The following is a 40,784-nucleotide window of genomic DNA, read 5'->3' on the forward strand; positions in this document are numbered from 1 at the left end:
CCGGCTGTACGAATGCGGCCTGGACCTGGACTGGACGGCGCTCGGCCCCGAGCCCGGCACCGCCCGCCGGCTGCGCCTGCCCGGACACCCGCTGGCCGCCACCCCCTGCTGGATCCGGCCCGCACCGGGGGCCCCCGCGCTGCCCGTCGTGCCCGTCGCATCCGCCGTGCCCGTCGCGTCCGCGGCGCCCGCCGTCGAGCGCGCCGGGGCCGGCCCCGCCGAGGACCCCGAACGCTGGCTCGCCGAAGTCCTGGGAGAACTCCTGCACAGCGAGCAGCCGCCCGGCCCGGAGGCCGACTACTTCGAACTCGGCGGCAACTCGATCATCGCCCTCCAGCTCGCCGACCGGATCCAGACCCGCTTCGGCTTCCGCCCCCGGCTGCTCGACGTCTACGAACACCCCGCCGTCGGCGCGTTCGCCGACCTCATCCGCCGCCGGGCCGGCGCCCCCGCGGCCCCCGCCCTGCCGCCGATCACCCCGCGCGACACGCCCCCGGTCACCTCCTTCGGCCAGGACCGGATCTGGTTCCACCACCAGCTCGACCCCGGCACCACGCTCTACAACCTCCCGATGGTCAGCCTGATCAGCGGCCCGCTCGACGTCGACGCCGTCCGCGGCATGTGGCACGACCTGATGCTGCGCCACGAGGTGCTGCGCTCCAACTTCGCCGAGGAGGACGACGAGCCGGTGCTGCGCATCCGCCCGGAGCCCGGCGACTTCTTCACCTTCCATGACGTCTCCGCGGATCCGGACCCGCTCGCCGCCGCCCGCGAACTCGTCCGGCAGGCCGCCGAGCACCGCTTCGACCTCGCCCACGACCCCCTGGTGCGGGTGCTCGTGGTCCGGACGGCCCCCGAGCAGCACGTGCTCCAGGTGACCATGCACCACGCCGTCAACGACGGCGCCTCACCGCGGATCTTCGAACGCGAGCTGCCCGAGCTGTACGCCGCCCGCCGCGAGGGCCGCCCGCACCGGCTCGCACCGCTGCCGGTCCAGTTCGCCGACTACGCGGCCTGGCAGCGCGAACTGGTGGCCGGCCCGGCCCTGGACCGCGAACTCGCCTACTGGTGCGAGACCCTGCGGGACGCGCCGGTGCTGCGGCTGCCCACCGACCACCCGCGCCCGGCCCGCAAGGACCACGCCGGCGACCTCGCGGTGTTCACCGTGGACGCCGCCCTGATGCGGGAGCTGCGGCGGCTCGCGGCCGACCGCTCCGTCACCCTCTTCGTGGTCCTGCTCGCCGGCCTCTACCTGCTGCTGGCCCGCCGCAGCGAGCAGGACGACCTGGTCGTCGGCATCCCGACCACCGGGCGCAACCGGCCCGAACTCGAAGGCCTGATCGGCTTCTTCAACAGCACCGTGGCGCTGCGCGCCGACCTGTCCGGCGCCCCGTCGGTGACCGCCTTCCTGCACCGGGTGCGCGCCGTGGTGCTGGAGGCCCTGGAGCACCAGGAGATCCCCTTCGACCGGGTCGTCCAGGCGCTGACGGACGAGCGCGATCCGGGCCGGAGCCCGCTGTTCGACGTGTTCTACGTGCACCAGGAGCTGCCGCCGATCCAGCAGATCGAGGGCACCTCGACCGGGTACTTCGACATCGGCCACAGCGCCGGCAACCTGTTCGGCGGCCTGCCAGCGGGCACCGCCAAGTTCGACCTCACCCTGATCACCTCCGACCGGGTCGGCGACGACGCCATGACCGCCTGCCTGGAGTTCAGCACCCAGTTGTTCACGAGCGAGACGGCGGCCGCGTTCGTCGAGGAGTACACCGAGCTGCTCCGTGAACTCGCCGCCGCCGATGGCGAGTTGCCGATCTCCCGGCTGTGGGCCGGGGCGCCGGCGGCCGTCTCCGCCGCCGCGGTCCCGACCGCCCCCGCCGAGGTGCCGGCGGCCGGCCCGCCCGGGCCCGTCCGGCTCGACGTCCCCACCGACCGCCCCCGCCCGGGCCGCCCCGACTACACCGAGCGCAGCGTCACCGTCCCGGTCGACGAGTCGCTGCGCGGCGCGATCGCCAGGTCCGGCCCGCACCCCGACCGGGTGCTGCGGGCCGGCTGGCTGGTGCTGCTCTCGTGGATCTCCGGCCAGGACGAGGTGGCGGTCGGCCTGCCCGGCGGCGCCCTGCTGCGGGCCGACCTCGCCGACGAACCCGCCTTCACCGACCTGCTCGGACGGACCACCCCCGACGGGACGGCCGGCCCCGGAGTCGAGCCCCCGGTCCGCTCCCGGGGCGACAGCGACGGCGGTGGCGGTGGCGGTGGCGGTGGCCACGGCGTCGGCCCGCGCGGGGCCGAACTCGACCTGGGGTGGCGGGCGGAGAACGGCGCCGCCCCCACGGCGCTGACCGTGCACTACGCCCCCGAACTCTTCGATCCGCCGACCGCGACCGGCTTCGCCACCGGCCTGCGCGAGCTGCTGCGCGGCCTGCTCGCCGAGCCCGACCGCCCGGTCCACGACGTGGCGGCCGACTACGCCGACTACGCGGGCCAGGCCGACTGCGCGGACCACGCCGACCACGGCGACGCGCCCGAGACCGTGACCCCGCACTCCGACGACGACACCGTGAGGGCCCTGTGAGCAGCTTCACCGCCACCCCGCTCGACGCCGCCCGGCGTGCCGTCCTGCGGGACACCCCGTCCCTGCCCGCCGACTGCGTGGCGCGCCTGGTCCGCTTCGAGGGCCCGGTCGGGTCGGACCGGCTGCGCCGCGCCGTGGCCCGGGCCCTGGCCGAGCGCCCGGACCTGCACACCGGCTACCGCGCCGCCGCCGGGGGCGGCCCCGGCTTGCTCCGCCCGGCCGACCCGGCCCAGCCGCCCGCCGTCGCGGTGATCGACCTCGACCCGGAGGAACTGGACGGCTGGCTCGCCGCCGAGCTCGTCCGCCCGCTCGACCTGCTCGGCGGGCCGCTGCTGCGCCACGTGCTGATCCGCCGCTCCGACGGCGGGCTCAGCTGGTTCCTGCGCCACCACCGGCTGGTCGACGACGACGCCGGGCTGGCCGCGCTCGTCCGCCGGGCCGGCGCGCTGTACGCCGAGGACGGCGGGACGGCCCCCGCCTCCCTCGGCACCCCGGCCCCCGCCCCGGACCCGGACGCCGACCGGCCCGCCGACCGGGCGTACTGGCGGGAGGTCCTGGGGGCCGCCGGCCCCGAGCCCGCCGCCGCCCGCCCGGCCGGTGCCGTCGCGCCGCCGGCCGAACTGCCCTGGTTGCCGGTGGCCGACCCGGCCGCACTGGCCCGGGTCGCCCGGGCCGGCGGCGCGGGCCCCGCCGCGGTGCTGCTCGCCGCCGCCGCCGTCCACGCGCACCGGCTGACCGGCACCCGGGAGCTGCTGCTCGGACATTGGAGCCCGGCGCCCGGCCCGGGCGGCCGCGGCCTGGTCGTCCCGGTGCGCCTCGCCCCGGCCCCCGGGCTCAGCTTCACCGCCGTCCTCCGGCAGGCGGGCCGCGCCCTGCGCGCGGCCCGCCGCCACGGCCACCGGCCGGACCTCGACCTGCCCTGGGGCCCGTCCTCCGGGTACGGCCTGGTCACCGGGATCGCCGACAGCGCCGAGCGGGTGGCGTACGGCCCCGGTACGGTCGCCGTCCTGGCCCGCGCCTGGGGCGAGCCGCTGCCCGGCCTGTTCCTGCGCGCCGACCCCACCCCCGGCCCGGCGGACCCGGACGGGGCGTGGCGGGTCGCCGCCGGCGGCCACGGCGCCGACCCGGCGGCCCACCGCCGACTGGTCCGGCTGCTGGCGCGGCTGGCGGCCCGGCCCGACGAGCCGATCCACTCCTTCGACCTCGCCGGCGAGGACGAGCTCGCCCTGCTGCGGAAGGCCAACGCCACCGGACACGCGGTGCCCGAGACCACCGTGCCCGCGGCGTTCGCCGCCCAGCTGGCGCGGACCCCGTCCGCCGTCGCGGTGCGCGGCGGGGGCGAGGTGCTGGACTACGCCGAACTGGACGGGCGCTCCGAGCGGATCGCCCGGTTGCTCGCCGGCCTCGGCGTCGGCCGCGAGGACGTCGTCGCGGTGCTGCTGCCCCGCACGCCCGCCCTGGTCGCGGCCGTGCTGGGCGTGCTGAAGGCCGGCGCCGCCTACCTCCCGGTCGACCCGGGCCACCCGCGCGGCCGGGTGGAGTTCGTGCTGGCGGACGCCCGTCCCCGGGTGGTCCTGACCACGGCGCAGCTGGCCGCCGCCGTGCTTCCGGAGCCGGCCGCCGACGGCCCGTCCGTCGTCCTGCTGGACGAGCCCGCCGCCGTCGAGCCCGCTCCCGTCGAGCCCGCCGGCACCGCTCCCGCCGAGGCGAAGCCCACCGGCCCGCTGCCCGGCAACGCGGCGTACGTCATCCACACCTCCGGCTCCACCGGGACGCCGAAGGGCGTGGTGGTCACCCACCGGGCCGTGGCCAACCTCGCCGCCTGGGCGGCGGCCGAGCTCGGCCCCCAGGCCCTCTCCCGGGTGCTCGGCTCCACCTCGCTCTCCTTCGACCTGTCGGTCTTCGAGCTCCTGGTGCCGCTGTTCGTCGGCGGCAGCGTCGACCTGGTGGACAACCTGCTCACGCTGCTGGAACGCCCGGACTGGTCCGGCAGCCTGGTCAACACCGTCCCGTCGGTGTACCAGCAGGTCGCCCGGGCCGAGTGGGTGCGCGAGCGGGCGACGACCTACGTGTTCTGCGGCGAGCCGCTGCCCGCCGCGCTGGTCCGCCAGGTGCACGCCCGCAACCCGGACGCCCGGGTGCTCAACCTCTACGGCCCCACCGAGGCCATCGTGTACGCCACGGCCGGGGCGTGCCCGCCCGGCGCGGACGGGGAACCGTCGATCGGCGTGCCGATCGGCAACGTGCGCGCCCACGTCCTCGACCCGGCCCTGCGGCCCGCGCCGGTCGGCGTCACCGGCGAGCTCTACCTGGCCGGCGACTACCTGGCCCGGGGCTACGCCCACCGGCCGGGGGCCACCGCCGAGCGCTTCCTGCCCGACCCGTTCGGCCCGCCCGGCGCCCGGATGTACCGCACCGGGGACCTCGCCCGCTGGACCGCCGCCGGGGAGCTGGAGTACGCCGGCCGCACCGACCACCAGGTGAAGATCCGCGGCCACCGGATCGAACTCGGCGAGATCGAGGCCCGGTTGACGGAGCTGGACGGCGTCCGGCGGGCCGTGGTGGTCGCCACCGACGACGGCGAGGGCGACCGCCGCACGACGGCCTTCCTGGTCGCCGCCGAGGGTCGCCCGGCCGATCCGGAGGCCGTCCGGGCGGCGCTGCGCGAGGTGCTGCCCGCACCGGTCGTCCCGGCCGCCCTGATCTTCCTCGACGACCTCCCGACCAACGCCAACGGCAAGACCGACCGCGGCGCGCTCGCCGCCCTGGCCGCCGGAGCCGCGCCGGGGACCACGCCCGAGCCCCCCGCCGTCCCGGCCGCCGGCCCCGTCGAGGTGCTGCGCGAGCTCTTCGCCGGCGTTCTCGGCCTGCCCGAAGTCGGCCCGGACGACAGCTTCTTCGCCCTCGGCGGCGACAGCATCCGCTCCATCAAGCTGCTCCGCCGGGCCCGGCGGGCCGGGCTGGCGCTCGCCCCGGAGGACGTGTTCGCGCACCCGACCCCGGCCGGACTCGCGGCCGTCGCCACCGTGCTCGACCCCGCCGACCAAGGCGCCGGCCGGCCCGCCGACGGCGAACTGCTCCCGCTGGACGCCGCCGAACGCGCCTGGTTGCGGGCCCGGTTCCCGGGCCACCGGGACGTGCTGCCGCTGACACCGCTCCAGGAGCGGCTGCTCTTCCCCACCCAGCACAGCCAGGGCGGCGGCGGGGCCTACGTGATGCGGCTGTGGATGCTCTTCGACGGGCGGCTCGACCCGGTGGCGCTGCGCCGCGCCGTCGAGGCGCTCTGCCGCCGCCACCCGAACCTGGCGGCCGGGTTCGTCCGCCTCCCCGACGGCCGACCCGTCCAGGTCGTCCCGGACCGCCTGCCGCCGTTCACGGAGCTGGACCTCAGCGGCCTCACGGCGGCCGAACAGGAGGCGGAGACCGAGCGGTTGGCCGCCGAGGCCAGGACCACCCGGTTCGACCCGGCCGACCCGCCGCTGATCCGCTTCACCCTGCTGCGGCTGGGCCCCGGAGAGGGCGTGGGAGCGCAGCGGTACCGGCTGGAGGTGGTCGCCCACCACACCCTGATCGACGGCTGGTCCAACCAGCTCCTCCTGCCGGAGCTGTTCGCCCTGTACCGCGACCCGGCCGGACTGCCCGAGCCGGTGCCGCTGCGCTCCCACCTGGCCTGGCTGGCCGGCCGGGACCACGAGGCCGCCCGCCGGGCGTGGCGCGAGGCCCTGGCCGCGCCGATCGAACCCACCCTGGTGACGCCGCCCGGGCTGCCGCCCGCCGACGGGTGGCCGGGCCGCCGCTACCGGCCCCTGGGCGAGGAGCGCACCGAACGGCTCGGCGCCCTCGCCGCCGGGCTGGGCATCACGCTCAACACCGTGCTCCAGGCCACCTGGGCGCTGCTGCTGGCCGAGCGGACCGGCCGCCCCGACACCGTGTTCGGGATCATCGTCAACGGCCGCTCGCCGGAGCTGCCGGGCTCCGAGTCCGTCATGGGCTTCCTGATCAACACCCTGCCGCTGCGGATCACCCTGCGGCCGGAGGAGCCGCTGGCCGGGCTGCTGACCCGGGTCCAGCGCGAGCAGGTCCGGATGATCGCCCACCAGCACCTGGGAATCCCCGCGATCCAGCGGGCGACCGGCCTCGGCGAACTCTTCGACACCGTCATGGTGTACGAGAACTTCCCGCAGTCCGGCGACCAGGGCGACGCGCTCCCGGGGGTGCGGATCACCGGCTCGGGCAGCGAGACGGCCGCGCACTACCCGCTGTCGCTGATGGCCATCCCGAGGGACGGCGGACTGGAACTCGACATCCTGCACCGGGAGGACGCCGTCGACGCCGAGGCCGCCGACGCCCTGCTCGCCCGGCTGCTGGGGCTGCTCGACACCCTCGTCGCCGAGCCGGACACCACCGTCGGCGCCCTCGGCCTGCTCGACTCCTGGCCCGCGACCGCCGGGCCCGCCCGCACCCCGCTCCCCGCCGACGCCGCCGAGCCCGCCCCGCCCGCGGACGGCCTGGAGCCCATGCTGGCCACCCTGCTGCCGCTGCGCTCGACCGGCACCGGCGCGCCGCTGTTCTGCGTGCACCCGGCCGCCGGGATCGGCTGGACGTACGCGGCGCTGCTGGGGCCGCTCGGCGACCGGCCGCTCTACGTCCTGCAGTCCCGCGGCCTCGACGGCCGGGGGCCGCTGCCGGCCAGCCTGGAGGAGGTGGCCGAGGACTGCGTGCGGGAGATCCGCGCCGTCCAGCCCGACGGGCCCTACCACCTGCTCGGCTGGTCGTTCGGCGGCCTGGTCGCCTACGCCGTGGCCGCCCGGTTGCAGGAGCAGGGCGCGGAGGTGGGCCTGCTCGCGATGCTCGACAGCTACGTGTTCGCCGACCTGCCCGCCCGCTCGGAGGCCGAGGTGCTCGCCGAGCAGGGCCACGTCCGCAACGCCCTGCTGCGGCTGACCGGCGTCGACCGCCCCGCCGACGCGCCCGCGCCGACCGCCGAGGAGTTCCTCGCCCTCGCCAAGGACTCCGACTCGCCGCTCTCCGTCTTCTCCGAACACCACCTGACCGCGCTCGCCGAGGTCTACGACAACAACGTCCGGCTCGGCCGGGCCTTCCGCCCCGGCGGGTACCGCGGCGACCTGCTCCTCATCGAGGCCGTCCCCGAGACCAGCGGGCCCGTCCAGGACCCGGAGAGCTGGCTGCCCCACCTCGACGGCGGCCGGCTGCTGCGGCACCGGACCGACCACGGCCACCAGGAACTCGGCGGCCCGGCCGCCCTCGTCGACCTCGCCCCGGCGCTGCTCGACCGGCTCGGCGACCCGGCCGGGCCACAGGGTCCGCAGGGGCCGCACCAGCCGCACGAGCCGGAGAGGAGCTGAACCGGATGTCCGCCATGCCCGCCACGCCCGCCACGCCCGCCCGACGACGGCCGCTCACGGCCCCGCAGTCGGGAATCTGGTTCGGCCACGAGGCCGACCCCACCCGGCGGCGGTTCACCGCCGGCCAGTACGTCCAGTTCCACGGCGCGATCGACGAGGAGCTGTTCGAACGCGCGCTGCGGGGCGTGGTGGCCGGCAGCGAGAGCCTGCGGGCGCGCTTCGAGCCGACCGCCGACGGCGCCGTCCAGATCATCGAGGACGCCGCCGACTGGCCGCTGCACCGGCAGGACCTGCGCCACCACGAGGACCCGGCCGCCGCCGCCCGCGCCTTCCTCGCCGCCGAACTCGCCCACCCCTACGACCTGACCGCCCGCCCGCCCTTCGACCACTTCCTGCTGCGGACCGGCGAGGCGGAGTACCTCTGGTACCTCCGGATCCACCACATCCTGTGCGACGGCGTGGGCGGGGCCGGGCTGATGCGCCGGGTGGCGGCCGAGTACACGGCGCTGCACGCGGGCGAGCCGCCCTCCACCGGCGTGCACGACCCGCTCCAGGCCCTGCTGGACGACGACGCCGCCTACCGCTCCTCCGCCCGGTTCCGCACCGACGCCGCGTTCTGGGCCGAGGAGTCGGCCGGCCTCGGCGACCCGCCCCGCCTCGCGGGCGGACGCAGCGCCCCGACCGGCTCGGGCCCGCGCCCGCCGGTCGCCGTCCGGACGGAGCTGTCCGCCGAACGCTGGGCCGCTGTCCGCGAGCGCGTCGGCGCGGGCTGGACGGCGCTGTTCCCGGCGGCGCTCGCCGTCGCGCTGCACGCCGACACCGGCGAGGGCACGGCGGTGATCGGCCTCGGCGTCCGTGGCCGGGACGCCGCGCTGGCCCGGCGGGCCCTCGGCATGACGGCGAACGTCGTCCCGCTGCGGCTCGCCGTCGACCCGGCCGCCACCGTCGGCGGCCTGGTGGCGGCCACGGCGGACCGGGTCCGGGCCGCGCTGCGCCGCCAGCGGTACCGCTTCGAGGACCTGCTCCGCGACACCGCCGCCGCCCGGGGCGACCGGCCGCTGATCGGCCCCACCCTGAACCTGCTGCCGCTCGACCTGGGCCTGCGGTTCGGCGGGATCCCGGCCACCGTGCACGAGGTCTCGCCGGGCCTGCCCGAGGACTTCGCGCTCGGCGTCTACGACAACGGCCGCGCCACCCTGCCGGTGTTCGCCGACGCGGTCGGCGACTACCCCGAGGACACCGTCCGGGCCCACCTGGACCGGGTGCTCGACCTCGTGACGGCGCTGGCCGAAGCCCCCGAGGGGCTCCCGGTCGGCCGGCTGCGCACCGGCAGCGCCGTCGCCCTGCCAGCGCCGCGGCCTGCCCCCGCGCCGGCGCCGGACCGGACCGGCCAGGACGGCGACACCCTGGTCTCGCTGTTCGAGCAGCAGGCCGCCACCCGCCCGCGGGCACCGGCCGTGGTGCTGGGGGAAACCGTCCTCACCTACCGCGAACTCGACCTGCGCGCCGACCGGTTGGCCCGCCGGCTCGCCGCCCGGGGCGTGCGCCGCGGCGACCTGGTGGGCGTCGCCCTGCCTCGCTCGCCGGACCTGGTGGTCGCGCTGCTCGGAGTCCAGAAGGCCGGCGCCGGCTACCTGCCGCTGGATCCGGACTACCCGGTCGAGCGGCTGCGCGCGACCATCGAGGACGCCGCGCCCCGGCTCGTGGTGACGGACGACTCCGCCCGGGCGGCGCTGCCCGACGGCGTCGAGACCCTGCCCGTCGACGGCGCGGACGAGCCCGCCGACCGGACGCGGCCGCAGCGCTCCGGCCCGGACGGTGTCGCCTACGTCATCCACACCTCCGGTTCCACCGGCCGCCCCAAGGGCGTCCTGGTCACCCACCGCAACGTCACCCGGCTGCTCGCCACCACCGCCGACCGGTTCGGCTTCGGACCGGACGACACCTGGACCCTGTTCCACTCCTACGCCTTCGACTTCTCGGTCTGGGAGCTGTGGGGAGCCCTGCTGCACGGCGGCCGCCTGGTCGTCGTCCCCCGGGACACCGCCCGCTCGCCCGAGGAGTTCCTGCGCCTGCTCGCCGACGAGCGCGTCACGGTGCTCAACCAGACCCCCTCGGCGTTCACCCAGCTGGCCGCCGCCGACGCCGCCCACCCCGGCCCGAGCGCCCGGCTCGCCCTGCGGTACGTCATCTTCGGCGGTGAGCAGCTCGAACCCTGGCGGCTCGCGGACTGGTACCTGCGGCACCCGCAGGACGCGCCCCGGCTCGTCAACATGTACGGCATCACCGAGACCACCGTGCACGTCACGGCCGGCGACCTCGACGCCGCCGCCGTGGCCTCGGGCGCCGCCACCATCGGCCGCCCGCTGCCCGACCTGCGGGCGTACCTGCTGGACGCCGCCCTGCGGCCGGTGCCCGACGGCCTGCCCGGCGAGCTGTACGTGGCCGGCCCCGGCCTGGCCCGCGGCTACCTCGGCCGCCCCGCGCTGACCGCCGCCCGCTTCACCGCCGACCCGTACGGCCCGCCCGGCAGCCGGATGTACCGCAGCGGGGACCGCGCCCGCCGCCGCCCCGACGGCGAACTCGAACACCTCGGCCGCACCGACCGGCAGGTGAAGATCCGCGGCTACCGCATCGAGCCGGGGGAGATCGAGGCCGTGCTCGCCGCGCTGCCCGGCATCTCCGGCGCCGCCGTCCTCGCCACCGAACGGGAGCCCGGGCACAAGGCGCTGACCGCCTACCTGCTCGGCACCGAGGAGGCCGTCCGCGCGGCCGCCGACCACGCCCGCGCGTCGCTCCCGGACCACCTGGTGCCCGCGGCCTTCGTCGCCGTCGAGGCCTTCCCGCTGACCGCCAACGGCAAGCTCGACGAGCACCGGCTGCGGGCCCTGGAGGCCAGGGCGGCGGACGGCCGGGGCCGGGCGCCCAGCGGCGAGCACGAGACCCGGCTGCACCGGCTGTTCGGCGAACTCCTCGGGGCCGAGGGCTTCGGCGCGGACGAGAGCTTCTTCGCCCTCGGCGGCGACTCCCTCTCGGCGAACCGGCTGGTGGTCCGTGCCCGGGCCGAGCTGCCCGCCGAGCTGTCCGCCGGACTGACCATCCGGGACGTCTTCGCGGCCCCCACCGTGGCCGGCCTGGCCGCCCGGATCGGCGCCCGTGGCGCCGCCCGCAGGGGTGAGGCGGCGGCCGGCCGGGAACTCCCGCAGCGCCCGCAGGCCGGCCCCCGGCCGGAGCGCATCCCGCTCTCCCACGCCCAGCGCGGCCTGTGGTTCCTGCACCGGCTCGGCGAGCAGGCGTCGACCTACCACATCCCGCTCGCCGCCCGGCTGACCGGGCCGCTCGACCTGGCCGCGCTACGGGCCGCCGCCGGCGACGTCCAGCAGCGGCACGAGAGCCTGCGCACCGTGTTCCCGGCCACCGACGGGCAGCCGTACCAGCGGATCCTCGACGACCCGCCCCTCCCGCTGACCGTCCGGCAGCTGGACCCCGCCGGCCTGGACGCGGCGGTGCACGAGGAGGTCCACCGGCCCTTCGACCTCGAACAGGGCCTGCCCTGGCGGCTGGTGGTGTTCACCGCCGGGCCCGGCACCCACCTGCTGCTGATCGTCCTGCACCACATCACCGCCGACGAGCAGTCGCTGGGCCCGCTGACCCGCGACCTCGCCGTCGGCTACGCCGCCCGGGCCCGCGGCCGGGCCCCCGAGTGGCCCCGACTGCCGCTCCAGTACGCCGACTTCACGCTCTGGCAGGGTCGGGAGCTCGGCCCGGCCGACGAGCCCGACAGCCCGCTGGCCACCGAACTGGCGCACTGGCGCGAGACCTTGCGCGGCGCACCGGAGCGCACCGCGCTGCCGGTGGACCATGAGCCGCCGCCCGGCGCGGCCCTGCGCGGGGCCGCTGCCGAGTTCCAGTGGGACGCCGAACTGGTCGCCGCAGCAGCTGAGTTGGCGGCCGGCCGGGGAGCCACCCTGTTCATGGTGCTGCACGCGGCCGTCGCCTGCCTGCTGGCCCGCTCCGGAGCGGGCACCGACCTCGTCCTCGGCACGGTCACCGCCGGCCGCGCCGACCCGGCCCTGGACGACCTGGTCGGCTACTTCGCCCAGCCGCTCGCCCTGCGCACCGACCTCTCGGGCCGCCCGGGCTTCGCGGAGCTCGTCGACCGCGTCCGGCACGCCGACCTCACCGCCTTCGCCCACGACCAGGCGCCCTTCGACCGGGTGGTGGACGCCCTCGCACCCGACCGGGAACTCGGCCGCCACCCGCTGTTCCAGGTGATGATCACCCTGCACGGCGGACGCCAACCCGCGCTCACCCTGCCCGGACTGTCCGGCGCACCGCACCGATTCGAGCGGGTGATGGCCAAGTTCCCGCTGCTCTTCGAGTTCGCCGAACAGCCGGACGGCACGGTGCGTGGCGTCCTGGAGTACAGCACCGGCCACTTCCGTCCCGAGACCGCCGACCGCCTGGCGCAGGGCCTCGGCCGCCTGCTGGCGGCCGTCCTGGCCGACCCGGCGGCACCCGTCGACGCCCTTGGCAGCCTCGACCTGCCCGGCACCCTCGACCTGTCCGACACCCCGGGCCCGGCCGGCCGCCCGCTCCCGGCGTCCGCCGCCGCCCGCCCGCAGCCTGTCACCCGCCCGGAGGGCGGCTCGCCCGCCGAGGAGCAGCTGCGGACCCTGTTCGGCAGCGTCCTCGGCCGGGCGCGGCCCGGGCCGTCGGAGGGGTTCTTCCGGCTCGGCGGGGACAGCATCCTGGCGATCCAACTGGCCACCCGGGCCCGGTCGGCGGGCGTGCTGATCACGCCGAAGGACGTGTTCACCCACCAGACCCCGCGCGCCCTCGCGGCCGCCGCGGCCGTCGTCCCGGACCGTGTCCGTGCCCCGGCCGCCCGCCCGGCGGTGCCCGCGCCCCCGGGCGGGGTGCTGCCGCCCACCCCGATCGCGGACTGGCTGGCGGCCCGCGGCGGACCGATCCACGGCTACGCTCAGTCCCTGCTGTGCGAGGTGCCGCCCGGCGCCACCGAACACACCCTGAGCGCCGCCCTCCAGCAGCTCGTCGACCACCACGACGCGCTGCGGACCCGCCTGACCGGGGCCCCGGGCGAGCCGCTCGCCTTCGAGATCCGGCCCGCCGGGACCGTCCCGGCGGCCCCGCTGCTGCACCGGATCGACCTCGCCCGCGAGGGCCTCGCCACCGCCCCCGGCCGCGACCCGGCGCCCGCCCTGCTGGAACTCGTCGCGGAACAGCGGCACGACGCCCGCCGCCGCCTCGACCCCTACCGGGGCGAACTGCTGCGGGCGGTCTGGTTCGACGGCGACCAGGGCGGCCTGCTGCTGATGGTGATCCACCACCTCGCCGTCGACGGCGTCTCCTGGCGGATCCTGCTCGACGACCTCGCCCGGGCCCACCGGGCCGCCGCCGACGGCCACCCGGCCGACCTCGCCGCCGTCCCCGTCACGGCCGCCGACTGGGCCCGTGCGCTGCGGGCCGCCGAGGCCGACCCGGCGGTCGCCGCCGACCGCGACCACTGGCACGGCCTGCTGACCGCCGGCACCGGGACCATCGGCACCCGGCCGCTGGACCGCACCCGGGACACCGTGGCCGGGGCCGCGACCCTGCGCACCACCCTGGGCGGCGGCCCGACCGCCGCCCTGCTGACCGACCTGCCCGACCGACTCGGCGCCGCCGTACCGGAGATCCTCCTCGGCGCGCTCGCCGCCGCCCTGCGCGGCTGGCGCGCCCGCGGCGCCGACGGCCCGCTCCTGGTGGACGTCGAGGGCCACGGCCGCGACCCGGAACTCGCGGCCCTCGACGGCCTCGACCTCTCCCGGACGCTGGGCTGGTTCACTGTCATCCACCCCGTCCTGCTGGACACCGGCCCGGCCGGACCCGACACCGGGGGAGCGGCCCGCGCCGACGACCTCGCCCCCGCCGACGAACTGGCCCGCGCCGTCGCGGCCGCGCGGCGGCGCCTGCGCGCGACCCCCCACCGGGGCCTGACGTACGGGCTGCTCCAGCGGTCCGGCGCGCTGCCCGACCGCCCGGCCCCGATCGCCTTCAACTACCTGGGCCGCTTCGACACCACCCGACGCGGCCCCTGGCAGCCCGTCCCCGGCACCCTGCGGGGCGAGGCCGACCCCACCCTGCCGCTCGCCCACACCCTCTCGGTCGACGCCTTCGTGGAGACCGGCCCGGACGGCCCGCGGCTGCGGGTCGAATGGGCCTGGCCGGCCGGCGTGCTGGCCGCCGACGCGGTGGCCGAACTCGCCGCCCGCTGGGAGCAGGCCCTCACCACCCTGTCGTCCGCCGGCCCGCCCCGGGCCGGGGGGCCCGCAGCCGACGCCCAGCCCGAAGCACCCGCCGAGGCCGCCGTCCTGCTGCCCGCCACGCCGCTCCAGGCCGGCCTGCTGTTCCACTCCCGCTACGCCGCCCACGACGGCCGCCGCGACCCGTACCTCGTGCAGCTCGTCCTCGACCTCACCGGCGCGATCGACCCGGAGCGGCTCCAGGACGCCGCCCGGCGGCTGCTCGCGCGCCATCCGCAGCTCGCCGGGGCCTTCACCAGCGGCGAGTCCGGCCCGCCGCGGCAGGTCGTGCCGGTCGAGGTGACGCTGCCCTGGCGCACCGTGGACCTCACCGGACGGGCGGAGGGGGAGCAGTCCGCCGACGCCCGGCGGCTCGTGGCGGAGGACCGCCGGCCGTTCTCGGTCGACACCCCGCCGCTGATCCGGTTCACCCTGCTGCGGCTGGCCGCCGACCGGTGGCGGCTCGTCTTCACCCACCACCACCTGCTGCTGGACGGCTGGTCGGTGCCGATCGTGCTGCGCGAGCTGCTCGCGCTGCACCAGGGCGTCGATCTGCCCCCGGCGCCGTCCTACCACCGCTACCTCGACTGGCTGGCCGGGCGCGACGACGCGGCCGCGCGCGGCGCCTGGCGCGTCGCCCTCGCCGGGGCCGAGCCCACCCGGGTCGGCCGGCCCGCGCCGGCCGGCGGCGAGGGCGCCGACGACGGCCCGTCGACGAGCGTCTTCACCCTGCCCGCCGGGCTCACCGCCGGGCTGCGGGCGCGCGCCGCGCAGTGGGAGGTGACCCTCGGCTCCCTGGTGGCGACGGCGTGGGCGCTGGTGCTCTCCCACCTCACCGGCCGCGACGACGTCCTGTTCGGCACCACCGTCGCCCAGCGCCCGGCCGAACTGCCGGAGGCGGACCGGCTCGTGGGCCTGCTGATCAACACCGTGCCGGTCCGGGCCCGGCTGCACCCGGGCGAGCCGCTGCGAGAGCTCGCCGCCCGGTTCCAGCGGGAGCGCACCGCGTTGCTGGACCACGAGCACCTGGGCCTCACCGAGGTGGAGGAGGCCGCCGGCGCCGGGCGGCTCTTCGACAGCTCACTGGTGTTCGAGAACTACCCGCTGGACGAGGCCGGGTTCGTCGAGCCCGCGCCGGGCCTGCGGATCGGTGCCGTCGAACCGTTCGACGGCACCCACTACCCGCTCTCGCTGGTGGTGCTGCCGCGCCGGGGCGGCCTGGACGTGCGGCTCCAGCTGCGCCCCGCCGAACTGGACCGGTACCTCGACGCGGACCGGCTGCGCACCTTGCTGACGGCCGCCTGCGCCGCCCTGGCCGGTCCTGGCGCGGACGCGCTGACCACCGGCCGGGTCGACCTGCTGCCGCCCGTCCAGCGGGCGGGGCTGCGGGCCTGGGGCACCGGCCCGGCGGCCGACGCCGAACCGGTGTCGGTGGGCGCGCGGTTCGAGCGGCTGGCGGCCGACCACCCGGACCGGATCGCCCTGCGACACGTCGACGGCGCCACCGCGAACGCCACGGGTACCGCCACCACCACGTACGGCGCGCTCAACGCCGACGCCAACCGGCTGGCCCACCACCTGGCCGGCCTCGGGGTGCGGCCCGGCACCCGGGTCGCCGTGCGGCTGCCGCGTTGCCCGGAGGTGCCGGTGGCGATGCTGGCGCTGGCCAAGCTCGGCGCCGTCTGCGTCCCGCTGCACCCGGGGTTCCCGGCCGAGCGGCTGCGCGCGCTCGCCGCCGAGGCGGGCGCCGAACTGCTGCTGGACGCCGAGGTGTTGGCGGCGGTCCGGCGGGCGGGCGGGAGCGCGGGCAACCCCGGCGTGGAGGTGCCGCCCGGGCAGGTCGCCCAGTTGCTGTACACCTCGGGCTCGACCGGCCGCCCCAAGGGCGTGGCGGTCACCCACCGCAACATCCTCGCCCTGGCCGACGACCCGCTGTGGCACGGCCCCGACCACGACCGGGTGCTGTTCCACTCGCCGCACGCCTGGGACGCCATGGTGTACGAGCTGCTCATGCCGCTGCTGACCGGCCGTCAGGTGGTGGTGGCCCCGCCGGGAGAGCTGACCCCGGCGGACTACGCCCGGGCCGTCGAGCGCGGCGGCGCCACCGCGGCCTGGCTGACGGCGGGCCTGTTCGACCTGCTGACCGAGCAGGTCCCGGCGGCCCTGGCCCGGTTGCGCCTGATCTGCACCGGCGGCGACGTCGTCCCCCCGGCGGCGCTCGCCCGGGCCCGGCGGGCCGCGCCCGGCCAGCGGTTGCTGGACCTGTACGGGCCGGTGGAGAGCACGACTTTCGCCCTGGGCCACGAAGTCCCGGCGGGCCCGGTCCGCGAGGGCGAGGCCGTCCCGATCGGCCGCCCGCTCGCGGGGACGAGGGTGCTGCTGCTGGACGCCGCGCTGCGCCCGGTGCCGCCGGGCGTCCCCGGCGAGATCCACCTGGGCGGCGAGGGCCTGGCCGCGGGCTACCACGGCGCCCCGGCCCGGACGGCCGAGCGCTTCGTCGCCGACCCGTACGGCCCACCGGGCGGCCGGCTGTACCGCACCGGGGACCTGGGCCGGTGGGACACCGAGGGCCGGCTGCACTTCCTGGGGCGCGCGGACCGGCAGGTGAAGATCAACGGGTTCCGGATCGAGCCGGGCGAGATCGAGGCCGCGCTGTGCGCCGAGCCGGAGGTCACCGCCGCCCGGGTGGTGCCGCACGGGGCGGGCCCGGCGGGCCGCTCGCTGGTCGGGTACGTGGTCGCCGACCGGCCGGTGGCCGCCGGCGAACTGCGCCGCCGGCTCGCCGGGCGGCTGCCGCGCCACCTGGTGCCCGCCGTGCTCGTCCCGGTCGACGCGCTGCCGCTGGACGCCAACGGCAAGGTCGACACGACCGCCCTGGGCCCGCCGCAGCGGTCGGCCCCGGGGCCGACCCGCTCGCCCCGCCGGGAGGTCCTGGCGGCGCTGTTCGCGGAGGTGCTGCGGGTGCCGGCGGTCGCGCCGGAGGACGACTTCTTCGCGCTCGGCGGCAACTCGATCGCCGCGATGCGGCTGGCCGGGCGGATCCGGTCCACCCTGGGGGTCGACGTGCCGCTCGGCGAGCTGTTCGACGCGCCCACGGTGGCCGGGCTGGACCACCGGCTCGACCGCGCCGCCCGTACCGACGGCACCGGCGGCAGCGCCCCGGCGCTCGGCGACCGGACGGCCCGGCCCGACCGGCTGCCGCTCGCCCCCGCCCAACTGCGCCTGTGGACGGCCAACTACCTGGGCGAGCACCGCCCGGACTACCTCACCACCCTGGCCCTCGACCTCACCGGCGGGCTCGACCCCGCCGCGCTGCGGGCCGCCCTCGGCGACCTGGTGGCCCGGCACGAGGCCCTGCGGACCGTCCTGCCGTACGGCCCGGACGGCCCCGAGCAGCGCATCCTCGCGCCCGCCGATGCCCCGCCCGGCGCCCCGCCCGCCGACGCCGACCTCGCCGAGGCCTTCCTCGTCGCCGTCCCGTCCGCCGCGCCCCGCTTCCTCGACGTCCCGCCGGAGCGGCTGGACGCCTGGATCGCCGCCGAACTCGACTGCGGCTTCGACCTGTTGACCGAACCGCCGCTGCGCACCGCCCTGCTGCGCAGCGGCCCCGACCGGCACACCCTGCTGCTGGTGCTGCACCACGCGACGGTGGACGGGCACGCGCTCGAACCGCTGCTGGCCGACCTGCGGTCCGCCTACCGGGCCCGGGCAGCCGGCGGGGCGCCGCGCTGGCCGTCGCCCGCCGTCCAGTACGCCGACCACGCCCTGTGGCTGCGGCGGCGGCTCGGCGACGAGGACCGCCCGGAGAGCCCGGCCGCCCGGCAGGCCGCCTACTGGAAGGGCGCGTTGGCCGCCCTGCCGCCGTGGCGGGGCCTGCCGGACGCCACCGGCGCCCCGGGCGCCGGGCCGGGCGCGGCCGGCACCGTCCGCTTCGCCCTGGACCTGCGGGAGCACCGCCGGCTGGCGGCTGCCGCCCGGGCCTGTTCGGCCGGCACCGGGATGGTGGTGCAGGCGGCGTTCGCGGCCGCGCTGGGCGACCTCGGCGCGGGGCACGACCTCCCGATCGGAGTGCCGCTGGCCGGCCGGGACGACGAGGTGCTGGACGGCGTGGTCGGCTGCCTGGTCAACACCGTGGTGCTGCGGGTCGACACCTCCGGCGCCCCGACGGCCCGCACCCTGGTCGGGCGGGTCCGGGAGCGGCTGCTGGCCGCCCACGCCCATCAGGACCTGCCGTTCGACCGGGTGGTGGAACTGGTCAACCCGGCCCGGCGGGCGGGCCGCCAGCCGCTGTTCGGGGTGGCGGTCTCCCATCTGGTGCGGGCCGAACCGGCCGACGGCGGGCGGTGGGCCGACGCCGTGACGGTCGCCGAGCGGCCCGTCCCGGTGGCCCGCACCGCCGTCGACCTGCTGCTCCAACTGGTGGAGCGGCGGACCGCGGACGGCGCACCCGGCGGGCTGGAGTGCGCCCTGGTACACGCGCTGGACGGCTGCGACGAGCCGACCGCCCGGCGGGTGGTGGCCGCCTTCCGACGGCGGGTCACCGAGTTCTGTGACGAGTTGAACAACGAGTCGAACGGCGAGCTCGACGGCGAGCTCGACGACGAGCCGGCCGACGAGTTGAACGACCTTGCCCACGTGCACGACCACAACCATGAAGTGAGGGCCCGATGAGCAGCACCAACCCCTTCGACGACGAGCAGGGCGCGTTCCTGGTCCTGGCGAACGAGGAGAACCAGCACGCGCTCTGGCCCGCCTTCGTCGACGTGCCCGCCGGTTGGCGCAGCGTGTTCGGCGAGGAATCCCGGCAGGCCTGCCTGGATTACGTCGAGAAGAACTGGACCGACCTGCGTCCGCGCAGTCTGGCCGAGGCGATGGACGCCCGCGTCGACTGAGCGCGATCGGCCGGTCCATCAGGGCTGTTCCGCCCTGGCTTAAGGATCTTCCGTCCCCCGCAAGCGAACTGACAGCATGTCAGGGACGGGCGCGGGGCCGGCCCGCAGGAACGAGTGCGGCGCGCCTGGGTTTCCCCCACGCCCGGCCGCGCCGCCGGCGAACCGGCCCCGGAGCCCCGCAGGCACCCGATTGCCGCCCGTCCGGACCGCAGCGGCACCGCCCGTTGTCCGAAGCCCTCACGAGGAGTCACCGATGAACGCTGTCACCCCGCGCCCCGCCGAGCGCACGGCCCGGCCCCGGCACTACCTGATGTGCCGTCCGACCCACTTCGAGGTCACCTACGCGATCAACCCGTGGATGGACCCGGCGAAGCCGGTCGACACCGGGCTCGCCGTGGCGCAGTGGGAGCGGCTGTACGCGCTCTACCAGGAGCTCGGCCACCGGGTCGACCTGATCGACCCGATCCCGGGCCTGCCCGACATGGTCTACGCCGCCAACGGCGCCACCGTGGTGGACGGCAAGGTGCTCGGCGCCCGCTTCCGCAACGCCGAACGCGCCGCCGAGGGCCCCGCCTACCTGGAGTGGTTCCGCGCCAACGGCTACCCCGAGCTGCACGACCCGGAGCACGTCAACGAGGGCGAGGGCGACTTCCTGGTCACCGCCGAGTACGTGCTCGCCGGGCGGGGCTTCCGCAGCACGCCGGCCGGCCACGCCGAGGCCCAGGAGTTCTTCGGGCGCCCGGTGATCGGCCTGGAGCTGATCGACCCGCGCTACTACCACCTGGACACCGCGCTGGCCGTCCTGGACGGCGACGAGATCATGTACAACCCGGAGGCCTTCTCCGCGGGCAGCCGCGAGGTGCTGCGCCGGCTGTTCCCGGACGCGGTGCTGGCCGACGCCGGCGACGCCGCCGTGTTCGGCCTCAACGCGGTCAGCGACGGCCTGCACGTGTTCCTGCCGGAGGCGGCCACCGGCCTCGCCGACAAGCTGCGGGAGCGCGGCTTCGAGCCGATCGGCGTCGACCTGTCCGAGCTGCTCAAGGGCGGCGGCAGCGTCAAGTGCTGCACCCTGGAGCTGCGCCACCGCGCCTGACCGCTGCCCGTCCGCCCGTCCGCCCCTTCGCCCGCCTCCGTGACGCCGGGGGCGGACGAACGGGGCGGACGCGGGCCGTGCGACCACCCCGTACCAACGCGACGGGCCGCGCGGGCCTCCCCCCGAGGAGGTCCGCGCGGCCCGTCGGCGTCGCGCCCCGGTGCCGCCGCCCGACGACGGCGGCCCGGTGGCGGCTCAGTCCGGCCGCCCCGCGCGCGGCGGCCCGCTCTCGGCCCAGCGCTTCAGCAGGGCGGCCGCCGCGCCCGAGTCGACCGCCTCGGCGGCCCGGGGCAGCACGGCCGCCAGCCGCTCGACGACCGGCCGCTCGGAGGGCGTCAGCGCCGCCAGGCCGGCCGCCGCGGACAGCAGGACGGCGTCACGGACGGGGCCCTGCTCGCCGTCCAGGACGGCGTGGACCACGCCCGCGTTGTGGGCCGCGTCGCCGCCGCGCAGCGCGTCCGGGGCCGCCGTCGCGATCCCGAGCTCGCGCGGGTCGAGCCGCTCCTGCACGAACCGGCCGGTGGTCGCCGTCCAGACCGTCGAGGTGGTGGAGACGGACAGTTCGTCGAGGCCGTCGTCGCCCCGGAAGACCAGCGCGTCCACGCCCTGGCGGGCGAACACGGCGGCGATCAGCGGGCCCAGCCGGGGATCGGCGACGCCGACCGCCATGGCCGTGGGCGAGGCCGGGTTGGTCAGCGGGCCCAGCGCGTTGAACGCCGTCGGCACGCCCAACTCCTTGCGGGCGACGGCCGCGTGGCGGAACGCCGGGTGGAAGGCCGGGGCGAAGCAGAAGCCGATCCCGACCTCGCGCACCGAGCGGGCCACCTCCTCGGCCGAGAGCTCCAGCGCGATGCCGAGCCGCTCCAGCACGTCCGCCGAGCCGGAGGCGGAGGAGGCCGAACGGTTGCCGTGCTTGACCACCCGGGCCCCGGCGGCCGCCGCCACGATCGCGGCCATGGTGGACACGTTCACGGTCTTCGCGCCGTCCCCGCCGGTGCCGACGATGTCCAGTGTCGGCCCCGGCACGTCGACCCGCACCGTGTGCTCGCGCGCGGCCCGGACCAGCCCGTCGACCTCCTCGGCGGTCTCGCCCTTGGCCCGCAGCGCCACCAGGAACCCGGCCAGCTGCGCCGGTGCCGCCTCGCCGCGCATCACCCGGTCCATCGCCCAGGCGGTGTCGGCGGTGCTCAGGTCCGTCCCGCCGATCAGCGCCGTGAGCAGCTGCGGCCAGCTGCGCGATTCACCATTCCCTGTCACTGGTCACCCATTTCCGCTCGTCGGTTCCGATGTGCGTGCGGTCAGCGTCCGGCGCCGACCGCGAGGAAGTTCTCCAGCAGCTGCATGCCGCCGGTGGTGGTGATGCTCTCGGGGTGGAACTGCACCGACTCGATGGGCAGGCTGCGGTGCCGCATGCCCATGACGTAGCCGTCGTCGTCGGCGGTCGCGGTGAGTTCCAGGTCCTCGGGCAGCGGCTGGGTGACGATCAGGGAGTGGTACCTGGTCGCGGTGAGGCTGTTGCCGAGGCCGGCGAACAGGCCGCGCCCGTCGTGCGTCACGGTGCTGGTGCGCCCGTGCATCAGCCGGTCGGCGACCTGGACCCGCCCGCCGAACGCCAGGCCGATCGCCTGGTGGCCCAGGCACACGCCGAGCAGCGGGACCTTCCCGGCGAAGTGGTGGACGAGCTCGACGTGGCCGGAGGCCGCCGGGTGCCCGGGACCGGGGCCGAGCACGACCGCGTCGGGCGCGGTCGCGGCCAGCTGCTCGGGGGTGCGGGTGTGCGAGCGGACCACCTCGGTGTCCGCGCCGAGCGCCCGCAGGTACTGGTCGATGATGTGGACGAAGCTGTCCCGCGCGTCCACCAGCAGAACCTTCACGCCGTCAACTCCTCACCCGTCAGCGCCCAGTAGGCGGCGCCCAGCTTCGCCAACGTCTCGTTCCACTCGCCCTCGGGGGTCGAGTCGGCGACGATCCCCGCGGAACTCTGCACGGAGTACACCGCGCCGTCGTGCGCGATCGTGCGGATGCACAGGGCCAGTTCGCTCCAGCCGCCGACGTCGATCAGGCCGACGGCACCGGCGTAGGCTCCGCGCGGCTCCCGCTCGATCTCGTGGATGATCTCCATGGCGCGCAGCTTCGGCGCGCCGGTCATGGTGCCGGCCGGGAAGGTCGCGCACAGCGACCGCCACACGTCGGCGTCCTCCTCCAACTCGGCGCTGACCGTGGACACCAGGTGGAAGACGTGCGAGAAGGTCTCCACCACCATCAGGTCGTCGGCCGTCAGGGTGTGCGGCTTGCAGACCCGGCTGATGTCGTTGCGGGAGAGGTCGACCAGCATGACGTGCTCGGCCTGCTCCTTGGTGCTCGCCAGCAGGGCCTTGATCCGCCGCTCGTTCTCCTCCTCGTCCTGGTCGCGACGGGTGGTGCCGGCGATCGGGCGCATCACGATCCGGCCGTCCTCGATCCGGAACAGCAGCTCGGGGCTGGCGCCGATCAGCGTGCCCTCGCCGTTCGGGAGCAGGTACATGTGCGGGGAGGGGTTGCGCGAGCGCAGCCGCCGGTAGACCTCGACCGGCGTCAGCGCGGTGCGGACGTCGATCCGGTGGCCGACCTGGATCTGGTAGATGTCGCCGACCCCGATGTGCTCCAGGCAGCGCCGGACCCAGCCGTGGAAGGTGTCGCGGTCCACGCTGTCGTGCACGGACTGCGGGCGGACGGCCGGCGGGCACGCGGCCTGCGGCTCCTGCCCGGCCGCCTCCCGGGCCGCGCCCGCGAGGTCGTGGCGGCCGTGCTCGCCGAAGGCCGGGCTGTCGGCGGTCCGCAGGACCGGCGCGCCGTCGGTGCCGTAGTGCACGCTGTCGCGGAACAGCGTCAGCACGGCGTCCGGGCGGGCCGGCGGCAGCGCCCGGGCGGGCAGGTCCTCCATGTGCCAGGCCGCGTCGTAGCCGAACCGGGCCAGGAAGCCGAAGTGGAAGCGGTCGCCGGGCAGGCCCGGCTCCAGGCCGAACAGGCCCTGCGCGCGCCGCAGGAACTCCCAGACGCGGGCCGGCTCGGGGGCCTCCAGCCGCGCGGGGGCGTCCGCGGCGGGGGTGAGGCCCGCCGCCTCGGCGGTCGCCCGCAGCACCGGGGCGAGCTCCGCGATCCCGTCGATCTCCAGGTACGAGCCGTACAGCCGGATCTCGGCGAGCGGGCCGCAGCCGAGCACCGCGGGCCCGCCCTGCCGGCCGGACTCGGTCAGGCTCTCCAGCAGGTACACCTGCTCCGCGCCGAGCCGGTCGCCCAGCCGCGTGTACAGCTCCAGCGGGTCGTGCGGCGGCAGCGGCTCGGTGCCGAGCCGGACGGCGAACGGAGGGTGCGATGGCGCGTCTGGCATCGGAATCCTCATCGTGAATGGCCGGCTGGGTACGGCCGGTGAACCAATGGCCTCCAGTCAATCCGTTCGTCCCGGAAGGCGGTCAGACCAGTTCTCCGGTGCGGGAGCAGGCCAATTCGCGGACGCTTGACCTTCTTTCCGCGGCCGGGCTGCAATGAGCGGGCCAGCGATTTCCGTTCCCATCCGAGGGCCGTGATGAATCGAATTCCGCAGACCGGAGCACCTGCCGCCTGGCGTTCCCTGCCGGCGGCCCAGCAACCGCAGTGGCCGGACCAGGCGGCGCTGCGCGAGGTGGTCGCCGACCTGTCGGCCGCCCCGCCCCTGGTCCTCGCCGAGGAGTGCGACCGGCTGACCGACCGGATGGCCGCCGTCGCCGCCGGCGAGGCCTTCGTCCTCCAGGGCGGCGACTGCGCCGAGACCTTCGGCGGGCTCACCGCGGACGCGGTCACCGCCAAGCTGCGCACCCTGTTGCAGATGGCGGTGGTCCTGACCTACGCGAGCGGCGTCCCGGTCGTGAAGATCGGCCGGCTGGCCGGGCAGTACGCCAAGCCCCGCTCCCAGCCGGACGAGACCCGCGACGGCCTCAGCCTGCCCTCCTACCGGGGCGACGCGGTCAACGGCCCGGAGTTCACCGAGGCGGCCCGCCGCCCGGACCCGGCGCGGCTGCGGCGGATGTACGAGGCGTCGGCGGTCACCCTCAACCTGGTCCGCGGCTTCGCGGCCGGCGGCAGCGCCTCCCTCTACCAGGCCCACCAGTGGAACCGCGGCTTCCTGGAGGACTCCGCCGAGGCCCGCCGCTACGAGGAACTGGCCGACGGCGTGGACCGCGCACTGCGCTTCCTGCAAGCCTGCGGCTGCGACCCGGCCGGGCTGCTGGAGGCCGAGTTCTTCGCCAGCCACGAGGGACTGCTGCTGGACTACGAGCAGCCCCTCACCCGCACCGACCCGCGCACCGGGGCGCACTACGCCACCAGCGGGCACCTGCTCTGGGTCGGCGAGCGGACCAGGGGCCTGGACGACGCGCACATCGCGTACTTCGCCGGGATCCACAACCCGATCGCCGTCAAGCTCGGCCCCACGACCACCGCGGACGAGGTCCTCGGCTACGTCGACCGCCTCGACCCCGACCGCCGGCCCGGCCGGCTGACCTTCGTGGTGCGGATGGGCGCGGGCCGGGTGCGCGAACTGCTGCCGCCGCTGGTGGAGAAGGTCACGGCGGAGGGCGCCCGGGTCGCCTGGATCTGCGACCCGATGCACGGCAACACCGTCCAGACCGACGACGGCCGCAAGACCCGCCGCTTCGACGACATCCTGGGCGAGGTCGCCGGCTTCTTCGAGGTGCACCGGGAGCTGGGCACGCACGCCGGCGGCATCCACGTCGAACTCACCGGCGACGACGTCACGGAGTGCCTCGGCGGCGGCGACCAGGTCCGCGCCGAGGACCTGCACCAGCGCTACGAGACGGCCTGCGACCCACGGCTGAACCACCGCCAGTCCCTCGACCTCGCCTTCCGGGTCGCGGAGCTGATGAAGGCCTGAGAACCGCCCCGGACCGCGGTTGGCCGGATCGGTGCGCGCCGATCCGGCCAACCGGCCTTTCCGCGCCGATTCCCCGTCGGTGACCCGGGGGCGCGGACGCCGATCGCAGTCCGTCAGGCGGCGTCTTTTGGGGAGAACTGAATATCGTTGACCCATTGACCGGGCCGTCCTTAGAGTGCCTTGCGATCCTGCGCCTATTCCTCTGGGGGGAGTGGAAACGGTGGGGTACCGACCTGGTTCCGGCATACGCCACGACGGCAGTTCCTCACCCGTGCCCCGGGTCGAGTACCGCATTCTCGGCCCGCTCGAAGCGCTCGTCGACGCCAGGCCGCTGAACCTCGGCGGGATCCGGCAGCAGACGGTGCTCGCCGCGCTGCTCCTCGACGTCAACCGGGTGGTCAGCGTGGACCGCCTGGTCCGCGCCCTCTACGAGGAGGCCCCGCCGGCCACCGCCCGCGCGCAGTTGCAGATCAGCGTCTCCGCCCTGCGCCGGCTGTTCGCCGTGCACGGCCTCTCCGACGTCATCACCACCCACCCGCAGGGCTACATGGTGAAGGCGGCGGACGCCCAGCTCGACCTGCTCCAGGCCCGCGACCTGGTCGGGAAGGCGCGGGCGCTGCGCGACCGGAAGGCGGCGGACCGCGACCGGACGGCGGAGGACCGCGACCGCAAGGCGGAGGCCGCCGCCCTCTTCCGGCAGGCGCTCGGACTGTGGCGCGGCGATCCCCTCGGCGGCCTGCCCAGCGAGGCGCTCCGGTCCGCCGCCGGCCAGCTCACCGAGCAGTGGGTCGGCGCCACCGAGGAGTGCGTCCAGCTCGAACTCGCACTCGGCCGGCACGGCGCGGCCGTCGGCGAACTCATCGGCCTGGTCGACGAGTTCCCGTTACGGGAGCGGCTGCGCGGCCAGCTGATGCTGGCGCTCTACCGCTCCGGGCGCCAGACCGAGGCGCTCCAGGTCTACCGCGACACCCGTCAGTGGATGATCGACGAACTCGGTGTCGAACCCGACCCCCGGCTTCAGCGGCTCGAACTCTCCATCCTCGCCGGCGACCCCCGGCTCGACCTGCCCGACGGCCGTCCGGCCGCCGCCCACGCCACCCCGGCCGCCGAGTCCGCCGCCGCGCCGTCCGTGGCCACCGCCGCCCCCGTCACCGTCCCGGAGATGCTCCCCGCCGACCTCGCAGACTTCACCGGCCGCGAGCACCTGCTCGCCGGCCTGCGCGAACGGCTGCTGCTCTCCTCCCACGACCAGTCCCGGCTCGCCGTCCCGATCGTCTCCGTCGTCGGCAAGGCCGGGGTCGGCAAGACCGCCGTGGCCGTCCACGCGGCCCACCAGATCGCCGCCGAGTTCCCCGGCGGGCAGCTCTTCGCCGACCTGCACGCCGGGGCCCCCGACACCGTCGGCCCGGCCCAGGTGCTGGAGCGCTTCCTGCGCGCCCTCGGCGTCAACGGCACCGCCATCCCCGACGGGCTGGAGGAGCGGGCCGAGATGTACCGGGCCCTGCTCGCCGAGCGCCGGGTGCTGATCGTCCTCGACAACGTCGCCACCGAGAGCCAGATCACCCCGCTGCTGCCGGGCAAGCCCACCTCGGCCGTGATCGTCACCAGCCGGCGGCACATCGGCAGCCTCGCCGGAGCCGTCCGGGTGGACGTCGACACCTTCGACCCCGACCAGTCCGCGGAACTGCTCGGCCGGATCGCCGGCCCCGCGCGGGTGGCGGCCGAACCGGAGGCGGCGAAGGCGCTGGCCGAACTCTGCGACCACCTGCCGCTGGCGCTGCGCATCGCCGGCGCCCGGCTCGCCGCCCGGCCGCACTGGGAGATCACCGAACTGGTGGAGCGGCTGGAGGACGGGACCCGCCGGCTCGACGAGCTCAAGTACGCCGACGTCGGCATCAGGGCCGGCCTCTCGCTCACCTACGAGAGCGTCAGCGAGGACGCCCGCCGGCTGCTGCGGCGGATCGCCCTGATCGACGAGGGGCCGTTCTCCACCTGGGTCGGCATGGCGCTGCTCGACCTGCCCGAGTACCAGGTCCAGGACCTGATCGACGAACTCTCCGACGCCCAGCTGCTGGACGCCGTCGGCACCGCGCCCGGACGCCACACCCAGTACCGGCTGCACAACCTGGTCCGGGTCTTCGCGCGCGAACGCCTCGTCGACGAGGAGAGCGTCGAGGAGCGGGAGTCCGCACTGGCCCGGGTGATCGGCTGCTTCCTCTACCTGCTGATCGAGGCGAGGCAGCGCGAGTACGGCCGCGACGTGCTGATCCGCGGCCGCGGCACCGCCCTGCACCCGCTGCCCGCCCGGACGGTGGACCGGCTGCTGGCCGAGCCGCTGCGGTGGTTCGCCCGGGAGCGGCCCATGCTCGTGCCCCGGGTCAGACAGGCGGCCATGATGGGCCTCACCGCGCACTGCTGGGAACTCGCCGTCACCGCCGTGACGTTCCTGGAGACCCACGGCCGGCTCGACGACTGGCGCGACACCCACGAACTCGCCCTCGCGGCCGCCCGCAAGGGTGGCGACCGGCTCGGCCAGGCCGCCGCACTGCACTCCCTCGGCTCGCTCGCGCTGACCCGGCAGAACTTCGCCGCCGCCGAGGAGCGCTTCCGCCAGGCCGCCGGGATCTTCACCGACCTCGGCGACGACCTCGGCTCCGCCCTCACCGCCCGCGGCCTCGGCTACCTCGCCCGGGTGGACGGCCGGATCGACGAGGCGACCGCCCACTACCAGGCCGCCCTCACCGTCCTGCGGGCGAGCGGCGGCTCCGTCGCCGTCGCCTACGTGCTGCACAACCTGGCCCAGCTCAAACTGGGCGAGGGCGACGAGGAGGGCGCCGGAGAGCTCCTCGACGAGGCGTTGCGGCTGAGCCGGGAGGGCCGCGGCCGGCGGGTCGAGGCCCAGGTGCTGCACCGGATGGGCCAGAGCCACCTGGAACGCGGCGGCTACGACCGGGCCCTGGAGGCCTTCTCCCGCGCCCTCGACGTCGTCCGGCTGATCGGCGACCACACCGGCGAGATCTACGCCCTGCACGGCATCGGGGCGGCCCGCCACCGGCTCGGCGAGAGCGGCGAGGCCGCCCACGCCCTGCACCGCGCCCTGCTCCTCGCGGAGGGCTCCAACGAGCGGCTGATCATGGGCCGGATCCTCGTCACCCTCGGTGAGTTGGCGCTCGGCACCGGGGAGGCCGACCTGGCGGTCCAGCACCTGCGGCGGGCCCGGCTGGTGTTCCGCCTCATGCGGACCCCCGCCGAGGAGGCCCGCACGCTCGACCTGCTGCGCTCCGCCCGGCTGGCCGCCGGCGACCCGGAGCCCCCCGCAGGCCCGGGTCCACCTTCCTAGTCGGCGATGAAGGCCACCGCGTAGTGGTTCAGCGAGAGGGTGAGGCTCACCCGGTGCCCCGACTCGCCGTCGGAGACCCGGAAGGTGGCCGCCACCTCGGGGTGCACGGTGAACAGGCCGAGCCCGCTGAAGTACCGGTCGACGTCGAACACCAGCCGGTAGAGGCCGCGCCCGCCGTCCGTCCCGCCCCACTCCTCGATCCGGCCGCTCGCGTCCGTTCTGCGCTCGACCACCGGCACCCACTCGTTGTCGACCAGCGACTCCAGTCTCGTGTCGAGGCCGACGGCGGTGCGCCCGTGGACGCTGTCCAGCGCTTCGACGATGACCCTCGCCATCAGCCCACCCGCCCCGGGCGCGGTAACCGGGCCGGCGGACGTTCCTCGGACGGGATATCTCGCATGAAAACCACTCCTTGCCTCAGTACACGATGCATTGGGAAAAGGGCGCGTCAAGCCTATTGTCAGGGGTCCCGCTATCGGCCCGCCATCGAATGATTATTTGTTCGAAAAGTCTTGACGGGCAGTGATTCCGGACCAGTAAAGTCACCGCTGCCAGCCACAATCCTCCGCCGCCGCACACCGCGACCTCCCGTCCGGTCGCCCGTCCGGCGGCGTTCCCGAAAGAGGCGGAAAATCCATGTCTCCGAAATCCGTCCCCACCGCACGGCGGCTCCGGGTATTCGACTCGACACTGCGCGACGGCGAACAGGCCCCGGGCAACGCGATGAACCCCGACCAGAAACTGGAGCTGGCCCTCGCCATCGAGGCGACCGGCGTGGACACCATCGAGGCCGGCTTCCCCAGCTCCTCACCGCGTGACTTCGAGGCGACCAGACTGATCGCGGGCGCGCTCACCACCGCCAAGGTGGCGACTCTCAACCGGGCCGTCCGCGCGGACATCGAGCTGGCCGCCGAGGCCGGCGGCGTCGAGCGCCACCAGGTCCAGATCATGGCCACCGGCAGCGACGTCCACCTGGAGCACAAGCGCGGCCTCACCCGGGCCGAGGGCCTGCACGAGATCATCGACAGCATCCGGTTCGCCCGCGAGCTGGGCTTCACCGACATCACGCTCGGCATCGAGGACGCCAGCCGGGGCAGCGACGACCTGCTGCGCCCGATGATCGAGGCCGGCATCGAGGAGGGCGCCGGCACGGTGGCGCTCGCCGACACCACCGGCTGCCTGATCCCGGCCGAGTTCGGCGCCCAGGTGGCGCGGGTCCGCTCCTGGATCCCGGACCACATCATCCTGTCCACCCACTGCCACCAGGACCTCGGACTCTCCCTCGCCAACGCCCTGGCCGGCGTCGAGGCGGGCGCGGACGAGGTGCAGGCCACCATCGCCGGCATCGGCGAGCGCGCGGGCAACACCCCGCTGGAGGAGCTGGCGGCGGTACTGCTCTACAAGGGCGAGCAGCTCGGCCTGACCAGCCGGCTGCGCACCGAGAAGTTCTACGAGGCCTACCAGCTGCTGGCCCGGATCATCGGAATGTCGACGCCGCGCAACAAGGCGATATTCGGGGAGAACGCCTTCGCCACCCAGGCCGGAATCCACCAGGCCGGAATGCTGCGCAATCCGGTGACCTACGAATACGTCGAGCCGCACAGCTTCGGCCGGGAGCGCGGAATTCTCATCGGCCGGCACTCCGGGCGCAATGTGGTCCGCAACCTGTTCGACCAGATGGGAATCGGCGCCGAGCGCGACCTGCTCGACGAGATCTACGAGACCTACATCGCGGGCCGCGCCGACGGCACCTGCATCGAACTGGGCGAGCTGCGCGAGATCATCGCCGAGCGCCTGGAGCGCACCAGCGAGATGGCGGTGGCCAGCTGATGGGCGGCACCGAGCGCAACCTGATCGAGAAGGTCTGGCAGAGCCACGTCGTCGACCAGGCACCGGGCGAGCCCGACCTGCTCTACATCGACCTGCACCTGCTCCACGAGGCGAGTTCCCCGCAGGCCTTCGACGGCCTCCAGCTGGCCGGCCGCCGGGTCCGCCGGCCCGACCTCGCGCTCGCCCTCGAGGACCACAACGTGCCCACCAACACGCTGCTGGTCAAGGACGCGATGGGCAGCGCCCAGCTGGAGCGCCTGCGCGAGAACTGCGAGGAGCAGGGGATCGAGCTGTTCTCGCTCGGCGACGACCGGCAGGGCATCGTGCACGTGGTGGCGCCCGAACTGGGCTTCGTGCGCCCCGGCATGACCGTGGTGTGCGGTGACAGCCACACCTCCACGCACGGCGCCTTCGGGGCGCTCGCCTTCGGCGTCGGCACCAGCGACGTCGAGCACGTGCTCGCCACCCAGACGCTGGCGCTCCAGCGCCCCCGGACGATGTCCGTCGAGTTCGTCGGCGAGCCGCCGGCCGACGTCACGCCGAAGGACCTGATCCTCGCGGTGATCGCGCACATCGGCGCCAACGGCGCCAACGGCTACGCGATCGAGTACCGCGGCAAGGCCGTCGAGGACCTCTCCATGGAGGGGCGGATGACGGTCTGCAACATGAGCATCGAGGCGGGCGCCCGCGCCGGCCTGATCGCCCCCGACGACACCACGCTCGCCTACCTGCGCGAGCGCTGGGACCCGGCCGCCGAGGCCGACTGGGACGAGGCCGTCCGCTACTGGCAGTCCCTGCGCACCGACGAGGGCGCCGCCTTCGACCGCGTGGTCGAACTGGACGTCACCGGGCTCAAGCCCTTCGTCACCTGGGGCACCAACCCCGGCCAGGCCGTCCCGCTGGACGCCGCGGTGCCGGCGCCCGAGACCTTCGCGACCCCCGCCGAGCAGCAGGCCGCGCGCCGCGCCCTGGAGTACATGGGCCTCGAACCGGACGTCGCCCTGCGGGACGTCGAGATCAACACGGTCTTCCTCGGCTCCTGCACCAACGGCCGGATCGAGGACCTGCGGGCCGCGGCCGACGTGCTGCGCGGCCGCAAGGTCTCCGACCGGATCACCATGCTCGTCGTCCCCGGCTCGATGGCCGTCCGGGCCCAGGCCGAGGAGGAGGGCCTGGACCAGGTCTTCCTCGACGCGGGCGCGCAGTGGCGGCTCTCCGGCTGCTCGATGTGCATGGGCATCAACGCCGACCGCCTCCAGGGCATCCAGCGGGTCGCGTCCACCTCCAACCGCAACTACGAGGGCCGGCAGGGCACCCACGCCCGCACCCACCTGGTCTCGCCCGTCGTCGCCGCCGCCACCGCCGTGGTCGGCCGCCTGGCCGCGCCGACCGAGCTGTGACCGCGCCCGCCGGGCACACCCGCCCGACCCGCCCGACCCGTTCCACCCGCCCGACCCGTTCCACCCGACCGGCCTGTTCGACCCGTTCGACCGACCGCAGCCAGACCGACCAGCAGGGGGCAGAGGCATGAGGGAGCCGCTTACGGCGCACACCGGACAGGCCGTGGCCCTGTCCCGGGACGACGTCGACACCGACCAGATCATCCCGGCCGAGTTCTGCAAGCGGCTGACCAAGACCGGCTACGCCGACACCCTGTTCGGGCACTGGCGCAAGGAGCCCGGGTTCGTCCTGAACCAGCCGCAGCACCAGGACGCGAGCGTCCTGGTGGCGGGCCACAACTTCGGCACCGGCAGCTCCCGCGAGCACGCCGTGTGGGCCCTGCGCGACTGGGGTTTCCGGGCCGTCATCGCCACCAGCTTCGGCGACATCTTCCTGCGCAACGCGCTGAAGAACGGTCTGCTGGCCGTCGCCCTGCCGGTGCCCGTCGTCGCCGACCTCGCCGAACGCGCCCAGGCCGACCCGAAGTTCGAGATCACCGTCGACCTGGAGCAGCTGACCGTCGGCACCGACCTCGGGACCTGGGAGTTCGAGGCCGACCAACGCGCCCGCTGGCTGCTGCTCAACGGCCTCGACGACATCGACGTCACCCTGCGCAAGGCCGACGCGATCGCCGCCTTCGAGCAGGGCCGCCCGGCCTGGATGACCAGCATCACCCGCGGCGCCTTCTCCTCCCCGGACACCGCGAAGCAGCGCCGGGCCTCCTGACGACCGCACCCCCCGGCGCAGCTCCCAGGGCCGCGCGGCGGTGACCCTGCCCGACGCCCCCGGCCCGGCCGACCCGACCCACACCCGGCCGGCCCCACCCCAGAAACGGTGAGAGACCCATGACCAAGACAGTGACCGTCATCCCCGGTGACGGCATCGGCCCCGAGGTGACCAAGGAGGCCCTGGAGACCATCGAGTCGCTGGGCCTGGACCTCGCGGTCGACGTGCTCGACCACGTCAACGCCGACACCTACCTGCGGACCGGGGTCTCCCTGTCCGACGAGGACTTCGAGCGGATCAAGGCGAGCGACTCGGTGCTCTTCGGCGCCATCGGCGACCCCCGCGTGAAGACCTCGGACTACGGCCGCGGCGTCCTGCTGCGTCTGCGCTTCGACCTCGACCTGTACGTCAACCACCGCCCGGCCACCCTGCTCCAGGAGCGGCTGAGCCCGCTGCGCGACGCCCGGACCCGCGCCATCGACGCCGTGATCGTCCGGGAGAACACCGAGGGCCTCTACACCGACATCGGCGGTGTGCTGCGCGGGAACACCGTGCACGAGATGGCCGTCGACGCGGACGTCAGCACCTACATGGGCGTCTCGCGGGTGATGGAGTACGCGTACTCGATCGCCGAGCGCGGCGTCTGCATGGTCGACAAGTCCAACGCCGTCCGGCACGGCGGCCAGGTGTGGCAGCGGGTGTTCCGCGAGGCCGCCGCGAAGTACCCCGCCATCAGCTCCACCCACCTCTACGTCGACGCCGCCGCGATGAAGCTGATCTCCGACCCGTCGCAGTTCGACGTGATCGTCACCAACAACTCGTACGGCGACATCCTCAGCGACCTGGCGGCCATGCTGGCCGGCGGCCTGGGCAACGCGGCCTCGGCCAACATCAACCCGGACACCGGGTTCGGCCTCTACGAGCCGGTGCACGGCAGCGCGCCCGACATCGCCGGCCAGGGCATCGGCAACCCCTTCGGCGCCATCCTCAGCTCCGCGCTGATGCTGGAGCGCCTGGGCTGGGCCGCCGAGGCGAAGGCGATCCAGCTGGCCGTCGGCACGGCCGTGGCCGAGGGCGCCTGCACGCCGGACCTCGGCGGCTCCCTCACCACCGAGCAGGTCGGCGCCGCGGTCAGGGCGGCCCTCGCGGCGGCCTGACGGCATGACCCGCCCCCACCCCCCAACCGCCGCCGTGGTCGCCCCACCGACCACGGCGGCCGGGTCCGTCCTCCCCGACACCGCCCGGCGGGCGGGCGTCCGAAGGCGGACCCAGGCCGCTCAGCCCCAGGGATTGTGCTCGTGCGATTCGCTGACCGCGGTACGGAACGTGGTGTGCTCGATCATCTCGTACGGACTCCAACTCCTGGACGGCGCGGCCGGTCGGCAGCGGTTGAAAGGATGGCTGAAGCCTGGCAGCTCCGGCCATCGGCCCGCTATCGACGCCCGCTGGGCACGCCTGCTGTCGACGCCCGCCGGGTACGCCCGCTGTCGACGCCCGCGCCCGGCCGGACGGCACCGGGTTCGGCGCCGCCGGGGCGGCGGGGCCGGCTCGGTAGGATCCTGGCATGGGTGCGCAGGAAGAGGCGTGGGACACGGACGCGGCGGAGCGGGCGGTCGCGGTGCTGAAGGCGGTCGCCGACCCCTCCCGGTACCGGCTGCTCTGGGCGCTGACCCGGCGGGAGCTGCCGGTCAGCGAACTGGCGGAGCTGCTGGGCGCGCACGTGGCGGCGACCTCGCAGCACCTGGCCAGGCTGCGGGCGGCCGGGCTGGTCGTCTCGCGCCGGGAGGGCACCCGGATCTTCTACCGGGCCGCCGAGGTGCGCGGCCTGCTGACGGAGGCGGCGCTGATCGCCAACGACCTGCCCGGGCGCGGTGACGGCGGTGACGGCGGCGGTACCGGCCCGGCCGCCGCGACGGCCGAGCAGCCGTTCGCCCGCGCCGTCCGCTCCGCCCGCCGCCGCCCGGCCACCGGCCAGGCCTGAGGCCCGTCCTAGGGCGTCTCCTCGTCGAGCCGGTACTCCCGCAGGGCGGCGTCGTAGCCGAACAGCCCGGCGTAGCGGCCCCAGTCGGTGGCGGTCTCCAGCTGCCGGTCGACCTGTTCGCTGGTGTAGTGGTGGGCGAGCAGGTCGCGGAAGAAGCCGGCGTGCACGGCGGTGCCGGGGCGGCCGCGCAGGCCGTTGGTGATCAGCCGGACCAGCGGGACGTCCACCGCGGCTCCGGCGAAGATGGTCCGGGACTCCTGGACGTCGGCTCCGGCGAAGGCGGTGCCGGCCTCGGTGAGCAGCAGGTCGTCGCCGTGGATCTCGGCGAAGCCGAGCAGGTCGAGGGCGTCGAGCTGGGGGAGCATGTCGTCGATGTCGAGGCCGAGTTCGTCGGCGAGGTCGGCGAGGTCGCAGCAGCCGCCGCGGTGGGCGATCATCGCGGCGAGGCCGGCGAGGCCGTCCACGCTGGCGGTGGGCAGCGGGGTGTTGGCGACGGTGCGCCGGTCGGGCCGGGCGCCGTCGGCGCGGCCGGGCAGGCGGGTCTCCTTGGGGCGTCCGGTCATGATCCGGTAGACCCGGTCGACGAGTTCGTCGAAGGCGGCGGCGTCGCGGTCGCGGGGCCGGTCGAGGTCGACCTCGACGGTCTCCCGGATGGTGCCGTACGGGCGGGAGCCGAGGACGACGATGCGGTCGGCCATCAGGACCGCCTCCTCGATGTTGTGGGTGACCAGCACGACGGCGCGGGTGGGGAACTGGCCGGACTCCCACAGTTCCAGCAGTTCGCCGCGCAGGTTCTCGGCGGTGAGGACGTCCAGCGCCGAGAAGGGCTCGTCCATCATCAGCACGTCCGGTTCGACGACCAGGGCGCGGGCGAAGCCGACGCGCTGGCGCATGCCGCCGGAGAGCTCCTTGGGGTAGGCGGACTCGAAGCCGGCCAGGCCGATCAGGTCGATGGCCTGGACGGCGGCCTCGGCGCGCTCCCGGGGCGGCACGCCGCGGGCCTCCAGGCCGAGTTCGACGTTCTGCCGGACGGTCAGCCAGGGCAGCAGCGCGAAGGTCTGGAACACCAGGGCGCTGCCCGGGTTGGCGCCGGTGAGCGGGGTGCCGCGGTAGGCGACGGTGCCGGAGCTGGGCGGGATCAGTCCGGACAGGCAGCGCAGCAGGGTGGACTTGCCGGAGCCGGAGCGGCCGAGCAGGGCGACGATCTCGCCGGCCCGGACGGTGAGGTCGATGCCGGACAGCACGGGCAGCGCGCCGTCGGCGCCGGCGTAGGCCTTGGTGAGGCCGACGGTCTCCAGCAGGATCTCGCCGTCGGCGGGGGAGCCGGGGAAGTCGGGGGAGTCGGAGGAGTCGGAGGAGTCTGCGGGGGAGAACACAGCGGCGGTGGGCGGCGCGGTGCGGGCGGCGCGCGGGAACGGGAAGCGCATGCGGGGACCTCCGGGGCGGGGAGCGGGCGCGGGTCAGAGCGAGTAGCGGCGCTCGGCCAGGCGGTAGAGGCGGCGCCAGAGCAGCCGGTTGAGGGCGACGACGTACAGGCTCATCACCGCCACCCCGGCGAGCAGGTGCGGGTAGTCGCCGTGCTCGGTGGCCCGCGCGATGTACGCGCCGAGGCCGGTGGCGGTGAGCGTGGTGCCGCCGAAGGTGACGACCTCGGAGACGATGGAGGCGTTCCAGGCGCCGCCGGAGGCGGTGAGTCCGCCGGTGACGTAGGCCGGGAAGATCCCGGGGATGATCAGCCGTCGCCAGCGCTGCCAGCCGCGCACGCCCAGGTCGTCCATGGCCTCGCGCAGGTCGGTGGGGATGGCCATGGCGCCGGCGATGGTGTTGAACAGGATGTACCACTGGGCGCCGAGGGCCATCAGCAGGACGCCGCCGAGGTCGATCGACAGCCCGGTCCGCAGCAGCAGCCACACGACCAGCGGGAAGAGGAAGTTGGCAGGGAAGCTGGCGAGCACCTGCACCAGCGGCTGGGCGATCCGGGTCAGCCGGGGGGAGAAGCCGATCCGCACGCCGACCGGCACCCAGACCAGGGTGGCGACGGTCACCAGGACGACGACCCGGGCGAGGGTGGCGAGGCCGAGCAGCAGCGGTTCGCCGAACACGCCGAGGCCGGTCGCGCCGTGCAGGTAGCGGCCGAGGTCGACCAGGCCCCAGAGCACGAGGCCGCCGGCGACGGCGGCGAAGGCGGTGTCCCCGGCGCGCCGCCGCCCGGGGTCGACGGCCAGCGGGCGGTCGTCGGTGCCCAGCAGGCGCCCGGCCCGGGAGAGCGCCCGCCACCCCGGGCGCAGCAGCCGGCCGAGCAGCCCGGGCCAGTGGGAGCGGCGCAGCAGGTCCAGCACGACGGAGCGCTGCACCTCGGTGGCCTCGGACTGCTCGTTCTTGAAGCGTTCGGCCCAGGCGGTGAGCGGGCGCCAGAACAGCAGGTTGACGCCGACCACCAGGACGGCCATGGTGGCGATCGCCCAGCCGACCCGGCCGAGGTCGCCGGCGGCGATGGCCGCGCCCGCGTAGGAGCCGACCCCGGGCAGCGCGTAGCGCTGGTTGTCGACGCTGATCGCCTCGGAGGCGACCAGGAAGAACCAGCCGCCGCCGAAGCTCAGCATGCCGTTCCAGACCAGGCCGATCATGCCCGAGGGCAGTTCGACCTTCCAGAACCGCATCCACCGGGTGAAGCGGAACGAGCGTGACAGCTCGTCGAGTTCGGGCGGCAGCGAGACCAGCGAGCAGTAGAAGCCGAAGGTCATGTTCCAGGCCTGGGAGGTGAAGATGGCGAACACCGCCGCGCACTCCAGGCCCAGTACGGAGCCGGGGAACAGGGCGAGGAAGCCGGTCACCGCGACGGTCAGGAAGGCGAGCACCGGTACCGACTGGAGGATGTCCAGGGCCGGGATCAGGACCCGCTCCAGCCGGCGGCTGCGGGCCGCGGCGTAGGCGTAGCCGAAGGTGAAGACCACCGACACGGCGAGCGCGGCGAACATCCGCAGCAGCGAGCGGGCCGCGTCGTACGGCAGCCGGGCCGGGTCGGTGTCGACCGCCGCGTTCCGGCCGGTGGAGAACCGGACGGTGGTGCCCTGCCCGACCCGCAGCGCGAGGTAGAGCAGCACCAGGACGGCGGCCGCGACGAGCGCGTCCACCCAGGTCATCCGGGCCAGGCGGGCGGCCGTCCGGGACGGCAGTGAGCCCCGGGCGGCGCCCGGGGCCGGCTTCGGCAGGGTCATGGGGTGCACCTCCGGCGCGCACCCGGGGCCCCGGGGTCGGGAGAGGTGCGTGCGACGTCAGCGGGATCGGGACGAACGCCGCGTCCCCCCGGGCCGTTGCGTCAGGCGCGCGGTCGGGCGTGGGGGAGGCGGCCGGTACGGCGGCGCGTACTGGGAGGGTCTTCGCCCATGGCCGCCTCCTCCGGTGGTGTCGTCTGGTGTCGTCCCGGCCCGTCCTGCGGGCCCCGGGCAGTCTGCTCCTCGGGTACGTCCGTAGGCAAATGGATCCGGGGTTCCTCCGCGCGCCGGCTCAGGCCGCTTCGACGAACTCCAGCAGGTTGCCGACGGGGTCGGTGGTGTAGAAGCGGCGCCGGGGCGGCAGGCTGTCGTCCCACACCACGAGCGCGCCGAGCTCGGACAGCCGCGAGGCGAAGTCGTCGATCTCGGAGACCGCGATCCCGGGGTGGGCCTTGGTGCTGGGGCGGAAGCGCTCCTCGATGCCGAGGTAGAGCCGGACCCGGCCGCCGTCGGCGGCGAACCAGCAGCCGCCGCCCGCGGTCAGCGGCCGGGGCTTGGGGATCTCGGCCATCTGCAGGACGTCGCCGTAGAAGGCCCGCAGCAGGGCCTCGCTGCCGGGGGGTGCGGAGAGCTGGACGTGGTCGAGGGCCGTGATCACTGCGGCCTCCTCTCGGGAGCGGTGTGGTGCCGGGCCGCGGTGACCAGCAGCCGGGCGGTCGGGGTGGACAGGTCGAGGTGGTGGGCGATCCACTGGGGGTCGTGCCCGTGGGTGGCGAACACCCAGGCGGTGTAGAGCCGGTTCAGGCCGGGGGCGCCGGGCGACAGCAGCAGCGGTCGGACCTGCTCCATCGGGAACCCGTCCAGGGAGCGGGCGCTGAACCACTGGGTGTCGTCCTCGTCGGGGGCGGCGGGTCGGGCGGTGCCGCGCCCGCTGCGGGCGAGCAGCAGGGCGAGGAGCAGCCCGGCCGCCGAGGCGCCGATGAGCACGCCGGAGAGGAAGATCCGCAGCCGCCCCGGGGCGACGCCGACGGCGATCCCCTGGAGGGTGAGGAGGAGCAGGACGCCGCACAGCGCCGTCCCTCTGCTGGTCCAGGGGAACAGGGCGGTTCTGGTCACGACGGTGTCCTCCTTCGGTGGGGTGGCGGCCGGTGGGGTGCCGCCGGGGCGGGCGATCGGGCCTCGGGCGGCGCGGCCGGACGGCGGTCAGGCGACGCGGGTCAGGCGCGGGTCGTACTTGTAGCCGATCTGGCGGACGGTGGCGATCGCCTCCCGGTGGCCGGGGCCGAGCTTGCGGCGGATCCGGGCGATGTGGGTGGCGATGGTGCGGGTGTCGCCGGTGTCCGGTCGGCCCCAGACCGTCTCCATCAGCTGGCGGCGGGAGTGGACCCGCAGCGGGTTGTCGACCAGGTGCGCGAGCAGCTCGAACTCCAGGTAGGGGAGGGTCAGTTGCTGCCCGTCGACGGTGACGGTGCGCTGTTCGGGGTCCACCACCAGGCCGGTGTCCGGGTCGACGGCGGGCCGGGGGGCCGGGGCGGGGCGCGGACGCCGGGGCGGGGCGGCGGCGGTGTGGTCCGAGAAGATGGCTTCGAGCCTGGGGTAGCGCACGGCCATGGCGGATGCTCCTTCGGCGGGTCGGTGCGGAGTCGGTGCGGATCTGTACGAATCGGGACGGGCCGGTCAGCGGGCGGGGTGCCAGGGGTGCCAGGAGGCTTCCAGTCGGGCGGTGCCGTCCGGGGCCGTGACGGTCCGCCAGCTGGCCCGCAGCCGGGCGGGGCGGTCGGCGGAGGCGGCGGCCGGTGCCGGGGCCTGGGCCGTGACGGCGTGCAGGACGGGGCTGTCCAGCGGGCTCTCCGCCAGGCGTCGGCCCACGACGGCGAGCGCGGCGCGCAGGCGGCCGCGGCCGGCGGACGGGAGGGAGGGGTGGAACGCGGCGACGATGGACATGGCAGGTCACCTCCGTGACGGGGCGGCGGGTGGAGGGGGTGCGCGAGGGCGCGGGTGGTGCGGTCGGCGGGGCGTCAGCCGTGCGGCCGGTGGCGGGCGGCGGCGCGGCTGAGGCGGCGCGCGGCGGCCGGCGGGAGGTCCGCGAAGTCGGCGAGCCAGTCCGGGCGGTGGCCCTGGCGGGCCAGCAGGTAGGCCAGGTGCACGCGCGGCTCGTACGCGGAGGCCCGGGTGTTGGGCGTGCCGGAGTGCGGGCAGGCGCCGGGGTCGTCGAGGCGGTAGTCCCTCTCGACGCCGTCGTGCAGGGCGAGGCGGACGCGCGGGCAGTGGTGGTGAAGGGCGGTGCGCATGGCCGTACTTCCTTCCTTCCCCGGGTGCGGGGCGGTCGAGGTTTCCGGGTCGGGGCCGGGGCGGCGGCACTGTCGGGCGCCGCCCCGGCGGCGGCTCAGTGGTTGAGCGCGGTCTGGACGATTTTGATGATGACCATCACCATCGCGACCAGGAGGTAGGCGCGCAGGGCGCCCATGCCGACCTTGCGGGCGGTGGACATGACCGGCTTGCCGAGGGTCTCCAGCGGGGGCATCCGCCACTCCTCGCGGCCGGTGCGGTCGATCGGGTCCTCCTTGGTGGCGGTGCGGCCGAAGGTGAAGAAGTACCCGGCGACCAGCACACCGGCCACGCCGCAGCCGGCCATGATCCACAGGATCGCCTGCGAGCTGATGTCGGGCCAGACCACGGCGGCGGTCAGGATCAGCGACAGCATCACCAGGACCCCGACCACGGCGGAGGTGAAGGCGTTGGTCTTGGGCCCGTTGACCCACGGCCCCAGGACGGCCTTGTCGTTGCAGAGCAGCAGCAGGAACACCGTCGCCGAGGGCAGCAGCACACCCGCCAGCACCTGGACGAACTGCGTCATCAGGCCCTGGGTGTAGCCGGTGGACAGCAGCGTGATCACGGCCGCCGCGACCACCAGGCCCGCGTAGATCGCGTAGAAGCCCTTGGCGCCCTTGACGCCCCGGTGCAGCGAGTGCCTGATGCCGAACACGTCGCCGATCGCGTAGGCGGTCGACAGCGACACGGCGAAGGCGCCGATGATCGAGGCGTCCAGCAGCGCGATGGCGAACAGCACGCCCACCACGTGCCCGGCCTTGTCCTCAAGGCCCTTGGCGACGGC

24 protein-coding genes (1 of these 24 running past the window's edge) are annotated in these 40,784 nt (G+C 75.6%); 12 read left to right on the top strand and 12 right to left on the bottom strand.

The window, feature by feature from the left end; genetic code table 11:
• From AC07AL_RS07985 to ddaH, 5 genes are all read left to right on the top strand, one after another.
• Positions 1-2,572, top strand: partial view of a condensation domain-containing protein gene (locus AC07AL_RS07985; protein ID WP_478317191.1) — the 3' portion only. 2,051 nt of this gene lie to the left of the window's left edge; the window shows 2,572 of its 4,623 coding nt (coding positions 2,052-4,623); its start codon lies beyond the left edge, outside the window; it ends in the stop codon at positions 2,570-2,572.
• Positions 2,569-7,938: a non-ribosomal peptide synthetase gene (locus AC07AL_RS07990; protein WP_478317192.1), complete on the top strand. Its 5,370-nt coding sequence runs from the start codon at positions 2,569-2,571 to the stop codon at positions 7,936-7,938. The genes AC07AL_RS07985 and AC07AL_RS07990 overlap by 4 nt, the downstream gene beginning before the upstream one ends.
• A gap of 5 nt (positions 7,939-7,943) precedes the next feature.
• On the top strand, positions 7,944-18,914 hold the full coding sequence (locus AC07AL_RS07995) for an amino acid adenylation domain-containing protein (RefSeq protein WP_478317193.1): 10,971 nt from the start codon (positions 7,944-7,946) through the stop codon (positions 18,912-18,914).
• Positions 18,911-19,135 carry an MbtH family protein gene (locus AC07AL_RS08000; RefSeq protein ID WP_063349723.1) on the top strand — a complete coding sequence of 75 codons (225 nt, stop codon included), beginning with the start codon at positions 18,911-18,913 and terminating at the stop codon, positions 19,133-19,135. The genes AC07AL_RS07995 and AC07AL_RS08000 overlap by 4 nt, the downstream gene beginning before the upstream one ends.
• A 253-nt stretch (positions 19,136-19,388) precedes the next feature.
• Positions 19,389-20,228, top strand: a complete 840-nt coding sequence (gene ddaH, locus AC07AL_RS08005) for a dimethylargininase (protein WP_478317194.1) — start codon at positions 19,389-19,391, stop codon at positions 20,226-20,228.
• 195 nt (positions 20,229-20,423) lie between these two features.
• On the opposite strand, the gene trpD is transcribed toward ddaH, so the two are convergent.
• The 3 genes from trpD to AC07AL_RS08020 are packed head-to-tail and all read right to left on the bottom strand — an operon-like array spanning position 20,424 to position 23,598.
• Positions 20,424-21,485, bottom strand: a complete 1,062-nt coding sequence (gene trpD / locus AC07AL_RS08010) for an anthranilate phosphoribosyltransferase (RefSeq protein WP_363585090.1) — start codon at positions 21,483-21,485, stop codon at positions 20,424-20,426.
• A gap of 41 nt (positions 21,486-21,526) precedes the next feature.
• Positions 21,527-22,102: an anthranilate synthase component II gene (locus AC07AL_RS08015; RefSeq protein ID WP_063349726.1), complete on the bottom strand. Its 576-nt coding sequence runs from the start codon at positions 22,100-22,102 to the stop codon at positions 21,527-21,529.
• Complete coding sequence (locus AC07AL_RS08020; protein WP_363585088.1) at positions 22,099-23,598, bottom strand: anthranilate synthase component I family protein; 1,500 nt, start codon at positions 23,596-23,598, stop codon at positions 22,099-22,101. Before AC07AL_RS08020 ends, AC07AL_RS08015 begins: the two co-directional genes overlap by 4 nt.
• A gap of 195 nt (positions 23,599-23,793) precedes the next feature.
• On the opposite strand from AC07AL_RS08020, the gene AC07AL_RS08025 reads away from it, so the two are divergent.
• Positions 23,794-25,137: a class II 3-deoxy-7-phosphoheptulonate synthase gene (locus AC07AL_RS08025; protein ID WP_063351485.1), complete on the top strand. Its 1,344-nt coding sequence runs from the start codon at positions 23,794-23,796 to the stop codon at positions 25,135-25,137.
• 220 nt (positions 25,138-25,357) lie between these two features.
• Positions 25,358-28,477 (top strand): AfsR/SARP family transcriptional regulator, encoded by a 3,120-nt coding sequence (locus tag AC07AL_RS08030; protein WP_478317195.1) that lies wholly within the window; start codon positions 25,358-25,360, stop codon positions 28,475-28,477.
• Here AC07AL_RS08030 and AC07AL_RS08035 read toward each other — a convergent pair.
• Positions 28,474-28,812 carry a hydroxyisourate hydrolase gene (locus AC07AL_RS08035; RefSeq protein ID WP_478317196.1) on the bottom strand — a complete coding sequence of 113 codons (339 nt, stop codon included), beginning with the start codon at positions 28,810-28,812 and terminating at the stop codon, positions 28,474-28,476. The two genes, AC07AL_RS08030 and AC07AL_RS08035, sit on opposite strands and share 4 nt — an antisense overlap.
• Before the next feature lie 301 nt (positions 28,813-29,113).
• Between AC07AL_RS08035 and AC07AL_RS08040 the strand changes: the two genes are divergently transcribed.
• The 5 genes from AC07AL_RS08040 (at position 29,114) to AC07AL_RS08060 (ending at position 34,454) form a co-directional block, all read left to right on the top strand.
• Positions 29,114-30,307: a LeuA family protein gene (locus tag AC07AL_RS08040; protein WP_363585082.1), complete on the top strand. Its 1,194-nt coding sequence runs from the start codon at positions 29,114-29,116 to the stop codon at positions 30,305-30,307.
• Positions 30,307-31,707, top strand: a complete 1,401-nt coding sequence (gene leuC, locus AC07AL_RS08045) for a 3-isopropylmalate dehydratase large subunit (protein WP_400984843.1) — start codon at positions 30,307-30,309, stop codon at positions 31,705-31,707. The genes AC07AL_RS08040 and leuC overlap by 1 nt, the downstream gene beginning before the upstream one ends.
• Before the next feature lie 127 nt (positions 31,708-31,834).
• Entirely contained in the window at positions 31,835-32,473 is a 639-nt protein-coding gene (gene leuD, locus AC07AL_RS08050; RefSeq protein WP_363630447.1) for a 3-isopropylmalate dehydratase small subunit, read from the top strand.
• A gap of 119 nt (positions 32,474-32,592) precedes the next feature.
• Complete coding sequence (locus AC07AL_RS08055; RefSeq protein ID WP_363630449.1) at positions 32,593-33,630, top strand: isocitrate/isopropylmalate dehydrogenase family protein; 1,038 nt, start codon at positions 32,593-32,595, stop codon at positions 33,628-33,630.
• A gap of 407 nt (positions 33,631-34,037) precedes the next feature.
• Positions 34,038-34,454 carry an ArsR/SmtB family transcription factor gene (locus tag AC07AL_RS08060; protein WP_063349734.1) on the top strand — a complete coding sequence of 139 codons (417 nt, stop codon included), beginning with the start codon at positions 34,038-34,040 and terminating at the stop codon, positions 34,452-34,454.
• Positions 34,455-34,462: 8 nt separating this feature from the next.
• Here the strand turns inward: AC07AL_RS08060 and AC07AL_RS08065 are convergent, their stop codons facing one another.
• From AC07AL_RS08065 to AC07AL_RS08100, 8 genes are all read right to left on the bottom strand, one after another.
• Positions 34,463-35,881: an ABC transporter ATP-binding protein gene (locus AC07AL_RS08065; RefSeq protein ID WP_400984847.1), complete on the bottom strand. Its 1,419-nt coding sequence runs from the start codon at positions 35,879-35,881 to the stop codon at positions 34,463-34,465.
• Between the two features lie 33 nt (positions 35,882-35,914).
• Positions 35,915-37,672: an ABC transporter permease gene (locus AC07AL_RS08070; protein WP_363589665.1), complete on the bottom strand. Its 1,758-nt coding sequence runs from the start codon at positions 37,670-37,672 to the stop codon at positions 35,915-35,917.
• A gap of 289 nt (positions 37,673-37,961) precedes the next feature.
• Entirely contained in the window at positions 37,962-38,327 is a 366-nt protein-coding gene (locus AC07AL_RS08075; RefSeq protein ID WP_363589663.1) for a VOC family protein, read from the bottom strand.
• Positions 38,324-38,785, bottom strand: coding sequence for a hypothetical protein (locus tag AC07AL_RS08080; RefSeq protein WP_363589661.1), 462 nt, complete (start codon positions 38,783-38,785; stop codon positions 38,324-38,326). Before AC07AL_RS08080 ends, AC07AL_RS08075 begins: the two co-directional genes overlap by 4 nt.
• 87 nt (positions 38,786-38,872) lie before the next feature.
• Complete coding sequence (locus AC07AL_RS08085; protein WP_363623399.1) at positions 38,873-39,280, bottom strand: winged helix-turn-helix domain-containing protein; 408 nt, start codon at positions 39,278-39,280, stop codon at positions 38,873-38,875.
• A gap of 66 nt (positions 39,281-39,346) precedes the next feature.
• Positions 39,347-39,613, bottom strand: a complete 267-nt coding sequence (locus AC07AL_RS08090) for a hypothetical protein (RefSeq protein ID WP_363589657.1) — start codon at positions 39,611-39,613, stop codon at positions 39,347-39,349.
• Between the two features lie 74 nt (positions 39,614-39,687).
• Positions 39,688-39,960 (bottom strand): hypothetical protein, encoded by a 273-nt coding sequence (locus AC07AL_RS08095; protein ID WP_363375417.1) that lies wholly within the window; start codon positions 39,958-39,960, stop codon positions 39,688-39,690.
• A gap of 95 nt (positions 39,961-40,055) precedes the next feature.
• Positions 40,056-40,784, bottom strand: a 729-nt coding sequence (locus tag AC07AL_RS08100) for a divalent metal cation transporter (protein ID WP_478317197.1), incomplete at its 5' end; no start/stop codon positions are given.

The organism is Kitasatospora sp. NPDC043949 (assembly GCF_056435365.1).

Excerpts from the sequence above, each read along its gene's own strand:
- AC07AL_RS07995 (WP_478317193.1), top strand. The coding sequence starts at position 7,944 with ATGTCCGCCATGCCCGCCACGCCCGCCACGCCCGCCCGACGACGGCCG.
- AC07AL_RS08000 (WP_063349723.1), top strand. The coding sequence starts at position 18,911 with ATGAGCAGCACCAACCCCTTCGACGACGAGCAGGGCGCGTTCCTGGTC.
- ddaH (WP_478317194.1), top strand. The coding sequence starts at position 19,389 with ATGAACGCTGTCACCCCGCGCCCCGCCGAGCGCACGGCCCGGCCCCGG.
- AC07AL_RS08020 (WP_363585088.1), bottom strand. The coding sequence starts at position 23,598 with ATGCCAGACGCGCCATCGCACCCTCCGTTCGCCGTCCGGCTCGGCACC.
- AC07AL_RS08025 (WP_063351485.1), top strand. The coding sequence starts at position 23,794 with ATGAATCGAATTCCGCAGACCGGAGCACCTGCCGCCTGGCGTTCCCTG.
- AC07AL_RS08035 (WP_478317196.1), bottom strand. The coding sequence starts at position 28,812 with ATGGCGAGGGTCATCGTCGAAGCGCTGGACAGCGTCCACGGGCGCACC.
- AC07AL_RS08040 (WP_363585082.1), top strand. The coding sequence starts at position 29,114 with ATGTCTCCGAAATCCGTCCCCACCGCACGGCGGCTCCGGGTATTCGAC.
- leuC (WP_400984843.1), top strand. The coding sequence starts at position 30,307 with ATGGGCGGCACCGAGCGCAACCTGATCGAGAAGGTCTGGCAGAGCCAC.
- leuD (WP_363630447.1), top strand. The coding sequence starts at position 31,835 with ATGAGGGAGCCGCTTACGGCGCACACCGGACAGGCCGTGGCCCTGTCC.
- AC07AL_RS08055 (WP_363630449.1), top strand. The coding sequence starts at position 32,593 with ATGACCAAGACAGTGACCGTCATCCCCGGTGACGGCATCGGCCCCGAG.
- AC07AL_RS08060 (WP_063349734.1), top strand. The coding sequence starts at position 34,038 with ATGGGTGCGCAGGAAGAGGCGTGGGACACGGACGCGGCGGAGCGGGCG.
- AC07AL_RS08065 (WP_400984847.1), bottom strand. The coding sequence starts at position 35,881 with ATGCGCTTCCCGTTCCCGCGCGCCGCCCGCACCGCGCCGCCCACCGCC.
- AC07AL_RS08070 (WP_363589665.1), bottom strand. The coding sequence starts at position 37,672 with ATGACCCTGCCGAAGCCGGCCCCGGGCGCCGCCCGGGGCTCACTGCCG.
- AC07AL_RS08085 (WP_363623399.1), bottom strand. The coding sequence starts at position 39,280 with ATGGCCGTGCGCTACCCCAGGCTCGAAGCCATCTTCTCGGACCACACC.
- AC07AL_RS08090 (WP_363589657.1), bottom strand. The coding sequence starts at position 39,613 with ATGTCCATCGTCGCCGCGTTCCACCCCTCCCTCCCGTCCGCCGGCCGC.
- AC07AL_RS08095 (WP_363375417.1), bottom strand. The coding sequence starts at position 39,960 with ATGCGCACCGCCCTTCACCACCACTGCCCGCGCGTCCGCCTCGCCCTG.